Annotated in this window: 52 protein-coding genes (1 of these 52 running past the window's edge); 24 read left to right on the forward strand and 28 right to left on the reverse strand. The window is 74.3% G+C overall.

Features of this window, described 5'->3' with window-relative positions:
* Positions 1–325: 325 nt before the first annotated feature.
* Entirely contained in the window at positions 326–631 is a 306-nt protein-coding gene (locus ACFYYR_RS19410) for an SHOCT domain-containing protein (protein ID WP_388854535.1), read from the reverse strand.
* Between the two features lie 231 nt (positions 632–862).
* Between ACFYYR_RS19410 and ACFYYR_RS19415 the strand changes: the two genes are divergently transcribed.
* The gene (locus tag ACFYYR_RS19415) at positions 863–1,843 is read left to right on the forward strand and encodes a phosphotriesterase (protein ID WP_388854538.1); all 981 of its coding nucleotides are present in this window, start codon (positions 863–865) and stop codon (positions 1,841–1,843) included.
* 169 nt (positions 1,844–2,012) lie between these two features.
* On the opposite strand, the gene ACFYYR_RS19420 is transcribed toward ACFYYR_RS19415, so the two are convergent.
* A complete protein-coding gene (locus tag ACFYYR_RS19420; protein WP_388855409.1) occupies positions 2,013–3,233 on the reverse strand; it encodes an ROK family protein in 1,221 nt (406 codons plus the stop codon).
* Between the two features lie 23 nt (positions 3,234–3,256).
* Between ACFYYR_RS19420 and ACFYYR_RS19425 the strand changes: the two genes are divergently transcribed.
* The 3 genes from ACFYYR_RS19425 (at position 3,257) to ACFYYR_RS19435 (ending at position 6,393) form a co-directional block, all read left to right on the forward strand.
* The gene (locus tag ACFYYR_RS19425; protein WP_388854541.1) at positions 3,257–4,495 is read left to right on the forward strand and encodes an MFS transporter; all 1,239 of its coding nucleotides are present in this window, start codon (positions 3,257–3,259) and stop codon (positions 4,493–4,495) included.
* A gap of 282 nt (positions 4,496–4,777) precedes the next feature.
* On the forward strand, positions 4,778–5,896 hold the full coding sequence (locus ACFYYR_RS19430) for a DUF5937 family protein (protein WP_388854544.1): 1,119 nt from the start codon (positions 4,778–4,780) through the stop codon (positions 5,894–5,896).
* Positions 5,897–6,114: 218 nt separating this feature from the next.
* Positions 6,115–6,393 carry a DUF6332 family protein gene (locus ACFYYR_RS19435; protein ID WP_388854547.1) on the forward strand — a complete coding sequence of 93 codons (279 nt, stop codon included), beginning with the start codon at positions 6,115–6,117 and terminating at the stop codon, positions 6,391–6,393.
* On the opposite strand, the gene ACFYYR_RS19440 is transcribed toward ACFYYR_RS19435, so the two are convergent.
* The 3 genes from ACFYYR_RS19440 to ACFYYR_RS19450 all read right to left on the reverse strand — a co-directional run bounded on the left by ACFYYR_RS19440 (position 6,354) and on the right by ACFYYR_RS19450 (position 9,835).
* The gene (locus ACFYYR_RS19440; RefSeq protein WP_388854550.1) at positions 6,354–7,019 is read right to left on the reverse strand and encodes a response regulator; all 666 of its coding nucleotides are present in this window, start codon (positions 7,017–7,019) and stop codon (positions 6,354–6,356) included. The two genes, ACFYYR_RS19435 and ACFYYR_RS19440, sit on opposite strands and share 40 nt — an antisense overlap.
* Positions 7,020–8,294 carry a sensor histidine kinase gene (locus ACFYYR_RS19445; protein WP_388854553.1) on the reverse strand — a complete coding sequence of 425 codons (1,275 nt, stop codon included), beginning with the start codon at positions 8,292–8,294 and terminating at the stop codon, positions 7,020–7,022.
* A 311-nt stretch (positions 8,295–8,605) separates the two neighbouring features.
* Positions 8,606–9,835: a geranylgeranyl reductase family protein gene (locus ACFYYR_RS19450; RefSeq protein WP_388854556.1), complete on the reverse strand. Its 1,230-nt coding sequence runs from the start codon at positions 9,833–9,835 to the stop codon at positions 8,606–8,608.
* A gap of 187 nt (positions 9,836–10,022) precedes the next feature.
* Here ACFYYR_RS19450 and ACFYYR_RS19455 point away from each other — a divergent pair, with 187 nt between their 5' ends.
* Positions 10,023–11,396, forward strand: coding sequence for a dipeptidase (locus tag ACFYYR_RS19455; protein WP_388854559.1), 1,374 nt, complete (start codon positions 10,023–10,025; stop codon positions 11,394–11,396).
* A gap of 195 nt (positions 11,397–11,591) precedes the next feature.
* Here the strand turns inward: ACFYYR_RS19455 and ACFYYR_RS19460 are convergent, their stop codons facing one another.
* Complete coding sequence (locus ACFYYR_RS19460; protein WP_388854562.1) at positions 11,592–12,629, reverse strand: NUDIX domain-containing protein; 1,038 nt, start codon at positions 12,627–12,629, stop codon at positions 11,592–11,594.
* A gap of 402 nt (positions 12,630–13,031) precedes the next feature.
* On the opposite strand from ACFYYR_RS19460, the gene ACFYYR_RS19465 reads away from it, so the two are divergent.
* Positions 13,032–13,649 (forward strand): MmpS family transport accessory protein, encoded by a 618-nt coding sequence (locus tag ACFYYR_RS19465; RefSeq protein WP_388854565.1) that lies wholly within the window; start codon positions 13,032–13,034, stop codon positions 13,647–13,649.
* 285 nt (positions 13,650–13,934) lie between these two features.
* On the opposite strand, the gene ACFYYR_RS19470 is transcribed toward ACFYYR_RS19465, so the two are convergent.
* Together ACFYYR_RS19470 and ACFYYR_RS19475 are read right to left on the reverse strand one after the other, a co-directional pair.
* Entirely contained in the window at positions 13,935–14,249 is a 315-nt protein-coding gene (locus tag ACFYYR_RS19470) for a hypothetical protein (protein ID WP_351507039.1), read from the reverse strand.
* Positions 14,250–14,438: 189 nt separating this feature from the next.
* Positions 14,439–15,455 (reverse strand): ROK family protein, encoded by a 1,017-nt coding sequence (locus ACFYYR_RS19475; protein ID WP_388854568.1) that lies wholly within the window; start codon positions 15,453–15,455, stop codon positions 14,439–14,441.
* Between the two features lie 118 nt (positions 15,456–15,573).
* Between ACFYYR_RS19475 and ACFYYR_RS19480 the strand changes: the two genes are divergently transcribed.
* Positions 15,574–16,620 (forward strand): LacI family DNA-binding transcriptional regulator, encoded by a 1,047-nt coding sequence (locus ACFYYR_RS19480; RefSeq protein WP_388854571.1) that lies wholly within the window; start codon positions 15,574–15,576, stop codon positions 16,618–16,620.
* Positions 16,621–16,789: 169 nt separating this feature from the next.
* On the opposite strand, the gene ACFYYR_RS19485 is transcribed toward ACFYYR_RS19480, so the two are convergent.
* The 5 genes from ACFYYR_RS19485 to ACFYYR_RS19505 form a co-directional block, all read right to left on the reverse strand.
* Positions 16,790–18,070: a DUF6986 family protein gene (locus ACFYYR_RS19485; RefSeq protein ID WP_388854574.1), complete on the reverse strand. Its 1,281-nt coding sequence runs from the start codon at positions 18,068–18,070 to the stop codon at positions 16,790–16,792.
* Positions 18,071–18,230: 160 nt separating this feature from the next.
* Positions 18,231–19,193, reverse strand: coding sequence for an electron transfer flavoprotein subunit alpha/FixB family protein (locus ACFYYR_RS19490; RefSeq protein WP_351507048.1), 963 nt, complete (start codon positions 19,191–19,193; stop codon positions 18,231–18,233).
* 90 nt (positions 19,194–19,283) lie between these two features.
* Positions 19,284–20,069 carry an electron transfer flavoprotein subunit beta/FixA family protein gene (locus ACFYYR_RS19495; RefSeq protein WP_388854578.1) on the reverse strand — a complete coding sequence of 262 codons (786 nt, stop codon included), beginning with the start codon at positions 20,067–20,069 and terminating at the stop codon, positions 19,284–19,286.
* 579 nt (positions 20,070–20,648) lie between these two features.
* Positions 20,649–21,170: a flavin reductase family protein gene (locus ACFYYR_RS19500; protein WP_388854581.1), complete on the reverse strand. Its 522-nt coding sequence runs from the start codon at positions 21,168–21,170 to the stop codon at positions 20,649–20,651.
* Positions 21,171–21,369: 199 nt separating this feature from the next.
* On the reverse strand, positions 21,370–21,783 hold the full coding sequence (locus ACFYYR_RS19505; protein ID WP_388854584.1) for a TlpA family protein disulfide reductase: 414 nt from the start codon (positions 21,781–21,783) through the stop codon (positions 21,370–21,372).
* Positions 21,784–21,858: 75 nt separating this feature from the next.
* On the opposite strand from ACFYYR_RS19505, the gene ACFYYR_RS19510 reads away from it, so the two are divergent.
* Together ACFYYR_RS19510 and ACFYYR_RS19515 are read left to right on the forward strand one after the other, a co-directional pair.
* Complete coding sequence (locus ACFYYR_RS19510; protein WP_388854587.1) at positions 21,859–22,272, forward strand: DUF4395 domain-containing protein; 414 nt, start codon at positions 21,859–21,861, stop codon at positions 22,270–22,272.
* A gap of 170 nt (positions 22,273–22,442) precedes the next feature.
* Positions 22,443–23,165, forward strand: a complete 723-nt coding sequence (locus tag ACFYYR_RS19515; protein WP_388854589.1) for a lysophospholipid acyltransferase family protein — start codon at positions 22,443–22,445, stop codon at positions 23,163–23,165.
* Between the two features lie 104 nt (positions 23,166–23,269).
* Here ACFYYR_RS19515 and ACFYYR_RS19520 read toward each other — a convergent pair whose 3' ends face one another.
* The 4 genes from ACFYYR_RS19520 to ACFYYR_RS19535 all read right to left on the reverse strand — a co-directional run bounded on the left by ACFYYR_RS19520 (position 23,270) and on the right by ACFYYR_RS19535 (position 27,166).
* Complete coding sequence (locus tag ACFYYR_RS19520; protein ID WP_388854591.1) at positions 23,270–23,860, reverse strand: transglutaminase family protein; 591 nt, start codon at positions 23,858–23,860, stop codon at positions 23,270–23,272.
* Between the two features lie 68 nt (positions 23,861–23,928).
* A complete protein-coding gene (locus ACFYYR_RS19525) occupies positions 23,929–25,011 on the reverse strand; it encodes a threonine aldolase family protein (protein ID WP_388854593.1) in 1,083 nt (360 codons plus the stop codon).
* Positions 24,990–25,745, reverse strand: a complete 756-nt coding sequence (locus ACFYYR_RS19530; RefSeq protein ID WP_388855412.1) for an SDR family NAD(P)-dependent oxidoreductase — start codon at positions 25,743–25,745, stop codon at positions 24,990–24,992. Before ACFYYR_RS19530 ends, ACFYYR_RS19525 begins: the two co-directional genes overlap by 22 nt.
* A 23-nt stretch (positions 25,746–25,768) precedes the next feature.
* Positions 25,769–27,166, reverse strand: a complete 1,398-nt coding sequence (locus ACFYYR_RS19535) for a DUF6421 family protein (RefSeq protein ID WP_388854596.1) — start codon at positions 27,164–27,166, stop codon at positions 25,769–25,771.
* A 362-nt stretch (positions 27,167–27,528) separates the two neighbouring features.
* Here ACFYYR_RS19535 and ACFYYR_RS19540 point away from each other — a divergent pair, with 362 nt between their 5' ends.
* Positions 27,529–28,212 (forward strand): glycerophosphodiester phosphodiesterase, encoded by a 684-nt coding sequence (locus tag ACFYYR_RS19540; RefSeq protein ID WP_388854599.1) that lies wholly within the window; start codon positions 27,529–27,531, stop codon positions 28,210–28,212.
* A 72-nt stretch (positions 28,213–28,284) separates the two neighbouring features.
* Here the strand turns inward: ACFYYR_RS19540 and ACFYYR_RS19545 are convergent, their stop codons facing one another.
* Positions 28,285–28,830, reverse strand: a complete 546-nt coding sequence (locus ACFYYR_RS19545; RefSeq protein ID WP_388854602.1) for a GNAT family N-acetyltransferase — start codon at positions 28,828–28,830, stop codon at positions 28,285–28,287.
* Positions 28,831–29,242: 412 nt separating this feature from the next.
* Between ACFYYR_RS19545 and ACFYYR_RS19550 the strand changes: the two genes are divergently transcribed.
* The 6 genes from ACFYYR_RS19550 (at position 29,243) to ACFYYR_RS19575 (ending at position 34,407) form a co-directional block, all read left to right on the forward strand.
* Entirely contained in the window at positions 29,243–29,635 is a 393-nt protein-coding gene (locus ACFYYR_RS19550; protein ID WP_388854605.1) for a VOC family protein, read from the forward strand.
* Positions 29,636–29,972: 337 nt separating this feature from the next.
* Positions 29,973–30,542: a DUF5134 domain-containing protein gene (locus ACFYYR_RS19555; protein WP_388854608.1), complete on the forward strand. Its 570-nt coding sequence runs from the start codon at positions 29,973–29,975 to the stop codon at positions 30,540–30,542.
* 100 nt (positions 30,543–30,642) lie between these two features.
* Complete coding sequence (locus ACFYYR_RS19560) at positions 30,643–31,578, forward strand: M56 family metallopeptidase (protein ID WP_388854611.1); 936 nt, start codon at positions 30,643–30,645, stop codon at positions 31,576–31,578.
* A 210-nt stretch (positions 31,579–31,788) separates the two neighbouring features.
* On the forward strand, positions 31,789–32,511 hold the full coding sequence (locus tag ACFYYR_RS19565) for a phosphatase PAP2 family protein (RefSeq protein ID WP_388854614.1): 723 nt from the start codon (positions 31,789–31,791) through the stop codon (positions 32,509–32,511).
* 17 nt (positions 32,512–32,528) lie between these two features.
* Entirely contained in the window at positions 32,529–33,233 is a 705-nt protein-coding gene (locus tag ACFYYR_RS19570) for an HAD family hydrolase (RefSeq protein WP_388854617.1), read from the forward strand.
* Between the two features lie 442 nt (positions 33,234–33,675).
* Entirely contained in the window at positions 33,676–34,407 is a 732-nt protein-coding gene (locus ACFYYR_RS19575; protein WP_388854620.1) for a TetR/AcrR family transcriptional regulator, read from the forward strand.
* On the opposite strand, the gene ACFYYR_RS19580 is transcribed toward ACFYYR_RS19575, so the two are convergent.
* On the reverse strand, positions 34,376–35,857 hold the full coding sequence (locus ACFYYR_RS19580; RefSeq protein ID WP_388854623.1) for an LVIVD repeat-containing protein: 1,482 nt from the start codon (positions 35,855–35,857) through the stop codon (positions 34,376–34,378). The two genes, ACFYYR_RS19575 and ACFYYR_RS19580, sit on opposite strands and share 32 nt — an antisense overlap.
* Positions 35,858–36,043: 186 nt before the next feature.
* Here ACFYYR_RS19580 and ACFYYR_RS19585 point away from each other — a divergent pair, with 186 nt between their 5' ends.
* The gene (locus ACFYYR_RS19585; RefSeq protein WP_388854626.1) at positions 36,044–36,811 is read left to right on the forward strand and encodes a DUF305 domain-containing protein; all 768 of its coding nucleotides are present in this window, start codon (positions 36,044–36,046) and stop codon (positions 36,809–36,811) included.
* Between the two features lie 261 nt (positions 36,812–37,072).
* The gene (locus ACFYYR_RS19590) at positions 37,073–38,449 is read left to right on the forward strand and encodes an FAD-dependent oxidoreductase (RefSeq protein WP_388854629.1); all 1,377 of its coding nucleotides are present in this window, start codon (positions 37,073–37,075) and stop codon (positions 38,447–38,449) included.
* Positions 38,450–38,616: 167 nt separating this feature from the next.
* Here the strand turns inward: ACFYYR_RS19590 and ACFYYR_RS19595 are convergent, their stop codons facing one another.
* Together ACFYYR_RS19595 and ACFYYR_RS19600 are read right to left on the reverse strand one after the other, a co-directional pair.
* Positions 38,617–39,828 (reverse strand): acyltransferase family protein, encoded by a 1,212-nt coding sequence (locus ACFYYR_RS19595; RefSeq protein WP_388854632.1) that lies wholly within the window; start codon positions 39,826–39,828, stop codon positions 38,617–38,619.
* A gap of 50 nt (positions 39,829–39,878) precedes the next feature.
* Positions 39,879–40,562, reverse strand: coding sequence for a TetR/AcrR family transcriptional regulator (locus ACFYYR_RS19600; RefSeq protein ID WP_388854635.1), 684 nt, complete (start codon positions 40,560–40,562; stop codon positions 39,879–39,881).
* Positions 40,563–40,917: 355 nt separating this feature from the next.
* Between ACFYYR_RS19600 and ACFYYR_RS19605 the strand changes: the two genes are divergently transcribed.
* The gene (locus ACFYYR_RS19605) at positions 40,918–42,003 is read left to right on the forward strand and encodes a WD40/YVTN/BNR-like repeat-containing protein (protein ID WP_388854638.1); all 1,086 of its coding nucleotides are present in this window, start codon (positions 40,918–40,920) and stop codon (positions 42,001–42,003) included.
* A gap of 37 nt (positions 42,004–42,040) precedes the next feature.
* Here the strand turns inward: ACFYYR_RS19605 and ACFYYR_RS19610 are convergent, their stop codons facing one another.
* Both ACFYYR_RS19610 and ACFYYR_RS19615 read right to left on the reverse strand, forming a co-directional pair.
* Positions 42,041–42,718: a uracil-DNA glycosylase gene (locus ACFYYR_RS19610; protein WP_388854641.1), complete on the reverse strand. Its 678-nt coding sequence runs from the start codon at positions 42,716–42,718 to the stop codon at positions 42,041–42,043.
* Between the two features lie 116 nt (positions 42,719–42,834).
* Positions 42,835–43,542 carry a hypothetical protein gene (locus tag ACFYYR_RS19615; RefSeq protein ID WP_388854644.1) on the reverse strand — a complete coding sequence of 236 codons (708 nt, stop codon included), beginning with the start codon at positions 43,540–43,542 and terminating at the stop codon, positions 42,835–42,837.
* 209 nt (positions 43,543–43,751) lie between these two features.
* On the opposite strand from ACFYYR_RS19615, the gene ACFYYR_RS19620 reads away from it, so the two are divergent.
* Together ACFYYR_RS19620 and ACFYYR_RS19625 are read left to right on the forward strand one after the other, a co-directional pair.
* The gene (locus ACFYYR_RS19620; RefSeq protein ID WP_388854647.1) at positions 43,752–44,753 is read left to right on the forward strand and encodes an N-acetylglucosamine kinase; all 1,002 of its coding nucleotides are present in this window, start codon (positions 43,752–43,754) and stop codon (positions 44,751–44,753) included.
* Between the two features lie 546 nt (positions 44,754–45,299).
* Positions 45,300–46,229, forward strand: a complete 930-nt coding sequence (locus tag ACFYYR_RS19625) for a sirohydrochlorin chelatase (RefSeq protein WP_388854650.1) — start codon at positions 45,300–45,302, stop codon at positions 46,227–46,229.
* A gap of 86 nt (positions 46,230–46,315) precedes the next feature.
* Here ACFYYR_RS19625 and ACFYYR_RS19630 read toward each other — a convergent pair whose 3' ends face one another.
* The gene (locus ACFYYR_RS19630; RefSeq protein ID WP_388854653.1) at positions 46,316–47,554 is read right to left on the reverse strand and encodes a nitric oxide synthase oxygenase; all 1,239 of its coding nucleotides are present in this window, start codon (positions 47,552–47,554) and stop codon (positions 46,316–46,318) included.
* A 533-nt stretch (positions 47,555–48,087) separates the two neighbouring features.
* Between ACFYYR_RS19630 and ACFYYR_RS19635 the strand changes: the two genes are divergently transcribed.
* The 3 genes from ACFYYR_RS19635 to ACFYYR_RS19645 all read left to right on the forward strand — a co-directional run bounded on the left by ACFYYR_RS19635 (position 48,088) and on the right by ACFYYR_RS19645 (position 51,136).
* Entirely contained in the window at positions 48,088–49,590 is a 1,503-nt protein-coding gene (locus ACFYYR_RS19635; protein WP_388855415.1) for an FUSC family protein, read from the forward strand.
* Positions 49,591–49,874: 284 nt separating this feature from the next.
* Positions 49,875–50,360 (forward strand): Lrp/AsnC family transcriptional regulator, encoded by a 486-nt coding sequence (locus ACFYYR_RS19640; protein ID WP_388854656.1) that lies wholly within the window; start codon positions 49,875–49,877, stop codon positions 50,358–50,360.
* 89 nt (positions 50,361–50,449) lie between these two features.
* The gene (locus tag ACFYYR_RS19645; RefSeq protein WP_388854659.1) at positions 50,450–51,136 is read left to right on the forward strand and encodes an HAD family hydrolase; all 687 of its coding nucleotides are present in this window, start codon (positions 50,450–50,452) and stop codon (positions 51,134–51,136) included.
* Positions 51,137–51,348: 212 nt separating this feature from the next.
* Here the strand turns inward: ACFYYR_RS19645 and ACFYYR_RS19650 are convergent, their stop codons facing one another.
* The 4 genes in view from ACFYYR_RS19650 to ACFYYR_RS19665 are tightly spaced (each overlapping or abutting the next) and all read right to left on the reverse strand, a layout consistent with a single transcriptional unit that may run on beyond the window.
* Positions 51,349–51,894: a Pycsar system effector family protein gene (locus ACFYYR_RS19650; protein WP_388854662.1), complete on the reverse strand. Its 546-nt coding sequence runs from the start codon at positions 51,892–51,894 to the stop codon at positions 51,349–51,351.
* Entirely contained in the window at positions 51,891–52,841 is a 951-nt protein-coding gene (locus ACFYYR_RS19655) for a hypothetical protein (protein ID WP_388854665.1), read from the reverse strand. Before ACFYYR_RS19655 ends, ACFYYR_RS19650 begins: the two co-directional genes overlap by 4 nt.
* Complete coding sequence (locus tag ACFYYR_RS19660) at positions 52,838–54,922, reverse strand: hypothetical protein (RefSeq protein WP_388854668.1); 2,085 nt, start codon at positions 54,920–54,922, stop codon at positions 52,838–52,840. Before ACFYYR_RS19660 ends, ACFYYR_RS19655 begins: the two co-directional genes overlap by 4 nt.
* On the reverse strand, positions 54,919–55,346 hold the 3' end of the coding sequence (locus ACFYYR_RS19665; RefSeq protein WP_388854671.1) for a hypothetical protein. It continues 466 nt past the right edge of the window; the window shows 428 of its 894 coding nt (coding positions 467–894); its start codon lies off the right edge, out of view; its stop codon occupies positions 54,919–54,921. The genes ACFYYR_RS19660 and ACFYYR_RS19665 overlap by 4 nt, the downstream gene beginning before the upstream one ends.

The following is a 55,346-nucleotide window of genomic DNA, read 5'->3' on the forward strand; positions in this document are numbered from 1 at the left end:
CCACCCCCCAGGTCATCCCTTCGACAGGGGGCAACAGTCATACCGGGCCCGGAGGCCAGCGGCCCTCTTGCAGGACCACGAAGAACATAACGGGGTGGGCGGCGCCCGCGCGCCCCGGTGACGACGGCCCGCCGCAGGACGGGGCGCGCATCCCGGCGCGCGCGGGTGCCGGCCCGTGACCGATCCGGCCGTCGGCCCCGGCACCGCTCTCGCGCACCGGGGCGGCCACGCGACCACCGGCGCCCGCATGCCGTGGCCGGGTCACGGTGTCCGCGTTCCCGTCCCCAGCACGACCGGGCGCCGGGGGGCACAGCGGCCGGGGCGGTCACCCCGTTCCGCCCCTGCGGCGGCCGAACTCCTCGTCCAGGACGGAGAGTCGGCGCCAGTACTCGTCCTCGTCGATCTCCCCCGCCGCGAACCGCCGTCCGAGCAGGTGCAGCGGCGAGTTCTCGTCGTACGGGGGCCGCGGCTGCCACGGCCCGTATCCGCGGCCCGAGCGGCGGCCGCGCAGGACGGTGCGGCGCAGCAGGACGACGGCTCCGGCCACGACGGCCGCCCAGACGAGCGGGAAGAACAGGATCCACGGGCCGGGGCCGCCGCCGTCGTAGGCGATGTCGGCAAGCGTGTTCATGGTGGCTCAGCTCCTCGGTGCGGTGTTCTCGATACGTCGAGACTCGCCGCGGGAGGGGGGCCGCGTCGTCGTGCACCGGTCGGCTCGTGGCCTGCTGCCACGGGAGTAGTGCGGGGTGCACCGGGGCGGCCGGGGGCGCCCTCCGGAGTACGGCGTGCCCCGCGGCCTGCGGCGACGCCCCGGACCAGGCCGGCACTCGCTCTGTACCTACTAGTACGTACACTGCCGTGCATGCCGAACATCACCGCTCCGGCCCCGGGCACACTCGCCGTCCGCACCGTCCTGGGGGACCTGCCGCCCGCCGAGCTGGGCGTCTGCGACGCGCACGACCACCTCTTCCTCCGCTCGCCGCTGCTGCCCGGTCAGGAGCTGGACGACGCGGACGCGGCGGCGGCCGAGCTGCGCTCCTTCGCCGCGCTGGGCGGGCGGTCCGTGGTGCAGTGGACCCCGTTCGCGCTGGGCCGGCGGGCCGGGCTGCTCGCCGGACTGTCCCGGGCCACCGGGGTGCGGGTGGTCGCCGCCACCGGGCTGCACCAAGCGGCGCACTACACCCCGGAGTTGCTGCGCAGCCTGGACTCCCCGGCCGAGCTGTTCGTCCGCGAACTGACCGTGGGGATGGCGCCCGACGACACTCCGGAGGGGAATCCGCTGCCGGCGCGAGCGGGCCTGATCAAGGTCGCCGGGGGCTTCCACGGGCTCGACGCGCACGCCCGGAGGGTGCTGCGTGCCGCCGCGGAGGCGCACCACGCGACGGGGGCACCGGTCGCGGTCCACCTGGAGGCCGGGACCGGAGCGCCGGCCGTCCTGGAGCTGCTCTGCGGGCGGCTCGATATGCCGCCCGCCCGGGTGCTGCTCGGCCACCTGAACCGGTCGCCCGACCCGTGGGTTCACCGGGAGGCCGCCCGGGCGGGGGCCCATCTGGTGTTCGACGGCCCGTCACGGGCCCATCACGCCACCGACTGGCGGCTGTTCGAGATGCTGACCGCGCTGGTGGAGGCGGGACACGCCGACCGGCTGCTGCTGGGCGGTGACACGGTGACCGCGAACGCCCGCGCCGCCACCGGGGAGGGGCCCGGGATGCCGTACCTGCTGAGCGGGCTCCGCCCCGCGGTGGAGCGGCGGCTGGGCCGGGAGGTGGCCGAGCTGCTGTTCGTCGGCAACCCGGCCCGCGCCTTCGCCGCCCACTGGCGCGGGGACGGGCACCGGGCGTAGCCCGTTCCGGGCGAAGGCAGGAACGGGCCAGATGACCGCACCCCGGACGCCGGAGCGGCAACGGTGCCGGGAGGGCGCTCCAGGGGTGCGCCGTTCCGGACGGCACAGCCGGACCGCGCTCCCGGACGGACAGCACACCCGGCCGGCGCTCGCATGGGGCGACCGAACGCTACTGGGGCAGCACCGACAGCGGATCGTCCAGCACCGGCTGCCAGGCCAGTTCGGCCGCACCGACCAGGCTGTTGTGGTCGAGCGAGCAGGCGAGGAGCGGGACGCTGCCGCTCTGCCCCCACAGGCTGCGCTCTGCCACCACGGCGCGCAGCCGCTCGGGGTCGGCCGCCAGCAGCTCGCGGTGGAGGCCGCCGAGGATGACGCGGTCCGGGTTGAGGATGTTCACCAGCCCCGCGAGGCCCAGGCCGAGGCGGTCGATGAGCACCTGGACGGCCGTGCGCACGGACGGCGACTCGCGCTCGTCGCGGAGCAGGTCCCGGGCCTGCTGGAGCAGCGACACCTCGGGCCCCGGGTCGCGTCCGGCCGCCATGAGGAAGGCGAGCGGATCGGCCTCGACGTCGAGGCAGCCGCGGCTTCCGCAGTGACAGGGCCTGCCCTCCGGGTTGACGGTCAGATGGCCGACCTCCAGGGCGAGGCCCGAACTGCCGCTGTGCAGCCGCCCGTCGAGGACCAGCGCCCCGCCGACGCCCCGGTGACCGGTGGCCACGCACAGCAGGTCCCGGGCGCCGCGGCCCGCTCCGTGCCGGTGTTCGGCGAGGGCGGCGAGGTTGACGTCGTTGCCCGCGAGGACGGTGGCGCCGGAGCCGGCCTTCGCGAGGATGCCGGCGCCCCGCACCCGCTCGGCGAAGATGTCCCGGACCGGCGCCCCGGCCGGCCAGGCGACGTGGAGCGGGTTGAGGGCGGTTCCCTCGGGCTCCGCGACGGCGGACGGCACCGCCAGCCCCGCCCCGAGGCAGCGGCGGCCGGTCTCCCGCAGCAGCTCCGCCCCGGCGTCGACCACGGCGGCCAGCACGTGTGCCGGGTCGGCGGGGACGGTCATGCAGCCGGGCGCGGTGGCGACGATCCGGCCGCCGAGGCCGACGAGCGCGGCGCGGAAGCCGTCGGCGTGCACCTGGGCGGCGAGCACCACGGGCCCGGCGGGGTCGACCGCGAGCCGGTGGGACGGACGGCCCTGCGAGCCGGCCGCGGCGGTCGGGCGGGAGTCGACCTGGATCAGGCCGAGCGCCTCCAGTTCGGCCGCGACGGCGCCCGCGGTCGCGCGGGTGACGCCGAGTTCCGAGGTCAGGACGGCGCGGGTGGGCGCACGGCCGGTGTGTACGAGCTCCAGGGCCGGTCCGAGGGCACTGCGGCCTCTCTCCAGGCGTGTTGTCCGAGTCAGGGTCACCCCTCTATTCTGACTTTGTGCCGAACTTAAACAAAACACGGACGGCCCTTTCGGGCGGACGGCGCGGAAACAACACCGCGGATCCCGCCCTCCGACGCCTCCGCATCGCCCTCACCGCCTTCTTCGCCCTCGACGGCCTGCTCTTCGCCGGCTGGGTGGTCCGGATCCCCGCCATCAAGCAGCAGACCGGTGCCTCCACGGGCGAGCTCGGGCTCGCCCTGCTGGGCGTGTCGGCCGGAGCCGTCGCCACCATGACGGTCACCGGACGGCTGTGCACCCGGTTCGGCAGCCACCCCGTCACCGTGGTGACCGGGCTGCTGTTCTCGGTGGGCATCGCGCTGCCTCCGCTGGCCGGTTCGCCCCTGGCCCTCGGCCTGGTGCTCCTCGTCTTCGGCACCGCGTACGGCGCGATCAACGTGGCCATGAACAGCGCCGCCGTCGACCTGGTCGCCGCGCTGCGCCGGCCCGTCATGCCGAGTTTCCACGCCGCGTTCAGCCTCGGCGGCATGCTCGGCGCGGGGCTGGGCGGGCTGCTGGCCGGGCAGTTGAGCGTCACCCGGCACCTTTTGCTGCTGGCTGCCTGCGGGCTCCTGATCACCGCTGTCGCGGGCCGGGTCCTGTTCACGACACCGTCGCCGGATTCCGGGGAACGCGGGCCGCGCCGGACCGACGGGGACAGCGCCACGGCCCGGTCCGCGGGGCGGCACCGCCGGCCGGTGGTGCTCCTCGGGCTGATCGCGCTGTGCACGGCGTACGGCGAAGGGGCGCTCGCCGACTGGAGCGCGCTCCACCTCGAAGAGGATCTCGGCGCGCCCGCCGGGCTCGCCGCCGCGGGCTACTCCGTCTTCGCCCTCGCCATGACCGTGGGCCGGCTCACCGGGACGGCGCTGCTCGAACGCCTCGGGCAGACCCGGGCGCTGGTCGCCGGCGGGACCACCGCCGCGGCCGGCATGCTCCTCGGCGCCCTCGCGCCGAGCCTGCCCGTCGCCCTCGCCGGCTTCACGGTCACCGGTCTGGGGCTGGCCAACATCTTCCCCGTCGCCATCGGGCGGGCCGGGGAGCTGGCCGGGCCGAGCGGTGTCGCCACGGCCTCCACCCTCGGGTACGGCGGAATACTGCTGGGCCCGCCCGCCATCGGGCTGCTCGCGGACCGTTCGTCCCTGCCCGTCGCCCTGACCACGGTCGCGGTGCTCGCTGCCGTGGCGGCACTGGTCGCCTGGACCGTCCGGGACACGGCGGGGGCACGCCCGGGGTGACCCGGACGGCCCGTGCGTCCGGGGCCGGGTGCCCGCGGCCGGGACGGCGGTCGTGGCTCCGCCGCACCTCGCTGCGCCGTCCGGCACGTCCCGGCGATGACCTCCCCCGCGCGCGGACCCCACCGGACCCGCGCGGACATCGTCGGCCCGGGCCGCCGCCGTGACGGCACCCGGGCCGGGCCGCAGCAACGGCTCCCCGGGCGCCCGCCCGCGAGGGCCGGCGGACGAGCAGGGGGCACATCGATGGCGCCGGCCGGCGCCCGGGCAGGCAGCATGGGGCGCATGAGCGTGACCATCGACATTGCGGGACTCCCGCCCGAGCACCTGGTGTTCAGTCCGTCGCCCCTTGCCGAACTGTGCGCCGCACTGCACGCCCTGGCCGAACCACGGCACCACCCCGGGCTGGAGGGCTGGACCACCGCGACGAACGCCGCCCTCCGGCCGGACCTCGCGGACCGGCTGTGCGAGGCGGACTTCCTGTGGCGCTCCGCGCACAGCGACATCGATCTGCCCTTCGCCGCACTGCCGGACACCCGGGGCCGCCCGGGCGCCACCCTCGCCGAGGATCTGGACCTGCTGGACCGGCTGGACGACGACCGCTTCGTCGACGCGGCCCTGGACATCTCCTGCCACAGCGACTACGAGCCGGACGGCCCGTCCCGACACGTCAACGCCGGGGTCCGCGCGCAGGCCCTGGCGCACGCCACCGCGCGCGGCGCCCGGCAGGCCGAGTTCGCCCGGCGTCTCCTGGCGGACCCGCCGGCGGTCCGGGTCTGGCTCCGCCGGCTGTTCGAGGACTGCGCGGAGGCCTTCTTCGACGACCTCTGGCAGCGGGTGCGCGCCCGGCTCGCCGCCGACGCCCGGCACAAGACGGAGGTACTGCGCCGCAAGGGCCTGGCCCGGGCCCTGGCCGAGGTGTCACCCGCCCTCGCGCTGGACGACAGCGGCACCCGGATCGTCGTCGACAAACTCAGCAGCGGCCATGCGGACGCCCGTGACCCGGCGGCCGGCCCGGGCGTCACCTTCGTGCCGTCCTCCGTGGGCCGGCCGCATCTCTGGGTTCTCCACGCGCCGGGCTGGCGCCCCGTGGTCCACTACCCGGCCGCCGCGCCCGACGTGCCGGGCCCCGGCTCGCTGGACCTGCTGCAGCTGCGGATGGAGGCCCTCTCCCACCCCCTGCGGATCCGGATGTGCCGCCATCTGGCCCGGTCCGCCGTCACCACCGGCGAGCTGGCCGCCGCGCACGGCATCACCCCGCCCGAGGTGTCACGGCACATCACGGTCCTGCGGAAGGCCGGGCTGACCACCACCCGTCGTCACGGCCGCTATCTGCTCCACGAACTCGATCTGACGGCGGTCGCGCGGCTGGGCAGCGAGTTCCTGGAAGGTGTCCTGCGCTGACGCCGGGGGCGGGCCTCACACCCGCAGGCCACGGAACCGCCAGGAGGGCGGCACCATACGTCGGCCGGCGGCCGCACCGGGCCCGGCCTCCCGGCCCGGAGCGCTCGCCGGGACCGGGCCCCGGACGCCGCCGCACGCGTGCCCGTCGGGTCGAGGACGCACCGCCGGGATCCGGACAGGACGATGCCCCGAGCCCCGCCGAGTGGCACACTGCCCGCATGCCGCCCGCGCGCACGCCGCTCGACCGCGACGCCCTGACCGTCGAGTTGGTCTTCGCCTTCGTCACGGGTGCGGGGGTCGCCGCCGTGGTGTTCCTCGCGGTCGCGAGCCCCGCGCTGCTGAGCGACCTGTCCCGGGCCGAGGAGCGGCAGGTGCTGACGGCCGGCTCGGTCGCCGCCGCCGCGGGCTTCCTGTGGCGGGTGGTGCGCGTTCTGCGCGGCGTCCGGCGGGCCGCCCGTCAGCCCAGCCAGCCGGGCCGGACCAGCCCCGACTCGTAGGCGAGGACGACCAGTTGGGCGCGGTCGCGGGCGCCCAGCTTCACCATCGTCCGGCTCACATGGGTCTTGGCGGTCAGCGGGCTGACGACCAGGCGGCGGGCGATCTCCTCGTTGGACAGGCCGATGCCGACCAGGGCCATCACCTCCCGCTCCCGCTCGGTGAGCGCGGCCAGCCCCTCGGCGGCCGCGGGTTCCTTCGAACGGGCGGCGAACTCCGCGATCAGCCGTCGCGTCACCCCCGGGGAGAGCAGGGCGTCGCCGTGCACCACCGCCCGTACCGCGCGCAGCAGTTCGTCCGGTTCGGTGTCCTTGACGAGGAAGCCGGAAGCGCCGGAGCGGATGGCCTCGAAGACGTACTCGTCCAGCTCGAACGTGGTGAGCATGACCACCTTCACGGCCGCCAGCTCCGGGTCCTCGCTGATCCTGCGGGTGGCGGCCAGACCGTCCAGCTCCGGCATGCGGATGTCCATCAGCACGATGTCCGGGCGGAGTTGCCGGACCAGCGCCAGGGCCTGGGCGCCGTCCGCGGCCTCGCCGGTGACCTCGATGTCGGGCTGCGCGTCGAGCAGGGCACGGAACCCGGCCCGGACGAGCAGCTGGTCATCGGCGAGCAGTACGCGGATCACTTAGGTCTCCTCCTCGGCGGCGGGGGGCCGGTCCCGGCTCACCGTAGCCGCCGCTCCGAGCGGAATGCGGGCGAGGACACGGAAGCCGCCGTCGGGCCGGGGCCCCGTCTCGACGCCGCCACCCAGGGCTACGGCCCGCTCGCGCATGCCGACGAGACCGTTCCCGCCGCCGCTCCCCGCTCGCCCCGCGGTCGCGGGGCCGTCGTCGTCGACCCGGATCTCCAGCTGCTGCGGCGCATAGCGCAGCAGAACGGCGGCGGTGCGCGAACCGGAGTGCCGGACGACGTTGGTCAGCGCCTCCTGGACGATGCGGAAGGCCGCCAGGTCGGCACCGGGCGGCAGGGCGACCGGCGTCCCCTCGGTGCGGACGTCGACCGTCAGGCCCGCACCGGACGCCTGCTGCGTCAGCTCGGCCAGCCGGTCCAGTCCGGGGGCGGGCGAACGCGGCGCGTCGCCGGGGGTGCGCAGGGTGTCGAGGACCTGCCGGACCTCGCCGAGCGCCTCCTTGCTGGCCTCCTTGATGGTGACCAGCGCGGTCCGGGCCTGCTCCGGCCGCTGGTCGAGCAGCGCCAGTCCGACCCCGGCCTGCACGTTGATCAGCGAAATGCTGTGGGCCAGGACGTCGTGCAGTTCGCGCGCGATCCGCAGGCGCTCCTCGTTGGCCCGGCGCCGCTCGGCCTGCTCCCGTTCCGCGCGCTCCCGGGCGAGCCGCTCCCTGCGCAGCCGGGCCAGCTCCGAACCGGCGACGACCGCCGCCACCCAGGCGGCGACGACCAGTTCCTGGCTCCAGGGCGCGGCGCCGTCGTTCGAGGGCGGCAGCCAGGGGTGGAGCCAGTGACCGATGACCAGGTGCCCCGCCCAGAGCAGCCCCAGGGCCGACCAGGCGGCCCACCGGTGACCGGCGACGACCGCCGTGAAGCAGGCGACGACGACGCTGATGAAGACCGGGCTGTACGGGTAACCGGCGCCGAGGTAGAGCAGCGTGACGGCGGCGGTGCCGAAGACCACGCACCGCGGGTACCGGTGGCGCAGCACCAGCAGGGCGGGCCCGAGGAGCAGCAGCACATAGCCGAACGCGGCGAGGCCTTCCCGCTCCGGCTGCTTCTCCATGGCGAAGCGGGAGCCGGCCAGCTGGGCCGCCGCCACCGCGACGGAGACGGCCAGGAGCGGGATCAGGGCCGGGCGGGCGCCGGGCGGTGCCGGCCACCGCCACCGGGCACGCGCCCCTCGGCCCGTGTCCCGGTCCTCCGCGCTCCGCACCCGTCCCTCGCTCATACCGGCCACGCTAGACCGGCCGGGCTCCGCAGAACGTCGGCCCGGCGGCGTGGTCGCGCCTGCTCCCGGCGGAGTAGCCCCGTCGGCCGCTGAGCGCCATCGGTGCCGGCCGGGGCATGAGGTGGCGGGACGGTGAGGTGGCGGAGCCGGTGGGGTGGCGGGGCGCCCGTCTCCCCCTGCGGCGGGGCGGGGAGCCCCACGGCAGCGGGCCCGCAGGCACGGGCCCCGGGAAGTACGGGCCCGGAGGTACAGGCCCGCGGGTACGGACCCGGCGAGGGCGGCGTGCCGTCCCGGCCGGGCCGGTGCTCCGATCACTCGGGCGGGCTGAGCTCCGCATGGTCCCGGTCCATGGCCGTCAGCGCCCGCCGGGCCATCGGACGGGTCCGGACGATCTCGGCCAGCGTGGTGGTACCGCGGGTGATCTTCGCGAAGGCGTTCCAGGCCGGCCGGAAACCTGTGATCGCCGCGTGCAGCAGCCCCGGGCGCCGCTCGAAGACGGCGAGCATCCGGCGCCCCACGCCCATCTCGACGCCCAGGCCGGCCTTGATGGCGAAGGCGTAGTTGAGGGCCTGACGGCGGGCGTCCACCGCGTCGTGCGCCTCCGCGATCCGCACCGCCCACTCCCCCGCGAGCCGTCCCGAGCGCAGCGCGAAGGAGATGCCCTCGCGCGTCCAGGGCTCGAGCAGCCCCGCCGCGTCCCCGCACACCAGCACGCGGCCGCGGGAGAGCGGCGAGTCGTCCGCCCGGCAGCGGGTGAGGTGTCCCGAGGAGATGCTCGGCTCGAAACCGGCCAGTCCGAGCCGTCCGATGAAGTCCTCCAGATAGCGCTTGGTCCCGGCGCCCTCGCCGCGGGCCGAGATCACCCCGACGGTGAGGGTGTCGCCCTTGGGGAAGACCCAGCCGTAACTGCCGGGCATCGGGCCCCAGTCGATGAGCACCCGCCCCGCCCAGTCCTCCTGCACGGACTCCGGGACGGGGATCTCCGCCTCCAGGCCCAGGTCCACCTGGTCCAGCTTCACCCCGACATGCGCTCCTATCCGGCTGGCGCTGCCGTCCGCGCCGACGACCGCACGGGCCAGCACGGTCTCCCCGCCGGCCAGCACCACCGCGACGGTGCGCCGGTCGGGCACCGCCGGGCCGTGCTGCTCCACCCGCGTCACGGTGACGCCGGTCCGCAGCGTGGCGCCGGCCTTCTGCGCCGCCGCCACCAACTGCTGGTCGAACTCCGGGCGGTTGATCAGCCCGAAGAGCATCCGGCGGGAGCGGCGGGTACGGGCCAGCCGTCCGTTCAGGGAGAACGTCACCGCGTGCACCCGGTCGCGCAGCGGGAGTTCGAAGCCCGGCGGCAGGGCGTCCCGCGACGGGCCGATGATGCCTCCGCCGCACGTCTTGTACCGGGGCAGTTCCGCCTTCTCCAGCAGCAGGACCCGCCGCCCGGCGGCGGCCGCGGCGTACGCCGCCGACGCACCCGCGGGGCCGGCCCCCACGACCACGACGTCCCACTCCGGCTCGGTGCCCTGTTCCGCGTTCTCGCTGCTCACCTGTGCTTCTGCTCCCGCTCGGCCTGGGTCCCCCGACCGAAGCCCAGAGGTGGCTCCGGCTACCGTTCGCATCCTACGGCTCATGGTCACCACGGCTCACTGTGGGAGGATCGGCAGCGTATGCACGGTACGTACGGCTCACCCCTGAACGTACCTCCGCCTTCGCACCCACGAGGAGCGCCGCCCCATGGAGCAGACCGCGGTCACCCCACTCGCCGAGACCGTCGCCTCGCTGCTGCCCCGCGCCCGGACGGAACTGGCCGAGCTGGTCGCCTTCCAGTCGGTCGCCGATCCCGACCAGTTCCCCCGGAGTGAGTGCGAAGCGGCGGCCGCCTGGGTCGCCGAGGCGCTCCGCGCCGAGGACTTCCAGGACGTCGCCCTGCTGGACACCCCGGACGGCACCCAGTCGGTGTACGGCTTCCTGCCCGGCCCCGAGGGCGCCCCGACGGTTCTGCTCTACGCGCACTACGACGTGCAGCCGCCGCTCGACGAATCCGCCTGGCTCTCCCCGCCGTTCGAACTGACCGAGCGCGACGGACGCTGGTACGGGCGCGGCGCCGCCGACTGCAAGGGCGGCCTGATCATGCACCTCACGGCGCTGCGGGCGCTCAAGGCGCACGGCGGCGTCCCGGTGAACGTGAAGGTCATCGCCGAGGGCTCGGAGGAGCAGGGCACGGGCGGTCTGGAGCGCTACGCGGAGGCGCACCCCGAGCTCCTCGCCGCGGACGCGGTCGTCATCGGGGACGCCGGCAACTTCCGGGTCGGGCTGCCGACCGTCACCGCCACGCTGCGCGGGATGACCCTGGTCCGGGTGCAGGTCGACACGCTCGAAGGCAACCTGCACTCGGGGCAGTTCGGCGGCGCCGCGCCCGACGCGCTGGCCGCGCTCATCCGGGTGCTGGACTCGCTGCGCGCCGAGGACGGCACCACGGTGGTCGACGGGCTGGCGCACGACGCGCACTGGGAGGGCCTGCAGTACCCGGAGGAGGCGTTCCGCAAGGACGCCAAGGTGCTCGACGGGGTGGAGCTCATCGGCTCCGGCACCGTCGCCGACCGCATCTGGGCCCGCCCCGCGGCGACCGTCCTCGGCATCGACTGCCCGCCGGTCGTCGGCGCCACCCCGTCGGTCCAGGCGGGCGCCCGCGCCCTGGTGAGCCTGCGGGTGCCGCCGGGCACCGACGCGGCCGCGGCGACGAAGCTGCTCACCGCGCACCTGGAGTCCAAGGCGCCGTGGGGCGCCCGGGTCACGGTGGAACAGGTCGGCCAGGGGCAGCCGTTCCGTGCCGACACCACCAGCCCGGCGTACGAGGCGATGGCGGCGGCGATGCGGGCCGCCTACCCCGGCGAGGAGATGCAGACCGCCGGCCAGGGAGGTTCCATCCCGCTCTGCAACACCCTGGCCACGCTCTACCCGGAGGCGGAGATCCTGCTGATCGGCCTGAGCGAGCCGGAGGCCCAGATCCACGCGGTGAACGAGAGCGTGTCCCCGGAGGAGCTCGAGCGGCTCTCCCTCGCGGAGGCGCTGTTCCTCACCGACTACGCGGCGTCCGCCCGGGGGTGACGCGTCCGGGTCCCGGGGCTGCGGTGCGGATGCGGCCCGGGACCCGACCGGTGCAGGCGGGCGAGGCCGCCCGGTGCCGGGGCCGTCCGCGCACCGGCCGCACCGAACGGCCCCGGAGCCTCCCGTCCGGAGGTGAGCGGGCCGGCCGTGCGGGACCGACGGGCACCCGCCGGCAGAAGCCCGGCCGACGGGGACTCAGCCGACGGGCACACCCGCCTCCAGGTTGAGCACGGTGGACCGTTCGCGGGCACGCAGTGCCCAGCGCAGCCGTTGGAACCGCTCCTCCGGCAGCAGTTCGGCGGCCTCCTCCTCGCTGACGAAGCGCCAGCCGCGCAGTTCCGCGCCCGGCAGCAGCACCCGGTCGGCGGAGCCGGGACCCAGACGCCCGCCGTCGAAGAGGAGCCGCAGCCCGCCGAAGGCGGGGGGCCTGGGCGGTTCCCAGTCGACCAGGAGCAGCCCGGGGACGCGGTCGAGTTCGATGCCGGTCTCCTCGGCGACCTCGCGCATCGCGGCCCGGGCGGGGGCCTCACCGGGCTCGACGACGCCACCGGGGAACTCCCATCCGGGCTTGTACGTGGGATCCACCAGCAGCACCCGGTCCTGCTCGTCGAAGAGCAGGACCCCGGCGGCCAGCGTCGGGGCGGTGGGCTCGGGGGTCTGCACGATCTCGCACGCCCCCGCGGCGCCGGTGCGTATCGCCTCGGCGATCCGCTCCGCGGTCTCGCGCGGGGTGAGCGCGCCGCTGTCGACGGCGTAGGCGTCGGCGGTGAGCCAGGGCAGCGCCTCCCGGTACCGGACCAGGGAGTCGAGCGACCACTGCCGTACGGCGGCGCTGCGCGCGGGGTCGTCGGCGAACTCCTCGCGGCTCGATATCCGTTCGCGCAGGATCGTTTCGTCAGGCGTGAGCACCACATGCCGTACCGGGATGCGGCGTGCGGCGAGCGCGCCGAAGATCTCGTCGCGGTAGTCCTGGCGGAGCACCGTCATGGGGACCACCAGCACTCCGCCCACCTCCGCCAGCACGGCGGCGGCCGCGTCGACGACCAGGCGCCGCCAGATCGCCAGGTCCTGGTAGTCGGTCACCTCGTTGAGCCGCTTCTGCGGCAGCAGATACGCCAGTGCGCCGCCGATCACCTCGGGGTCGTAGAAGGTGCTGCCCGGGATCAAGTCGGTCAGTTCACGAGCCGCACTGGTCTTCCCCGCACTGAACGCACCATTGATCCAGACGATCACATTTCCCCCTATGCCATAGCCCTCAGTGGATTGCCCGCTACACCTTGCCACGGAAACGCCGAGCGGCAAGGTGGCCCCCGGGGCGCCCCGGGGCCCGTCGGCGGGCGCTCGGGCGCCCCGGCGGCGGGAGCGGCCCCGATGCGCTCCGGCGGCGGGAGAGCCGGGGGAGGCACACGACCGCCGGGCGGCCGGCCCACAGCCCGCCGACCTCCCCATATCGTCGCATTCCTCGGCTTCCGCGCCATCGGGACGCGGCGTCGGCGCAGCCGCCGCGGTGGCGCGCGGGACGGACGGGCGGATCACAACAACAACGAGGAATGTCGCAGTTCCATAACCCCGCCCATGATCGCCCGGTGTTGCCGCTAATTTCGTCCCCTGTTCAACTACCCGAGGGGGGACTTCATGTCCTGGGGACATCAGCAGTCACCGCAGCCGCCGTATCCGCAGGGGCACCCGCAGCCGGCCGCGCCCGCCCCGGCCCGGCCGCGCTGGGCCCGCAAGCGCATCGCACTCCCCGTCGCCGCCGGGCTGTTGCTGTTCGGCGTCGGCATCGGTTCGGCGGGCGACGACTCCACCGCGCGGGCCGCGGCGGCCGGACCCGCCCCCACCGTCACCGCCACGGTGACGGCGCGAGCCGCGGCCGATCCGGCCGGGAAGCAGCAGCCGAAGCCCGGGAAGGCACCGGCGCGGAGCGAGGCGAAGGCCCATCAGGCCGAACAGAAGAAGACCGCCCCGTCCGGAAAGGCGGTCTTCAAGGTGTGGGGAACCGCTCCGTCGGGTGCGGACATCACCTACGGCAGCGACACCGAGAACCTCGACGGCAGCGGCCTGCCGATGACGAAGACCCTCACCGTCAAGGACGACGCGCTCTACTACCAGATTTCGGCCCAGCTCCAGGGCGGCGGAGACATCCGGTGCTCCGTCACCATCGACGGCAAGACCAAGAGCGGGCGCGCCCGCGGCGGATACAACATCTGCTCCGCGCAGTTGAACGGCGGCCTGCTCGGCGGCTGGAACTGACCGACGGCCGCCGTCCGTCGGATTCCGGCAGACGGCGGCCCGGACCCCCGGACACGGGCCCGGCCCCGGCCGTGCGCCGCCGCGCCGCCGGAGCCGGCTGCCCGGCGCCCGGCGCCCGGCAGCCGCGGAACGCCCCGGCCCCGAGGGCGTCCCGGCCACCCCCTGCGTCGCCATCCGGGCGACCGGAAGGCCCGTGCGGCGCGCACCGGGCAGCCCTTCGCAGCCATGGGTGCCGCGAACCGCCGTGGGTGCCGCGAACCGCCGTGAACACGCGGCCGGAAACCGTCATTTGCTCAGCTTGTCGGCGTTCCGCTCCCGCAGGCCCCACCGTTCCCGGCCGCCGCTCTCGAAACACAGGGCGCCCGCACGGACCAGGAGTTTGCGCAGTTCGTCGTCCTCGAAGCCCTTGAGATAGCCGCGGATGGTGGTGAAGTAGCGCGTCGGCCACCGGGAGTCCTTCAGCAGGGCGTGCAGCGCGGCCTCGGCCATGAACTCGGTGCGGAGTTCCGCGCGCAGCCGGGACTCATGCTGCTTCCAGGCCAGTACGGAGGTGATGAGCGAGACCACCAGGGGGATGGCGACAGCCGTGATCCAGACCATCGCGGAACCGTAGACCTCCCGGGGTGATCCATCGGCCGAGATACCGGAAACCCCGCCGGTCAACCCGCCGATCCGGCCAACTCGGCGTCTGCGCCGCCTGCGGCCCCCGTGACAACAGACGACAGCAGCAGGCGGCACCCGTCCGAACACGCCGGCGGAGCCCGGCCGTTGCCGGGCCGCGGATCCCGGCTACGGCACGGTGGGCGCCGGCGCCTCCACGGCCGCCGCCGGCGCGCCGGACCGCGCCCGGACCGCGGCCGCCGCTCCCACCAGGCCCGCGTCGGTGCCCATCTGTGCCGGAACGACCTCCAGGCCCTGGACGAAGGACAGCCGGGCGTAGTCCCGGAGGGCGGCCCGGAGCGGGGCGAACAGCACCTCACCGGCCGCGGCCACTCCACCGCCGATCACCGCGACCTCGATCTCCACCAGGGTCGCCGTGGCGGCGATACCCGCCGCCAGGGCCTGAGCGGCCCGCTCGAAGGAACCGCGCGCCACCGGATCGCCGGCCCGGGCCGCCCGCGCCACCGCTGCGGCCGTGGCATCGCCGTCCGGCCCGGGCCGCCAGCCGCGCTCCAGCGCCCGGCGGGCGATGTTCGGCCCACTGGCTATGCGCTCCACACAGCCGCGGGCGCCGCACGGACAGGGGTCACCGTCGAGGTCCACGCTGATGTGCCCGATGTGCCCGGCGTTGCCGGTGGGCCCCGGATGCAGCCGGCCGTCCAGGACGAGTCCGCCGCCGACCCCGGTGGAGACCACCATGCACAGGGCGTTCGCCCGGCCGCGGGCGGCGCCGTGCCAGTGCTCGGCGGCCGTCATGGCCACCCCGTCGCCGACCAGGGTGACGGGGAGTCCGCCGGCCGGCCACCGGTGCGTCGGGCCGCCGGGGCGCATCCCGCCCAGCGCTTCCCGCACCGCGTCGACCAGCGGATAGTCCCGCCAGCCGGGCACGTTGACCGGGCTGACCGTGCCGGTGGACGCGTCGACCGGTCCCGCGCTGCCGATCCCGACCGCGGTCACCCGCTCCCAGCCGGGGGCGCCCGCGAGTTCGCCGAGCACCGCCGCGACGGCCGCCATGACGGCGTCCCCGTCCTCCTGCGCGGGCGTGGGCCGCTGCGCACGGACGACCAGCCGGCCGGCGCTGTCGACCAGCGCCCCGGCGATCTTGGTTCCCCCGATGTCGAGGGCGGCGACGAGGTCGTTCTGCATCGGGGTCGTATCTCCTGGTCGGCGGGGCTCCGGCGGTTCAGTCTCCCCAGTTTTGACAACGTTGTCCAGGCCTTATGCTCGTATCCACCCCGCCCGTGGACGCTTAAGGACCCGCACCGTGGCCGACATCGCCCCCCGCACCGAGCGCCGCTACGGCACCCGGCCGACCATGAAGGACGTCGCCGCACGCGCCGGCGTCGGACTGAAGACGGTCTCGCGGGTGGTGAACGGCGAACCGGGCGTCACACCGGACACGATGCGCCGGGTGCAGGAGGCGATCGACGCCCTGGGGTTCCGGCGCAACGACAGCGCGCGGATCCTGCGGAAGGGCCGGACCGCGAGCATCGGGCTCGTCCTGGAGGACCTCGCCGACCCGTTCTACGGCCCGATGAGCCGTGCCGTGGAGGAGACCGCACGGGCCCACGGCGCACTGCTCATTCACGGCTCCAGCGCCGAAGAGGCCGAGCGGGAACAGGAGTTGGTGCTGGCCTTCTGCGCCCGGCGGGTGGACGGCCTGGTCATCGTCCCCGCCAGCGACGACCACACCTACCTCGAACCGGAGATAGCCGCCGGGGTGGCCACGGTGTTCGTGGACCGTCCCCCCGGCCGGATCGACGCGGACGTGGTGCTCTCCGACAGCTTCTCCGGGGCCCGCGACGGCGTCCGTCACCTCATAGCCCACGGCCACCGGCGGATCGGGTTCATCGGCGACCGGCCCCGCATCCACACGGCGGTCGAACGGCTCCGGGGCTACCGCTCCGCGATGGCGGAGGCCGGGCTCCCGGTCGACGAGTCCCGGGTGTCCCTCGGCTCCACCGAGCCGGAGCGGGTCCGGTCCGCGGCGCTGGCCATGCTCGACGCGCCGGAGCCCGTCACCGCGTTCTTCTCCGGGAACAACCGGGTGACGGTCACCGTCGTCCGCGTCCTCAACGGCCGCCCGCGCCCGGTGGCCCTGGTCGGCTTCGACGACTTCGAGCTGGCCGATCTGCTCTCCCCCGGCGTCACGGTGGTCGCCCAGGACGCCGCCCAGTTGGGCCGCACGGCGGCCGAACGCCTCTTCCGCAGGCTCGACGGCGGGGCCGACGAGCCCGCCCGGGTGGAGCTGGCCACCCGGCTGATCCCCCGCGGCTCCGGCGAACTCCCGCCGCACGACGGCCCGGCCTGACCGTACCCGGCGGCGCTCCTGGTGCGGCGGTGCCCACCGGTCGCCGCCGTGAGCACCGGTCCTCCGCCCGCTTCGCCCCGGCAGCCCCCGGCCCCGTGCCGAACTCCGTCTCGGAAAAAGGAAGTTCAGCCGGGCCCGGGCACTCCGCCGAACGGAGAGTGCGGCGGTTTCAGGAAGCCGCGGGACGGCCGGCCAGGCGGTCGAGGTCGGCCCGGGACAGGCCGGTGAGCCGGGCGACTTCGTCGGCGTCCGTCGCCCCGCAGTCCACACCGCGGAGCAGGTAGCCGCTCAGCGCCCGCGCGGTGGCGGGCTCGTCCAGGACGGCGCCGCCCGCACGGTTCACATAGGCGGCGAGCCGCTCCGCGGCCCGGTCCAGCCCCTCACGGTAGAAGGCGTAGACGGCGGCGTACCGGGTGGGCAGGTGGCCGGGGTGCATGTCCCAGCCCTGGTAGTAGGCGCGGGCCAACGAGCGCCGGACGAGCCCGTGGTGGAGCCGCCAGGCGTCGTGGACCTGCGCGGTGGTGCCCACCGGCAGGACGTTGGTGGAGCCGTCGGAGAGCCGGACGCCGGTGCCCGCGGCCGCGACCTGCATGACCGCCTTGGCGTGGTCGGCCACCGGGTGGTCCATGGACTGGTACGCGGCGCTGACCCCGCAGGAGGCGCTGTAGTCGAAGGTGCCGTAGTGCAGTCCCGTCGCACGCCCCCCGGCCGCGTCGATCATGCGGGCGACGGTGGCCCGGCCGTCGGGGCCGAGGACGGCCTGTGTGGTCTCGATCTGGATCTCGAAGCCGATCCGGCCGGGCCGGAGCCCCCGCGCCCGCTCGAACTCCTCCAGCAGCCGCACCATCGCGGTGACCTGCTGGGGGTAGCTGACCTTGGGGAGGGTGAGGAGCAGGCCGTCGGGCAGGCCGCCCGCGTCCATCAGGCCGGTGAGGAAGATGTCCAGGGTGCGGATGCCGCGGTCGCGGACGGCGGCCTCCATGCACTTCATCCGGATACCCAGGTACGGCGGGGCCGTGCCGTCGGCCACGGCGTCCGCGACGAGCCGCGCGGCGCGGGCCGCCGCGGCGTCCTCCTCGGCGTCGGGGCGGGGCCCGTAGCCGTCCTCGAAGTCGATGCGCAGGTCCTCCACGGGCTCGCGCAGCAGCTTCTCCCGCACCCGCCGGTACACCGGTCCGGCGAGGTCGTCGCCGAGCCCCAGCGCCGCGGCGAACGTCCCGGCGTCGGGGGCGTGCTCGTCGAGCGCGGCCAGCGCCCGGTCGCCCCAACTGCGCACGGTACCGGCGGCGAAGGTGTCGGCGGGGACGTAGACGGTGTGCACGGGCTGACGGGTGCCCGGGTCACCGGGGTAGCGGCGGGCCAGTTCGGCGTCCACGTCGGCCAACGAGGCCCCGATCTCCTGGCCCACCGCTCCGGCGAGGCTGGTGGCCACCGTCTCGTCCCGGCCCATACGACACCCTCTCTCTTCCGCTGCACGGAATCAGCTATCCGTAACGTGAAGCTATCCAGGGCAGGTCCGCAGGTCAACACCCTCGCGGCCCGTCGGCGGGGCCGCGGACGCACGAGGCCCCCGGTCGCGGCGGCGTCCGGGGGCCTCGGGGCGAAGCGGCTCAGCCCTTGCGGGTCTTGACCTCTTCGGTCAGCTGCGGGACGACCTCGAAGAGGTCGCCGACCACGCCGTAGTCGACCAGGTCGAAGATCGGGGCCTCGGCGTCCTTGTTGACGGCCACGATGGTCTTCGAGGTCTGCATACCGGCCCGGTGCTGGATCGCGCCGGAGATGCCCGCCGCGATGTACAGCTGCGGCGAGACGGACTTGCCGGTCTGGCCGACCTGGTTGGAGTGCGGGTACCAGCCGGCGTCCACCGCGGCGCGGGAGGCGCCGACGGCCGCGCCGAGCGAGTCGGCCAGGGTCTCGACGATGTGGAAGTTCTCGGCACCGTTGACACCACGGCCACCGGAGACCACGATCGCGGCCTCGGTGAGCTCGGGGCGACCGGTCGACTCGCGCGGGGTGCGGGAGACGACCTTGGTGCCGGTGGCCTTGTCGCCGAAGGTGACGGCGAGCTGCTCCACGGTCCCGGCGGCCGGTGCGGCCTCCGGAGCGGCCGAGTTGGGCTTGACGGTGATGACCGGGGTGCCCTTGGTGATGCGGGACTTGGTGGTGAAGGCGGCGGCGAACACCGACTGGGTGGCCACCGGGCCCTCGTCGCCGGACTCCAGGTCGACCGCGTCGGTGATGATGCCGGAGCCGATCCGCACCGCGAGGCGGGCGGCGATCTCCTTGCCCTCCGCGGAGGACGGCACGAGCACCGCGGCGGGGCTGACGGCCTGGTAGGCGGCCTCGAGGGCGTCCACCTTGGGCACGACGAGGTAGTCCGCGAACTCGGGGGCGTCGGCGGTCAGGACCTTCACCGCACCGTGCTCGGCGAGCACCGGGGCAGCGGTGTCGGCACCGGCGCCGAGGTGCACGGCGACGGGCTCGCCGATGCGGCGGGCGAGGGTCAGCAGTTCGAGGGTCGGCTTGCGGACGGCACCGTCCACGTGGTCGACGTAGACGAGAACTTCAGCCATGGGATTGCTCTCCTGCGAGTGCGAAGAATCTGGGGGCAGTTGGGGTGATCGCGGCAGCTCGGACGGACCTCCGGGCCGCGAGGCAGCGTTCTAGATGAACTTCTGACCCGCGAGGAACTCCGCGAGCTGCTTGCCGCCCTCGCCCTCGTCCTTGACGATCGTGCCGGCGGTGCGCGGCGGACGCTGCGCGGCGTCGTCCACCTTGCTCCAGGCGCCCTCGAGACCGACCTCTTCCGCCTCGATGCCGAGGTCCGACAGGTCCAGCGTCTCCACCGGCTTCTTCTTGGCGGCCATGATGCCCTTGAACGACGGGTAGCGGGCCTCGCCCGACTGGTCGGTCACGGACACGACGGCCGGGAGCGACGCCTCGAGCTGCTCGCTGGCGGCGTCGCCGTCACGGCGGCCGGAGACCTTGCCATCCTCGACGGAGACCTCGGACAGCAGCGTCACCTGCGGCACGCCGAGCCGCTCGGCGAGGATCGCCGGCAGCACGCCCATGGTGCCGTCCGTGGACGCCATACCGCAGATGACCAGGTCGTATCCGATGTGCTCGACAGCCTTGGTCAGAACCAGCGAGGTGCCCAGCGCGTCGGTGCCGTGCAGGTCGTCGTCCTCGACGTGGACGGCCTTGTCGGCGCCCATGGAGAGCGCCTTGCGGAGGGCGTCACGCGCATCCTCCGGGCCCACGGTCAGGACGGTGATCTCCGCGTCGTCGGCCTCGTCGGCGATCTGGAGGGCCTGCTCGACGGCATACTCGTCGAGCTCGGACAGCAGGCCGTCGACCGCGTCACGGTCGGTGGTCAGGTCCTCGGCGAAGTGCCGGTCGCCGGTGGCGTCGGGCACGTACTTCACACAGACAACGATCCTCAAGCTCACGCCGGCTCTCCTACTGCATCGTCTCTACTGGGGTGCCTCTTGCTGGCAGCATAGGCGCCATTCGGGGCGGATCCCCTGGTTGGGGCGCTCCGCACTCCCACCAAAATATTACTCGTCAGTACACTCGTACCGTTCCCGGTTATCAAGCGCTCACACCTGACCGTCAGAATGCCGTTTTCGCAGGTCAGAGGCCATATCTTCGGATCGTTGGAGATGCATCTCACACGGCGGTGCCGCATATTCCGCCTCGATCGCCCGCGATCAGCCCCGATCACCGGCGACGGGCAGCGCCCGAGCGGCGTGGAACGGCCGGAGGGGAACGGAGGGCCCGCTGAGCCTGTCCTTCGGATCAGGCCGGGCCGCGCACGGAAGCGAACGCCGTGACGGGCGGGTCCGGAGCCGGCGTGCACAGGGCCGACGCCCAGCACACGGCCGGCGCAGCATCGGACTCCGCGCGCGGGACTCCACAACGCGGGACTCCACAACGCCGGGCGCCGCAGCGCCGGGCTCCACAGCGCAGAACTCCGCCCCGTCCGGGACGTCCTGGCGCGCCGACGGGCCGGAACGGGAAGCGGCGGGTCAGTCGCGCAGGGCGTTGAAGCCGCCGTGGTGGTAGAGCAGCGGCCGCACGCCCTCGGGCCCCGAGGCGTCCGGCACGGCGCCCTCGACGACTTGGGCGAGCACCAGCCGGTGGTCGCCGGCGGGTATCCGGGCCACCACCCGGCAGACGAGCCAGGCCAGCACCCCGTCCAGGACCGGCACCCCGTGCGGCCCGGAGTGCCAGCGGGTGGGCGGCGCGAAGCGGTCGGCGCCGCTGCGGGCGAACGTCGCGGCGAGCTCCTGCTGGTGCTCGGCGAGGACGTGCACTCCGACGTGGCCCGCCTCTGCGAGGAGCGGCCAGGTGGAGGACCCCGTACCGACTCCGAACGAGAGCAGTGGCGGCTCGGCGGCGACGGAGGCGAGCGAGGTCGCGGTGAACCCGGCGGGGCGGGCGCCCGGAACGGTGATCACGGCGACGCCGGCGGCGTGCCGGCGGAAGGCGGAGCGCAGGAGGTCGGTACCGGCGAGCTGCGGGGCGCCGAGATCGTGCGTGGCCGTCATGGAGTTGTCCTTCTGTGGTGTGGGCCGGGTGGAGTCGTCGTTGCTCAACAGACCGGACAGCGCGCGCTGGCGTGCCGGACGAGGTCCACGTGCACCCGTCCGAAGAGAAGGAGTTCCGACCGCATGGGGGTCAGCCTGACGAGCGGCAAACCGCGACGTCAAGTGTGGTCCGGGAGATGGGAGAACCATCACGCCGCCGTCACACGGCCTCCCCCAGCGCCGCGATGACGTCGGCCCTGCGGGGCTGACCGGAGGCGCGGCGGACCACGCGGCCCTCGGCGTCGAGCACCAGGACGGTGGGGGTGCGCAGGATCTGCAGGGACCGGACGAGTTCGAGCCGGTCCTCCGCGTCGATCTCCACATGGGCCACGCCGTCGACCATCCCGGCGACCTCGGCGAGCGTCCGGCGGGTGGCCCGGCAGGGCTGGCAGAACGCGCTGGAGAACTGGACGAGCGTCGCCTTCCGCCCCAGGCTCGCACCCAGTTCGGCCGCGTCCAGCCGCACGTCACCGTCTCGACCCCGCACCTTCAGCCTCCCGCTCCGTCGGGTGTGCAGACGTCCGTAGGCGCCGGCCACCGCCAGCACCGCCAGGCACACCATCAGTCCGGTCATCCTCGACTCCAGCGTTCATGGGACTGCAAGAATTCCCGAAGCCATCATTCCGCTTCGCTGCGGCATGCTGAGGCCATGACTGCGGCCATGGACATACGAGGACCGAGATTCGGCGCCGCCGTGACCAGTGCGGTGCTGGCCGCCGTGCTGATCACGGGGAGCGCGCCGCTGCTGGCCTGGCAGGCCCTGTGCTTCGCGGTGGGAGCGGTGGCGGGGGTGCCCCGGTCGCCGTACGGATGGCTGTTCCGGACCGTGGTTCGGCCGCGGCTGGGACCGCCGGCCGCGTTCGAGGACCCGGCTCCGCCGCGCTTCGCGCAGACCGTCGGCCTCCTCTTCGCCCTGGTGGGCCTCGCCGGATACCTCGTGGGACCGGAATGGCTGGGCATGGCGGCGACCGGGTGTGCCCTTGCGGCCGCTTTCCTCAACGCCGTCTTCGGCTACTGCCTGGGGTGCGAGATGTACCTGCTGGTCCGCCGGGCCACCGGATGAGCGAACACGGGGCAGAAGGGGCAGACGTGACGAGGATCTCCCGACGAGGAGCCTCCTGGGCTGGCCGAAGCCTCCTCGATCAGGCACGATCTGCCCAAAGCCAGAAACCTACGTCTGCGTAACTTCGCCGGGAGCACCCTCCCCCGGGCCGCACAGAAGGGTCCCCCTGCATGGCAGAGCTCGTCTACCCGCCGGTGATCGGCGCCGCCCGCACCATGTTCAAAGCGCTCGACCTGCGCTTCGACATCCAGGGAACCGAACACATACCACGGCGCGGTGGAGCCGTCCTGGTCAGCAACCACATCGGCTACCTGGACTTCGTGTTCTGCGGGCTCACCGCCCTGCCCGCCAAGCGCCTGGTGCGCTTCATGGCGAAGGAGTCGGTCTTCCGGCACAAGATCTCCGGTCCGCTGATGCGGGCGATGAAGCACATCCCGGTGGACCGGGCGCAGGGCGAGCACGCCTATGCGCACGCGCTCAAGGCACTGCGCTCGGGCGAGATCATCGGGGTGTTCCCGGAGGCCACGATCTCGCAGTCGTTCACCCTGAAGAACTTCAAGTCGGGGGCCGCCCGGCTGGCGCAGGAGGCCGGCGTACCGCTGCTGCCGATGGCGCTGTGGGGCACCCAGCGGCTGTGGACCAAGGGCAAGCCGCGCAACCTCGGCCGCAACCACATCCCGATCACCATCCGGGTCGGGGAACCGATGGACACCGACCCGGGCGAGACCGCGACGGGCATCACCCAGCGGGTCCGGGCGCGGGTGCAGGACCTGCTGGAGGCCGCGCAGCGGGCCTATCCGGTACGCCCCAAGGGCCCGGACGACACCTGGTGGGTCCCGGCGCACCTGGGAGGCACCGCCCCGCACCCGCCGCAGCGGGCCGGGCAGGGCTGAGGGCCCCAAGGGCCGTCCCTGCGAACGTGCCGGCGGGCCCGGTGGCGGCATCGATGTGCCGCCACCGGGCCCGCCGTCGCGTTCGCACCCACCCCGTCTGCCGGTCAGCGGACACCGGTGAGCTCGCGGGGCAGCAGCTCCAGCAAATGGGCCCGGTCCGCGGCACGGTGGAACGCCGCCAGCACATCCGGGTGCGGAGCGGCGTGCACGGTGCCGTAGTCGTGCTCGCCCCGCTCGGGCCGGACGGGGTACGCGAGTTGCTCGCGGTCCAGGCTGAACCGGGCGTTCACGCCGGGCTTGTTGCCGCGCGGGTCCAGACGCGCCCAGCGCTCCTCGGCCGGCAGCCACAGGGCGACCAGGCCGTGCACCACTTCGTGCCGCTGGTAGCAGAAGCCGGTGGGTATCGAGCGGGCCCGCAGCAGCGCCGCGAGCGCGTGGCACTTGGCGTGACAGATGCCGTTGCGGGTGGCCAGCACCTCGGAGGCCCGCAGCGCGACCCGCGGGTCACCGCTGTCGCAGGAGTGCGGGACGCCGTCACGGACGAACGCGAAGGCCGCTCTGGCGTAGGCGTACGGGCCGGCGGTCCCGGCCGCCAGCCGGTCCGCGGTGGCGCGCACCAGCGGGTGCCGGTGGTCCACGATGTCGTCCGCGGCGAGATAGGCCGACGGATCAGGGGTGTCCGGGGTGAGGCGCATGCCCGGAGCGTAGGAAAACACCCGGCCGGCATCAATCGAATTCCGACCGGGTGCATACCTATACGACGCTACTGCTTGCCCATCTCCTCGGCCACGGCGGCGGCGAAGGCATCCACGTCCGCCTCCGCGGTGTCGAAGGAGCACATCCAGCGCACCAGGCTCGCGGCCTCGTCCCAGAAGTAGAAGCGGTACCGCTTCTGCAGCCGCTCCGCGACATCGTGCGGCAGGGTCGCGAACACCGCGTTGGACTGCACGGGGTGAACGATCTCCACACCGGGCACGTCCCGCACCCCGTCGGCGAGCCGCCGGGCCATGGTGTTGGCGTGCCGGGCGTTGCGCAGCCACAGGTCCCCGGCGAGCAGGGCCTCCAACTGCGCCGAGACGAACCGGCACTTGGACGGCAGCTGCATGGACAGCTTGCGTATGTGCTTCATCGCCCGGGCCACGTCCGGGTTGATGACGACCACGGCCTCGCCGAACACCATGCCGTTCTTGGTGCCGCCCAGCGAGAGGATGTCCACGCCCACCGCGTTGGTGAACGCCCGCATCGGACGGTCCAGGGACGCCGCGGCGTTGCCCAGCCGGGCGCCGTCGAGGTGGACCAGCATCCCGAGCTGATGGGCGTGTTCACAGATCGCCCGGATCTCGTCCGGGGTGTAGACGGTGCCCAGCTCGGTGCTCTGGGTGATCGAGACGACCTGCGGCATCGCACGGTGCTCGTCGTCCCAGCCGAACGCCTGCTGATCGATCAGCTCGGGGGTGAGCTTGCCGTCCTCGGTGGGCACGGTGAGCAGCTTGAGCCCGCCGACCCGCTCGGGCGCGCCGCACTCGTCCACGTTGATGTGCGCGGATTCGGCGCAGATCACGGCGCCCCAGCGGTCGGTCACCGACTGCAGCGCCACGACGTTCGCACCGGTGCCGTTGAAGACCGGGAAGGCCCGCGCGGTCGGCCCGAAGTGGCTGCGCACGACGCGCTGGAGATGCTCGGTGTACTCGTCCTCGCCGTAGGCGATCTGGTGACCGCCGTTGGCGAGGGCGAGCGCCGCCAGGATCTCCGGGTGCGCGCCCGCGTAGTTGTCGCTGGCGAATCCTCGCAGCTCGGGATCGTGGCGCCGCTTGGCGTCGGTGGTCACGGTTGCGGAGTCAGCCACAGACGGTTTCCGTTCACTTCCTCGGCGGGCCGGCCCCAGACACCGACGATGGACTCGGCCAGGTCGGTGACGTCGGTGAAGCCCGCGAACTTCGCGTTGGGGCGCTCCGCACGCATGGCGTCGTGCACCAGCGCCTTCACCACCAGGATCGCAGCCGCTGCCTGCGGACCGCCTTCGCCCCCCTCCTTCTTGAAGGCGTCGGCGAGGGCGAGGGTCCAGGCCTCCGCGGCGGCCTTGGAGGCGGCGTACGCGGCGTTGCCCGCGGTGGGCTTGCTGGCCCCGGCCGCGCTGATCAGCAGGTAGCGGCCGTTGCCGCTGCGCTGCAGCGCGTCGTGGAAGGCCAGCGAGGTGTGCTGCACGGTGCGGATGAGCAGGTTGTGCAGCGTTTCCCAGTCGGCGAGCGGCGTCTCGCCGAACGTCCGGCTGCCGCGCCAGCCGCCCACCAGGTGGACCAGGCCGTCGACCCGGCCGAACTCCTTCTCGATACGGGCCGCCCACTCGCGGGTCGCGTCCAGGTCGAGGAGGTCCACCGTGTCGCCGGTCACCGTGGCGCCGCCGTGCGCGTAGCGCGCCTCGTCGACCGCCTCGGCGAGCCGGGCCGCGTCCGCGTCGGACGCCACGACGGTGGCTCCCGCCTCCGCGAGCCGGAGCAGCGTCGCCCGCCCCGCGGGGCCGGCCGCGCCCGCCACCGCCACTACGGCGCCCTCGAGGGCCCCCTTGCCGTTGCTCGTCATCTTCGTCGCCTCTCCGGACTCGGTCACGCGGCCACCTGCTCGGCACTCTGCGCCGTGATGCCCTTCGTGGAGGCGATCACGCCCTTGAGCTTCTTGGCGAGGGCCTCGTAGAACATGCTGAGCGGAAACTCGTCGGGAAGCACGTCATCGACGAGCTTGCGGGGCGGCTGTGTGAGGTCGAGGGCATCCGGGCCCTTGGCCCAGGTGGATCCGGGGTGCGGGGCGAGGTAGGTCGAGACGAGGCCGTACGCGGCGAACCAGTGGACGAGCTTGGGGCGGTCGATGCCGTCGCGGTACAGCTTCTCGATCTCGGAGCAGAGCTGGTTGGTGACCTGCGGAGCTCGGTCCCAGTCGATGTGCAGGGTGTTGTCCGTCCAGCGTACGACGTCGTGCTGGTGGAGGTAGGCGAACAGCAGCTGGCCGCCGAGCCCGTCGTAGTTGCGCACCCGGTCGCCGGTGACCGGGAAGCGGAACATCCGGTCGAAGATCACCGCGTACTGCACGTCGCGCGCCTGGGCGAAGCCCTCGGCCTCGAGCTTCACGGCCTCCTTGAAGGCGGTGAGGTCGCAGCGCAGCTCCTCCAGCCCGTACATCCAGAACGGCTGGCGCTGCTTGATCATGAACGGGTCGAACGGCAAGTCACCGTGGCTGTGGGTGCGGTCGTGCACCATGTCCCAGAGGACGAACGCCTGCTGGCAGCGGTCCTGGTCGGCGAGCATCTCGCGGATGTCCGCCGGCAGGTCGATGCGGAGGGTGTCGACGGCGGCCTCGCTGACCACCCGGAAGCGGGCGGCCTCGCGGTCGCAGAAGATGCCGCCCCAGGTGAAGCGCTCCGGCGCCTCGCGGACGGCGATGGTCTCCGGGAAGAGCACCGCGGAGTTGGTGTCGTAGCCGCTGGTGAAGTCCTCGAAGGTGATGCCGACGAAGAGCGGGTTGTCGTAGCGGGTGCGCTCCAGCTCGGCGAGCCACTCGGGCCACACGACCCGGAGGACGACGGCCTCCAGGTTGCGGTCCGGGTTGCCGTTCTGGGTGTACATCGCGAAGACGACGAGGTGCTGGAGGCCGTCGGCCCGCTGGGCGGCGGGCTGGAAGGCCAGCAGGGAGTCCAGGAAGTCCGGCACGCCGAAGCCGCCGTCGGCCCAGCGGCGCAGGTCGGCGACGAGCGCCCGGTGGTACTCCGCGTCGTGCGGCAGCAGCGGCGAGAGCTCCTCGACGGCCGATATCACGCGGCCGAGCGCGGCCTCCACGGCGGCACGGTCGGGCGCGCCCTGGGCCTCGAGGTCGATCGAGCCGTCCTTGGCCTGCCAGGGGCGGATCTCCTCCACGGCATCCTTGAGCACGGGCCAGGACGGGTGATCAACCACGCGATCCGCGGGCAGAACTCCGCCTTCCGCACGGCTCTGCACAAGAATTTCCGTCATCACTCACCTTCCACGAAAGAACCTCGCGTCAAGACACGGTATCCGGACGACGTGGCTTCACTCAAGCGGAGTAGCCGGAAATTATCCGGCCCGACCGCCCCCGAAGCCGAGGTTTTTCCTGCCGGGGACCCGTACCCATGATGACCGCACCCATTCCCGCGGCGGCACGCGAACGGGCGGACGGGGAGATCGCCGGGGCCCGGGAGACCGGGCCGACGGCCCGGAGCGGGGCATCGCGTCAGCTCACGGGGGGACGCGCCCACGCACGGGTGACCGGCTTCGCACCCTGCAGCAACGGCCGTACCCGCGGTTAGGCTGCCTAGCCGGTTCAGTGGCAGCCGACCCACGGAATGGAGACAACCGTGACCTTCCTCACCATCGGGCACCGCGGCGTGATGGGTGTCGAGCCGGAGAACACCCTGCGGTCATTCGTGCGCGCCGACCGCGAGGGACTGGACGTCATCGAGCTGGACCTTCATCTGAGCAAGGACGGCGCGCTGGTGGTGATGCACGACGCGGAGGTGGACCGCACCACGGACGGCCAGGGCCCGATCGCCGACTTCACCCTGGCCGAGCTGCGCGGGCTGGACGCGGGGCAGGGCGAGCGCATCCCGGTGTTCGAGGAGGTCCTCGACGCGGTGCGGGCCCCGCTCCAGGCCGAGATCAAAGACGTCGCCGCGGCGCAGGCACTCGCCGAGGTCGTGCGCCGGCGCGATCTGGCGGGCCGGGTCGAGGTCCTCTCGTTCCACGACGAGGCCATCACGGAGATCCGCCGGCTGCTGCCGGAGGTGCGTACCGCGCTGGTCGCCAGCCGGTACGGCACCGAGGTCGTGGACCGCGCGGTCGCGGCCGGCGCCGGGACGCTGGTGCTGAACATCCGGCGGCTCACGCTGGAGACCGTGGAACGGGCCCGCGCCGCCGGTCTGCGGGTGATCGGCTGGGTGGTCAACACGCAGGATCAGCTGCGCCTGGTGCGGGCGCTCGGGCTGGACGGCGCGACCACCGACTTCCCGGAGATCAAGCGGACCGGCCGCTTCACGGCGTAGCCGGACCGCCCCGGCTCCCGGTGCGGGGGAGCCCGCGGCCGGTCCGCACGGGCCGGCCGCCGGGGCCCCGGATCACCCCAGGTCCTTGACCAGGAGCTCGAACCGGAGGTCGTCGCGCTGCGGGATGCCGAACCGCTCGTCGCCGTACGGGAAGGGGCTCATCCGGCCGGTGCGCCGGTAGCCGCGGCGCTCGTACCAGGCGATGAGGTCGTCCCGCGCCGAGATCACCGTCATGTGCATCTCGCGTACGGCCCAGCTCTCGCGGGCGGCCCGCTCGGCCTCCGCCAGAACCACCCGGCCCAGCCCCGATCCCTGGAGTTCGGGCCGGACGGCGAACATCCCGAAGTAGGCGTGTTCCCCGCGGTGTTCCAGCTGGCAGCAGCCGACGAGGGCGCCGTCCCGCTCGACGACGAGCATCCGGCTGTCCGGGCTCGTCACCACGGCCGCGACGCCGTCGGGGTCGGTCCGCTGCCCCTGGAGCAGATCCGCCTCGGTGGTCCAGCCGACGCGGCTGGCATCGCCGCGGTACGCCGACTCGATGAGCCCGACGAGCGCCGGGATGTCATCTTCGGCGGCATCCCGGAAGGTCGGCGGGGCGGGGGCTGCGGCGGTGTCCATCGCGGTCGGTCCTCTCGTACGGCCTGGCGCCTCCCCGGGGCGAGGGCGTGCCCATGGCGTCCCGCCCGGCCTGCGACCGGGCTGCGGGACCCTGCGGACACGCCCTGGCGACGCGGCGCTGTGGCGTCCGAGGCTAACAACGCCGCCCGAGTCCCGACCCCGTCGGCCGGACGGTTTCCGGCCGGCGCACGGGGCCGACACCGGGGCGGACGGGCCCGGCAGAGGGCCGGGCCGGAGCGGCCGGTGGTCCCCCGCGTCCGCGGACTGCGCCGACCAGGCGGTACGGGCGCCGGCCCCGGGGCAGGCGGTCGCCCGCGACTGTGGGGTGCCCCGGCCGCCGGGACCGCCTTCACGGCGGCCCGGCCACCCGACGGGCGGGTTTACCCGGAGGGTTTCTGTGCAGTTTCCCGGCATGGTGCATGTACTGAGCAGCCGCATCCTGTTGCGTCCCACCGATCCGGAGCGCTCCCGGGCCTTCTACGGCGAGGCGCTGGGCCTGGCCGTCCACCGCGAGTTCGGCACCGGCCCCGAGCGGGGCACGGTGTACTTCCTGGGCGGAGGCTTCCTGGAGGTCTCCGGGCGCGCGGAGGAACCGGCCTCCCCCGGCCTCCAGCTCTGGCTCCAGGTCGCGGACGCCGCGCAGGCGCACGAGGAGCTGGCCGCCCGCGGGGTGACCGTGCTGCGCCCTCCGGTGCAGGAGCCCTGGGGCCTGATCGAGATGTGGATCTCCGATCCGGACGGCACCCGGATCTGCGTCGTCGAAGTCCCCGAGGACCACCCGCTCCGGTACCGCCCGGGTATCTGAACGCGCTCCGGCCCGCGGGGAGACGCCCCACGGGCGGGGGCTTCGGAGCGTCGTGGCCGGGGCCCGACGGGTCGAGTCCGGGCGGCCTGTGTCTCCGTACCGTCCGCGGCTCCGTGCCGTCCGGGGTGCCGTGCCGTCCCCGGCTCCGTGCCATCCGCGAGTCCGTGTCGTCCGCGAGTCCGTGTCGTCCGTGCCGGTGGCCGGGACCTGGCGGCCCGCTCCCGGCCACGCCGTCGCCCGCCGGCCGCGCACCCCGGTGTGCGCCCGTGCGCTCCCGTGTGCCGAGGAGCCGTGGGGCAGCCTCCCCGCGTGTCCCGTCCGGACCAGGAGGTGCGCCGTGCACGGACCGCCGCTGGTCGGCTGGCTGCTCGTCGTGGTGTGCGGGGCGAGCGGGGCGTACCTGCTGGTCCTGCGGTCCGCCGGCCCGCCGGAGCTGCGGCGCGGCGCCGGGGGCGAGGCACTGATGGGGCTGGTCATGGCGGCCATGGCGCTGCCGCTGCCCCAGCCGCAGCCGTGGTCGGCCCGGGCGTTCGCGGCGGTGTTCGCCGTCCTGGCGGTGCACGGCCTGCTCCCCGCGCGCGGGGACGGTCACCGGGTGCATCACGTCGTGGGCTCACTCGCCATGGTCTACGCCGCACTGGCGATGCCGGCGGCGGCCGGACCGGGGCACCCCGGTCACGGCGCCGCCCAACCGCCGGGCGGACTCCCCCTGGTGACGGGTCTGCTGCTCGGTTACTTCGCGGTCTACATGCTGTGCGCGGGCGCCCGGCTCGTACCGGCCGGCAGTGCGGCGGCCCGCCGCCCGGGGCCGCCGCCGGGCCTCGGCCGGGTGGTGCGGCCCGAACCGGCCACGGCCTGCCGGGTTTCCACGGCGATGGCGATGTTCGCCATGCTCCTGACCGTCTGAACCGGCCCGGGTGCCGTTCACCCCACCGGGTTCGTGGTGTGCGTCACTTCGCGGTCGAGGTCATACCCGACGGTAGCCGGGCGCTCGTAGGCTGACGGCCATGATGCTCCCGCTCGCGCTGCTGGTCCTCGCCGGGCTGACCGCGGCCATCGCCCCGCGCCTTCTGCCGGGCACCGAGTGGGCGGACCGCGAACCGGTGCTCGCCCTGTGGGTGTGGCAGTGCGTGGTGGCGGCGGTGCTGCTGTGCTGCACGCTGGCGATGGCGCTGAGTGCGGCGGGTGCCTGGGAGGCCGTCCGCGGCCGGGTCTTCGCCCCGGCGCCGCACGGCGTGGTCGAGGCGTACGCGCTCCACGGGTACGGGCCCTGGGCCGGCACCATGGCCGCCGTCCTCGCCTGTGGCGGTGCGTGGACCGCGGCGATGCTCACCCGGGAGATCCGGGCCGCGCGCGCCGAACGCCGCATGCAGCGGGCGGAGTTGCTCCGGCGCTCCCCGCGGCTCCCCGGCGAGCACGCGGCCGAGGAGCGGCTGGTGGTCCTGGAGGGCGAACGCCCGGAAGCCCGCCGGCTCCCGGGGCCGACGCCCCGGCTGGTCATCACCACCGCGGCGCTGCGGCGGCTGGACCGGCGCCAGCTGGACGCGGTGCTGGCGCACGAGCAGGGCCACACCCGCGCCCGGCACGACTGGCTGCTGCACTGTTCCTCGGCCCTGGCCAACGGCTTTCCCCAGGTCCCGGTGTTCGCGGCGTTCCGCGACGAGATGCACCGGCTGGTGGAGCTGGCCGCCGACGACACCGCGTCACGGCGTTTCGGACGGCTGGCGATCGCCCTCGCCCTCGTCGAACTCAACGAGGAGCGCGGGGTGTTCGGCCCGTGCCCGACGCCGCTGGCCCAGGTCCCGCAGCGGGTGGACCGGCTGCTGGCGCCCGCGCCCCGGCTGAGCCCGGGGCACCGGCTGCGGCTCACCGCGGCCGCGGCGCTCGTTCCGGTGGTCCCGCTGCTCGTGACCGGCGTTCCGGCCCTGCGGGTGCTCGGCTAGGGCCTGTGCCGACGGAGAGACCCCAGGGCCACTGCGTCGGCGCGGGACCGGTCCTGCCGTCCGGGGTCCGGCCGCAGGCGACACGCGGTGCGGCGCCGCGCCAGGGGGCGTGAACGACCGGCCGTCACCGTCTGCGCACCCACGATCACCCGGGCCCGGTCCGAGGGCCCGACTGGCCAGACGTTCGGGCCGTCCGTCAGGATCTCCCCCATGGATGCGCCGCCTCCCAGCCCGCCCGACGGCCTCAGCACCCCGTCCCGTCCCGGTGCCCGGTGCCTGCTCCGGACAGCGGCGCTCTGCGGCCTGCTGAGCGGCGTGCTCCTGGTCCTGGTGGTGGCGGACTGGGCGCCGCTGACCGCGACCGACCGGGACGTCGCCGACGATCTGCACGGCTCGGCGGTGCACAGCCCCGGGTGGACCCGTACGAGCCGGATCCTGACGGACTGGTTCTGGGACCCGTGGACGTTCCGGGCCCTGCTGGTGGCCGCCGGACTGCTGCTGCTGTGGCGCGGATTCCGGGTCGCCGCGCTGTGGCTGCTGCTGGTGACACTGGCCGGGTCCGCCCTGCAGCAGGGCGTGAAGTTCGCAGTGGGGCGGGAGCGCCCGCAGTGGCCGGACCCGGTGGCCACCGCCCACTACACGTCCTTCCCCTCCGGCCATGCGATGACCGCGGCCCTTGGCTGCTGTCTGCTGCTGTGGCTGCTGGCGGCCTGGGGCGTGCGCGGCCGGTGGCTGCGCGTCGCCGTGGCCGTGGCTGTGGTCTCGGTCCTGGGCGTGGGCTTCACCCGGCTGTATCTGGGGGTGCACTGGCTCTCGGACGTGCTGGCGGGCTGGCTGCTGGGGGTGGCCCTGGCGGCACTCGCCGTCGCGGCGCTCCCCCGGTGCCAGGCCGTGGCGAACCGGCGCAAGGTGCCCTTGTCCGGCGGGGAGTGACCCGGGAGGATCGCTCCATGGCGATCAAGGGCGTGCTCTTCGACTTCTCCGGGACCCTCTTCTGTGTCGAGTCGACGGAGTCCTGGCTGCGGACGGTGACGGGACGGGCCGGCCTCGCTCTGCCCCAGGACGAACTCCTGCACTGGACCCGGCGGCTGGAGTGGGCGGGCGCCCTGCCCGGCGGGGTCGCCCCCCGGATGGTGCCGGCGCATCTCGCCCAGCTGTGGGCGGATCGCGACCGCAGTGGAGAGCTGCACCGCGCCGCGTACGAGGGGCTGGCCCGCGAGGCGCGGCTGCCCTGGCCGGAGCTGTACGGCCCGCTCTACGAACGGCACATGGAGCCCGCGGCGTGGGCCCCGTACCCCGATACGGCCGAGGTACTGGAGGCACTGCGCGCCCGGGGCACGGGGGTCGCCGTGGTCAGCAACATCGGGTGGGACCTGCGGCCGGTGTTCCGCGCGCACGGTCTGGACACCCTGGTGGACACCTACGCGCTGTCGTACGAGCACGCGGTGCAGAAGCCCGATCCCCGGCTGTTCTCGGTGGCCTGTCACGCGCTCGGGGTGGCGCCGGAGGACACGGTGATGGTGGGGGACAACCGGCGCGCGGACGCGGGCGCCGCGGCGCTGGGCTGTGCCGTGCACCTGGTGGACCACCGTCCGGTGGCGGACCGGCCGGACGCCCTGCGCCGGGTCCTGGACCTGGTCGACCGGGCGGACTGAGGCTCCGGGACGCGGGGGCGGCGTGGAACGGGGCGCGCGGTGGAGGAGCGGAAGGCGGTGGCACCGTACGACCGGGGACGGCCGGGCGGGCTCGCGCCGAAAGGCTGGTCCGGGGGCCCGAGGTGGTCCGAGGTGCAGAGGTGGTCCGGGGGCCGGTGTGGCCCGGGGGCGACAGCACTGGTGACGGCGTCGTGCGGTCCCGTCGCGGGGCGTGGTGCAGGGGCGGGTACGAGGCCCCGGCAGGCGCTGCCCGGCGGACGCGGTGCGGTGCTCCGGGTGCGGCACGGGCGCGACGAGGACGGCTTGAAACCGCCGTTTCGGACGATCCCCCGCGTCGCCCGAAACGGCGGCAGCCCTGGAAATCCGGACCTCGAACAGGGTCGGACAGCCATGGGCGGGCTCAGTATATTGGCTCGAAGCCAGTCAACGCAGGAGTTGCAGCATGTCCCCGCGCAGCGCATCGGTCAATGAAGAGTTGCGCCGACGTTCCCGGGAGCGTCTGCTGCAGGCCACGGTGGAGTTGGTGGACGAACGGGGCTACGAGGCGACCACGCTGGCCGACATCGCCGACCGGGCCGGCTCGGCCCGTGGCCTGGTGTCGTACTACTTCCCGGGCAAGCGGCAGCTCCTGCAGTCGGCGGTGCACCGGCTGATGCATCTGACCCTCGCCGCGGCGCTGGAGCGCGAGCCGCGGACCGGGGACGGCGAGGAACTGCTGGCCCGCGCCATCGACGCCGTCCTGGGCACGGCCCGCGATCACCCGACGCTGATGCGTACCCATATGGCCGGAATCCTCGCGGCCGAGGGGTTCGTCCAGTGCCCGGAGCAGCAGCAACTGGCCGCCCTGCTGCGCAGCACCGTGGTGGCCTACGGCTCCGCCGACCCGGACACCGACTATCCGCTGCTCCGGGCGCTGCTGATGGGCGCGGTGGTGGCGGTGCTGCTGCCGGGCGCACCGATGCCGCTCGGGCGGCTGCGCGCCGAGCTGTTCCAGCGGTACGGGCTGGCGTGGGAGCGCGGTGTGCCACCGGACGGACCCGGCGGGCGATCGGGCGGGCCCGGTGTGCCGCCGGACGGACCCGGTGTGCCACCGGACGGGCCGCCGCCCGGTGGCACCGCGCCGCTGCCGGCGCAGGGTCCGGTCAGCGGTAGTCGGGCTGCGTCTGCACATTGAGGCGGGACAGCCGGACGTCCTTGGCGCTGTCCGTCCGCCGGTCGTCGATGCGCAGCACATCGAGGCCCTTGACCATGTCGTTCGAGTAGATGTGGCCGTTGTAGTAGTACGCCGACCAGGAGCCGCCGCCGACGAGGGTGCTCGTGGAGAGCGGTCCGCGCTCGAAGTACCCGATCTCCCGGGGCTTCGTGGAGTCGGTGAAGTCCCAGACCGAGACGCCGCCCTGGTACCAGGCCTGGACCATGATGTCCCGGCCCTTGGCGGGGATCAGCGAGCCGTTGTGCGCGACGCAGTTCTCGGTGGCGGCCTGGTGCCGGGGGATCTTGTAGTAGCTGCGGAAGACCAGCTTGCGCGCGTCCCCCGTGCCGACGATGTCGTAGATGCCGTCGGCGCCGCGGTCCGGGCCGACCTCGGCGTTGCAGGTCGCCGCCCCGCCGCCGCCGAGCTCATCGGTGAAGACGACCTTGCTGCCGCGCTCGTTGAAGGTCGCCGAGTGCCAGAAGGCGAAGTTCACGTTGTCCTGGACCCGGTCGAGGACCCTCGGCTCGGCCGGCCGGGAGATGTCCAGCAGGACGCCGTCGCCCATGCAGGCGCCCGCGGCCAGCTTCAGCGTGGGGAAGGCGGTGATGTCGTGACAGCCGGTGGTCTTGGAGACACCGGGGTTGACGGGGCCGCCGGGGTTGCCGCCGTCCGGGAAGAGCACCGGGAAGCCGACGACGGCCGCCTTCTGCGGGGCGTGCCGCGGCACCTTGATGACGGAGATGCCGTCGTGCGGGGGGCGGCAGTCGGGGAAGGAGTCGCTCGGCGAGTACGAGGAGACGTAGACGTAGACGTCGCCGCGGTCCGGCACCAGGGTGTGGGTGTGCGAGCCGCAGGCGGTCTCGACGGCAGCGACGTACTTCGGGTTCTTCTTGTCGCTGATGTCGAAGATCTTCATGCCCTCCCAGGAGGCCTTCTCGGTGGCCGGCTGCGCGGTGCTGGCGCAGGAGTCGTCGCTGCGGGAGGAGTCGGTGGAGAGGAACAGCAGGTCGCCGGAGACGGAGACGTCGTTCTGGGAGCCGGGGCAGAGCACCTGGCTGACGGTCCGGGGCTCCTTGGGATTGCCGATGTCGAAGATCCGGAAGCCGTCGTAGTTGCCCGCGAAGGCGTACCGGCCCTGGAAGGCCAGGTCCGAATTGACCCCGGGGAGCGCGTCCTTGGGGATGTTGCCGAGCGGGGTGACGTTCGCGCTGTGCACGATCTCGTCGACGCCGGGCAGGTCGCCACGCGCGATGGCGGCCTCGGTGCCGGCCGCGGAGCTCCGGCTCACCGGCTTCTCGACCGGAGCGCCGCCGGGGTCGGGGACCGCACCCGCCGGGGCCGCCGCCAGGACCGAGGCGAGCAGACCGAGGGCGGCAGCCGCCACGCCGAGGCGTCTGCGCCGTACGCGGGGATGGGGCAAAGACGTCACTGCGTCCTCCCTTGAGTCCGTTCGGAGTTGAACGGTGCTGGCCGCAGTATCGCCCTTCGCATGTACATATCAATAGACTCGGGGGCAGCAGTCGGACAGCTCTCCGCGACCGGAAGTGCGCACCGTCGTGACAGGACCGTCTCCGACCGGCCGGTTCCGCCGGTCACGCCGACCCGGGAGGTCGCTGTGCCCCATCGCCGCAGCACGTCGCACGTCCGCGCCCGGACCGCCGCCCTCGCCGCGACAGCCGTGCTCCTGGCCGTCGGCGGCTGCGGGCCGGACGACGACACGGGAGCCGCCGCCGGCCGGCCCTCCGTCGTGGCCCCGGGCCGGCCCGGGGAGTCCGCCCGGACGCTGTCGGCCGAGGAGGCCGCGCGATCCGTGCGCCACGACCGCCCCGGCACGGCCGACTTCCGCTATGTGCACCGCATGATCGAGCACCACCGGCAGGCCCTGGTGATGACCCGTCTGGTGCCGGACCGGGCCCGCTCGGGGAAGGTCGAACGGCTCGCGGAGCGCATCGCGGCGGCCCAGGGGCCCGAGATCGGGGCCATGCGGGGCTGGCTGACGACGCACAGCGGCGGGAGGAAGACGTCCGGCCACCCGGGGCACGGCAGCGGCGGCACGGACCGGGAGAGCCACCAGGGACACGGGGCCGGGGCGGGCTCCGGTCACGGAGAGCATTCCGGGCGGGCGGGGGACCCCCACGGCCCGGACGGCCACGCCGGCATGCCCGGGATGGCCTCGGAGCAGCAGCTCGCCGCGCTGCGCGCCGCCCGGGGCCGGGCCTTCGACGCGCTCTTCCTCCGACTGATGATCACCCATCATCAGGGGGCGGTGACGATGGCCACCGAGCTGCTGTCCCAGGGCAGCGACGTCCTGGTCGAGGAGATGGCGAACGATGTGATCGCCCAGCAGACGAGCGAGATCAACCGCATGCGGGACATGGCGTAGGGGTCCTTGCACGCTGAGCGCCCGATGAGGTCGCGGGGGCGGTGCCGTGCAGCGCAAGGCGCCGGAGAGCCTTGGTGGCCGAGTCACCAGGGCTGTTCGGCGACGCGGCGAGGCGCGGTGCCGACCCCGCGACCCGGGCGGGTGCAGTGCACGGGCCCCTTGGGCGATCCGGAGCAACCCGCGGGCGCCACGCGCCGGGCACCTCCCGCCCCCGCCCTCCCGGTGCCATGCTGGAGACATCCCTGCGGGAAGGAGCCCGCCGTGCTGCGTGTCGCCGTTGTCGGCTCGGGACCGAGCGGGGTGTACACCGCCCAGGCCCTGGTCGAGCAGGAGGCCGTGCCGGACGTGCAGGTCCACGTACTGGACCGGCTGCCGTGCCCGTACGGGCTGGTGCGCTACGGCGTCGCGCCCGACCACGAGAAGATCAAGTCGCTGCAGAACAACCTCCGCAGGGTGCTGGAGCATCCGCGCGTCGGCTTCCTCGGCCATGTGCGGGTGGGGTCCGGCGGATTGTCCCCGGAGCGGCTCCTCGGGCTCTATCACGCCGTCGTCTACTGCGTGGGTGCCGCGACCGACCGGAGGCTCGGCATCCCCGGGGAGGATCTGGCGGGCAGCTTCTCGGCCACCGAGTTCGTCTCCTGGTACAGCGCCCATCCGGACGCCGCGCCCCGCGGGTTCCCGCTCGGCGCCCGCTCGGTCGTGGTGATCGGCGTCGGCAACGTGGCCGTGGACGTGGCCCGCATCCTGGCCCGGGGCGCGGACGAACTGCGGCCGACCGACGTGCCGCAGGCGGCGCTGGGCGTGCTCGCCGCGAGCCGGGTGACCGATGTGCACATGGTGGGACGGCGCGGGCCCGCCCAGGCCAGGTTCACCACCAAGGAGCTCCGGGAGCTGGGCACGCTGCCGGGCGCCGACGTGCTCGTGGACCCGGCCGAGACCGCCCTCGACCCCGCGGCCGACCTCTCGGAGCTCCCGGCGGTCAGCCGGCGCAATGTGCAGGTGCTGCGGGACTGGGCCGCCCGGCCGCCGCTGGGCCGGGACCGCCGCATCCATCTGCGGTTCCATCTGCGGCCGGTGGCGGTGCTGCCGGCTCCGGACGGGGAGCGGGTGGCCGGGGTGCGCTTCGAACGGACGGTGCCGGACGGGCGGGGCGGGATCACCGGGACCGGCCGGTTCGAGGAGATCGACGCGCAGCTGGTGCTCCGGTCGGTCGGCTACCGGGGCGTCCCGCTGCCGGGGCTGCCGTTCGACGCGGAGCACGGCACGGTCCCCCATGCCCAGGGGCGGGTGCTGCGGGAGGGCCGGCCCTCCCCCGGTGAGTACGTGGCCGGGTGGATCAAGCGGGGGCCGACGGGCGTCATCGGCAGCAACCGGCCCTGCGCCAAGGAGACCGCCGCCGCCCTGCTGAGCGATGCCCCCGTGCTGGCGCGGCGGGTGGTGGCCGACGACCCCGTGGCGGCGCTGCGCGGCCTGGGCCAGGAGCCGGTGGAGTGGACCGGCTGGCAGGCGATCGAGGCTGCCGAGGCCGAGCTCGGACGGACGCTGGGCCGCGCCTCGGTGAAGATCCCCGACTGGGCGGGGCTGCTGGCAGCGGCGGGCGATGGCCGGGAGCAGCCCTCGCCGAGCGGGGCGCTCTGACGATCGGCGGCTCCGGTGCCGTGCGGGGTGTTCCCCCGCACGGCACCGGGCATCAGGCCCCTGCCGAACGGCCGCCTCTGCCCCGACCGGGCTCGGACCGGATGAACGCCTTCGCCTCCGTGGCCCGGGCCGTCAGCCGCGCGGGACGGCCCGGCCGACGGCCACCGTCACAGGACACGGTCCGCGCGGGGAAGCGAGCGGACCGCGTAGGCGACGGCCCAGCACAGCGGCAGGGCCAGGGCGGCGACCAGCGCGAACTTGGCGGCCGCCGGGGCGTGCAGGCCGCGGAAGGCGAAGCCCAGCCCGACGAGCACCGGCGCGTGGATCAGGTAGACGGCGAAGGCATGGCGGGACAGGAACGCGGCGACGGCCCCCTGCCGGTTGAGGCGCTCACGGAAGAGGACGGTCAGACCGAGGACGAGTCCCACGGCGAAGGTCGACTCCCACGCGGCCGTGACCAGCGACTGCCAGGTGCCGTGCCCGTTGAGCGCCGCTCCGTTCGCCGTGGTGACGAACGGGAGGTAGGCGAGCGTCGCGGCGGTGGCGACGGCGAAGCCGACGCGGCCCGCGACCCGGGGAAGGGCCTGCGGCCAGCCTCGACGGTGGGCCAGCACGCCGAGGACGAAGAAGCTGGCGTACTGCGGCATGAAGTTGGGGGTGGGCAGGCCGAGGACGGGGACGTAGGTGTCGGTCGGGACGAGGACACGCCACAGGTAGGTGGCGAGGGCGAGCGCAACGGTGAAGAGGATGACCGCGAGCGGCCGCGGGGGACGCGGGACCCGCGGCGTCTCCCGGCCGGCCTCCACGGCGGAGCCGGAGAGGCGGCTCGCGGTCCGGCGGCGGACCAGCGCGTAGAGCAGGGCGAACACGAGGAGAACCTCGACGAACCACAGCGGGCCCGCGTCCCAGCTCAGCAGGTAGTAGATCCAGTAGGGAAGGGACTCACCGCGCTCGGCGAAGGTCGCCCGCAGGTCTTCGTACCCGCCGAAGTCCGCCAGGGGGCGTATCAGCAGGAGGAAGGCGAGCAGCGGAATGCCGAGCCGCTTGAGGCGGTCCCGGACGAAGGGCCGCGCGCCCTTGCGGTCGTAGGAGGCCGGCGTGAAGAACCCGGCGATCATGAAGAAGAACCCCATGAAGAACGCCTGGTTGAACATCACGAGGACATCCAGGAAGAGCCCGGAACCGTCCTCGGCGGGCTCGGTGTAGTACCAGGCGGGGATGTTGCCGTAGGTGACGGCGGTGTGGTGCAGCACCACGAGCGCCGTCAGCGCGATCCGCAGGTTGTCGATGTGGAGCAGCCGCGGGCGCTCGGGCCGCGCTGCGGCGGTCGGCTCGGGCCGGGCCGCGCTGACCGCCGCGTGTTCCGGATTTGCTGTCATGGAAGGTTCTTCCTGTTCACTGCTGTTCTTCGTTCACTGCTGTGCTTCGTTCACTGCTGTGCTTCGGGCGGTGCGTTGTCCGCGCGCGTCGCGCGCTGGAAGATGCCGGCGAGTTCGCGGGCATGGGCGGCCAGATCGTGCTCGGGATGCGCGCTCCAGTACGCGAACATGTCGTCGATCCCGGCCTGGAGCGTGACGGCCATGACGCGGACGTCGAACGGGCGCAGCTCGCCGCTTCGCTGCCCTTCGAGGAAGGCGTTCTCCAGCCGCACGTAGAGCGGCTCGCTCGACGCGACCCCGTAGCGCGGCGCCCCGTCATCGGTACGGAAGTGGTGGAAGATCTCGCCGAGCGCGATGAGCTGGGTCCGATGACCGAGCATGTACTCGGCGACCGACTCGATGTAGACGCGCAGCCACCTGGTGGCCCCGGACCGGTCGTCCAGCCGGCCCCCGACGAAGGCCCCGATCTCCTCGTAGACCTGCTCGACGACCCGCTCGATCAACTCCCCCTTGCCTGCGAAGTGATACGAGATCACGCCCTTGCTGATCCCGGCCCGCTCGGCGATCCGCGCCAGTGAGGCCTTCGCGAACCCGAGTGCCGCGATGGTCTCGACGGCGGCGGTGACGATCTGGGCGCGGCGCGCCTTCTCGATGAACGAGCGTTCCGGCTCCCCGCCCTTCCGCTCGCCCTTCCCCGCGCCGGACCGGCCGCCGGGATCATTTTTTGACCGCATGGCCAAAATTCTAACCACATGGCCAACTGCATTCCAAACAGCTCCCGTTGGGCCTGGACGCGCCTCGGCAGCCGACAGGCGCCGGGAGGGGATCATCGAAGCGGGACGGACACCGGGGCGGGACGGCCGCGAGGATCGTCGGGAGCGGGCGGGCCGGTGCCGTGCCGCCGGGGCGGGAGCTGCTGCGCCCTCCCCGCGGCGCCCGCGGCGCGGCACGCGAGCCGGCGGCCACGGCGGCCGGGCAGCATCACCGGGCCGCCTGACCTGCGCGGACGACAAGCCTGGCGCTGTTGTCGGTGCGGGGGTGCAGACTGGCCCGTACTGGAGACAACGGCGTCACCGGAGGTGGTCGGACATGACCGACGTCCTGCTTGCAGTCGGCACCCGGAAGGGGCTCTTCGTCGGCAGACGGAGAGGCGGGGCCTGGAGCCTCGACGGCCCCCACTTCCCGGCTCAGGCCATCTACTCCGTCGGCATCGACACCCGCCGCTCCGCGCCCCGGCTCCTGGCCGGCGGGGACAGCGCGCACTGGGGGCCGTCGGTGTTCCACTCCGACGACCTCGGGGCGAGCTGGCACGAGCCGAAGCAGCCCGCGATCCGCTACCCCGAGGACACCGGCACCTCCTTGGAGCGGGTCTGGCAGCTGCATCCGGCGGGGCCCGCGGCGCCCGGCGTGGTGTACGCGGGCACCGAGCCCGGGGCGCTGTTCCGCTCCGAGGACTGGGGCGAGAGCTTCGAGCTGGTGCGGCCGCTGTGGGAGCACCCGACGCGGGAGGAGTGGCAGCCGGGCGGCGGCGGGCTCGCCGTCCACACGGTCGTCACGGACCCGCGTAACGCGGACGCGGTGACGGTCGCGGTATCGGCGGCCGGGGTGTACCGGTCACGGGACGGCGGGGAGAGCTGGGCCCCGTCCAACTCCGGGGTGGAGGCGGTCTTCCTGCCCGATCACTTCCCGGAGTTCGGGCAGTGCGTGCACAAGATCGCTCAGGACGCCGGGGACCCCGACCGGCTGTATCTGCAGAACCACTGGGGCGTCTACCGCAGTGACGACGCCGGGGCCGGCTGGACGTCGATCGGCGAGGGCCTGCCCTCCGACTTCGGCTTCTCCGTCGCCGCCCACCCGCACCGCGCCGACGTGGCCTATGTCTTCCCCATCACCGCGGACTCCGACCGGGTACCGGCCGGCCGGCGGTGCCGGGTCTACCGCACGGAGAACGCGGGGGCCGACTGGCAGGAGCTGTCCGCGGGCCTCCCCGAGGAGCCGCACTACGGCACGGTGCTGCGGGACGCGCTGTGCGTGGACGACTCCGACCCGGCGGGCGTCTACTTCGGCAATCGCAACGGTGAGCTCTTCGCCAGCGCGGACGACGGCGACAGCTGGAGCCGGCTCGCCTCGCATCTGCCGGACGTGCTCTGCGTGCGGGCGGCCGCCGTCGCGTGACACCGGCCAGGGCGAGGCGGCGCGCCCGCGCGCCGGCTCAGGGCAGCCGCCAGTCCACGGGCTGGGCGCCCTGGCGGATCAGCAGGTCGTTGGTGCGGCTGAACGGCCGTGAGCCGAAGAAGCCGCGGTCCGCGGACATGGGTGAGGGATGCGCCGACTCGATCGCCGGGAGGTCGCCGAGGAACGGCCGCAGATTGCGGGCGTCCCGCCCCCACAGCACGGACACCAGCGGCTTGCCCCGCTGGACCAGCGCGCGGATGGCCTGCTCGGTGATGTCCTCCCAGCCCTTGCCCCGGTGCGCACCGGGCTTGCGGGGAGCGGTGGTGAGGGCCCTGTTGAGCAGCAGCACGCCCTGCTTCGTCCAAGGGGTCAGGTCGCCGTTGGAGGGGCGGGGCAGTCCGAGGTCGGTGTTGAGCTCCCGGAAGATGTTCTCCAGGCTGCCGGGCAGCCGCTGCACCTCGGGAGCCACCGCGAAACTGAGCCCGATGGCCATTCCCGGGGTCGGATACGGATCCTGCCCCACGATCAGCACCCGCACCTCGTCGAAGGGCTGCTGAAAGGCCCGCAGGACATGGGCTCCGGCGGGCAGATAGGTACGGCCGGCGGCGATCTCCGCGCGCAGGAAGTCACCCATCTCGGCAATGCGTCCGGCGACGGGCTGCAGGGCCTGCGCCCATCCGGGCTCGACAACTTCGTTCAACGGTAGTGCTGCCACAGGGGATCACTCTACTGGCGTACGGAGCGCGGTCCGCCGCTTCCGGCGTACAGGGCACACTGCGGTGGTGGAGCCGCCCCGCCGGAGCCGGATCCACCACCGCAGCCGGCGGGCCTCTACTGGTGGGCGCTGATCACGCCACCGGCGCTGAGCACGATGGACACGCCGTTGGCGACGAACCCGATGTCGTGCTGGTTCGCTTCCACCGTGTCGTCCGCGTCGCCGCTCTCGCTGAAGAACTGCGCGCGGTAGTGGAGGTCGCCGAGCTTCGTGACCTTGACCGTCCAGCCGCCCTCGATCTTGAAGGTGCCCGGTCCCTGGTGTCCGCCGCCCATCCAGGACTGGACCTGGCCGTCCGACGTGAGCACGACGAACATGTCGTTGGCGTCGAGCCCGTCGTCGTGCTCCTTCGCCTCCATCGTGGCCAGGACCGAACCGCGGGCGACGATCTTGGCACGGTAGTGCTGGGCACCGACCTTGTAGATCTCGGCCTTGCTGACGCCGTCCGCCAGCCGCTGGGTGCGGACCGGGGATGCCGCCCTGCCACCGTCGGTGGTGCGCGCGCTGCCCGACTGCTTGCCCCCCGCGCCCGCCTTGGTGCCCACCTCGGCACCGGCCTCGGAGCCCTGTTCGCCGGCGGAGGAGCCGGCGCCGCTGGACTCGGCGGAAGCTAAGCCCTTGTCCGTGCGGCCCGCGGGCTTCGCGCCGGCGGTGTCCGAGCCGGAGCAGGCGGTCAGGCTCAGGCCGGCGGCTGCGGTCAGGGCCAGAGCGGCCATGCGCAGGCTGCGGCGACGAGCGGTGCCGACAGTGGTACTGGAGCTCATGTCAGGTCCCCCGGGTCAGTCGGTGTCGTTGTCTCCTCGGTACGTCACCCACTCTGCTCGGGGCCGCTATCGCGAAGCTGGCACTCCCCTAACGTCCGGCTAACACGGGGAAGGCGGCCGCTGCGGCCGAGGAATCCGCCCGCGTTCCCGCTTAGGCTGCGGTCGTCGCCCCCTTCCGCTTGCTCTCCTTCTCACTTTGGAGCCGGGTCATGTGGTCACCCCCGTCCCCATGGGTCCTCGGTGTCGATTCGGGCGGTTCGGGGATGCGCGTCGCGATCGCCCGGCCCGACGACGCCCGGCCGGTCGCCACCGTGGCCTCCGACACCCCCGCGCGCATCGGCCCGGCCGGTGTCGACGCCGGTCACTTCCTGGAGCTTCTGCTGCCCGCGGCGCGCGAGTTGCTCGGCCGCACCGGCGCCGACGGACCGCCTTCCGCCGTCGCCGTCGGGGCGGCGGGCATGGCGACGCTCGGCGACGAGCTGCGGGCCCGGCTGCCCGGTGCCCTGGCGGACGCGCTCGGGGCCCGGCGGCTGGCACTCGCCGCCGACGCGGTGACCGCGTACGCCGGGGCGCTCGGACAGCAGGCCGGCGTGGTGGTCGTGGCGGGGACCGGGCTCATCGCGGTCGGTACGGATCTCGGCCCGGCCGGGCGTGGCTGGCGGCGGGCCGACGGCTGGGGACATCTGCTGGGCGACTGCGGCAGCGGAGCCTGGATCGGCCGGGCGGGCCTGGAGGCGGCACTGCGCGCCCACGACGGCCGGGCGGGAGGGTCGGCGGCTCTGCTGGCGCGACTGGAAGCCGTGTTCGGTCCGGCGGCGGGGATGCCGGGGCTGCTCTATCCGCGTGCCGACCGGGCCGCCGTACTGGCCCGGTTCGCTCCCGAGGTGGGCCGGTGCGCCGCCGAGGACCCGGTGGCGAGGGCGGTTCTCCGGGAGGCCGCCCGGTCGATCGTGGAGGCGGCCGCCGCCGTCCGCCCGGAGACCGTGGGGTGTCGTCTCGCCCTCACCGGCGGGCTGTTCCGGATGGGCGAGCCGCTGCTGGCTCCGCTGCGGGAGGAACTGGCCCGGCAGCTCCCGGACGCCGAGCCGGTGGAACCGGCCGGTGACCCGCTGGACGGGGCGCTGGGGATCGCCGCGGCGCTCGCCTCGGGCCGGCTGGCCCTTCCGGTCGACTCCCGGATGCTGCATGTGCCGGAGGCGGTGGGGGGTTGACCGGGGGCGGGGTGCGTCGTGGTGAGCGGGGCCGGGTGCGTCGCCCTGAGCGCGGGGTGCGGGGCGTCCTGGGGGCGGAGCGAGGTGCGTCGTGGGGGCGGGGCCGGGGGGGGGGGGGGGGGGGGGGGGGGGGGGGGGGGTTGGGGGGGGGGGGGGGGGGGGGGGGCGGGGCCCGCGGGGGGGGGGGTTCCGGAACGTATATTTACGGGCCTGGCGGCCCACAAATACACGGCAGCTTCCGGAACCCCCACCCCTGCGGCCCCGCCCCCTCCCGCCGGTGGCCCACCTTTAGGGCTCGTCACCGTGGCCCTGGTTCCGACGCGGGGCACGTCATCTTGCTGGAGCGGCATGGGTTGTTCCGGTGGGCGGGCGGTGTTACGTCATGTGACGGACCGCGGGGGATGCCGGTCGTGGCCGGTTGTCGTGGGTACGACAGGGCGCAGGGCTTCGGCCGTTGATCGAAGCGGCGGATAAATCGGGACGACCGGCGCACGCTTGCCCCCTCCCCGAACGGCCGAGCCCGCAAAGGGATTAACATGCGGCGCCATGAGCACCCCCACAGGGCCGGCGTCCGGCCTGCCTGTACGAATGCCGCGTCCCCGCCAGCCAGGGCGACACCGCAAACCGGAGCCGGTGGCGGCTCCCGAGGGTGCGCCCGCGCTCGTTCTCGCCGTTCCCGGCACTCCGGGCCCCGACACCCGGAGCCTGGCCGAGGAAGCGGTGAGCATCGCGCGTTCCGAGCTGCCCGGCCTGGACGCCCAGATCGGATATGTCGACGGCGACGACGCGGAGTTCCCGTCGCTGGGCGCGGTGCTGGCCCGCGCCGCCGCCGACCGCACCGCCCGGGCCGCCGCCCGGCAGGAGGAAGGAGCAGAGCCCCCCGCCCGCCGGGACGACGACGGACCCGTCGCGGTGGTCGTTCCGCTGCTGGCCGGCCCGGACAGCGCCCTGATGCGCCGGATACGCCAGGCCGTCATGGACAGCCGCACCGCGGCGGAGCTGACCGATGTCCTCGGCCCGCACCCGCTGCTGGCCGAGGCGCTGCACGTCCGGCTGTCGGAAGCCGGGCTCGCGCGCGCCGACCGCGCCCGTCTGTTCACGGTGGCCACCGCCGCGGACGGCATCATCCTCGCCACCGTCGGTGGTGAGGAGGCGGTGCAGGCGGCCGGTATCACCGGCATGCTGCTCGCCGCCCGTCTGGCGGTGCCGGTGCTGGCCGCCGCGCTGGACATCGACGGCTCGGTGACCCGCGCCGCCGACCAGCTCCGCGGCTCCGGCTCGGCGCAGCTGGCGCTCGCGCCGTATCTGATCGGCCCGGAGGTCGCCGACGGCCTGCTGAAGGCCGCGGCCGACGAGGCCGGCTGCTCGGCCGCCGAGGCACTGGGCTCCTACCCGGCGATCGGCAAGCTGGCGCTGTCGCAGTACGCGTCCGCGCTGGGCATCACGCTGCAGAACCAGAGCGCCGGAGCCCGCTGACAGCCTTCCCCGAACAGGCTCGTCCGCACGGCTCCCGGGCCGGAACCCCGCATCGGCGGGGTTCCGGCCCGCTGTCGTTCCCGGGCTCAGCCCGGGTACTCGCCCCGGGCACGGGCCTGGGCCCCGGGGCCGTGGACGAACGCGGGACGGCGCTCGGTGGCGTCGTAGGTGCGGTGGAAGACCGGGGTGGTGGCCCCGGAGAGCGGCGGCACGATCCACGACCAGTCGGCGCCCACCTCCCGGCCCCGGCACCGCTCCCGGTCGATGTGGGTGAGGAAGCGCCGGGACTCGGTGTGGTGGTCGGTGATGGTGACCCCGGCGCGGTCGAAGGAGTGCAGCACGGCCCGGTTCAGTTCGACGAGCGCCCGGTCCTTCCAGAGCGAACGGTCCGTCGAGATGTCCAGGCCCAGCCGCTCGGCGATGCGGGGCAGCAGATCGTAGCGGTCGGTGTCGGCCAGGTTGCGGGCGCCGATCTCGGTGCCCATGTACCAGCCGTTGAAGGGCGCGGCCGGGTAGCGCACGCCGCCGATCTCCAGGCACATGTTGGCGATCGCCGGGACGGCGTGCCAGCGCAGCCCCCATTCGGCGCACCAGCCGGCCTCGGGGTGCTCCAGCGCCACCTCCAGCACCGCGTCGGGCGGGAGGGCGAACCACCGGGGTTCCTCGCCGCGCCCCTGGAGGACCAGCGGGAGGACGTCGAACGGGGTGCCCTGGCCGCCCGGCCAGCCGAGCCGCAGGGCGAGTGCGGTGATGCCGGTGTTGCGGGGATCGCCGTGCGCCAGGGAGCCGCCGGGGCCGTACCCGGCGTAGCGCACGAGCTGTTCGCTCCAGATGCGGGGACCGGGGCGGCCGGGCTCGTCCGGCGCGAAGACGGTGATCAGCGGGCGGATCCGGCCGCCGTTGGCCGCGAGCCGCAGATGGGCGACGCACTCCCGGGCCATCGACGCGGCGTCGTCGAGCTGCCGGAAGTCCCTGACCTGGAGCGAGCGCCAGTACAGCCGGCCGATGCAGCGGTTGCTGTTGCGCCAGGCGACGCGGGCGCCGAAGGCCAGCTCGCCGGGCGTGTGCCGGTACGTGCCCCGCTCCTCGATCTCCGCACGCACCTCGGCGAGACGTTTCTCCCCGTCCCCGGCGCGGGGCTCCTCCCGGTGGTACAGCCGCAGGAAGTCCTGGGCCTCCTGCCAGACGGATCCCTTCCGGGGGCCGCCGGGCCGGGGCCGGCGGAGCGCCGCCGGAGGGCGGCCGCGGGCCTCGTCGCAGGGGTCCGGCCCGGTGCCGTACGCCTCCGCCTCTCCCCTGTCCGCACGGCGCAAGTACCTCCGCATGACCCACCCCCAGGCATACCGTTCGTCGGCGCGATGCGGCCGGGTTACCCCTCGCGGGAGCTGATCCACCCTGTTCTTGCACGGTGCATCTGCCCGGGGCACGGGCCGCGGGGCGGCGCCGCAGGTCGGGACGGCGTGAGGGGGCGCACCGGGGGGCGTCGCGACGGCGCGCCGGGCCGCGCGAGCGCTGCTCCGGGCGCGGGCGGACGCTCCCGCCCGGGGCGGAGTGCGACGTTGCGCCGGGGCGGCGGGTGCGGGCCTGTCCGGGGCGGGGCGGGATGCCGGATCCGGCCCGCGCGGAGGTTCCGGTTCCGAGGCCGTTGTGGCCCCGGTCCTGGCCCGTTGGCTCATTCCGGCCCAGCGGGAACGCCTCCGGAATGGGCCATTGGCCCAGTCTTTTCGGACTCCCTTGAGCCAGCGGGTGGCCGAATGTTTTCATGGGGGCGTCGATGGCGCTGCGGGATTCCGCGGCGCCTTTTTCTTTGCACGTTCCTTGCAGGGCGGAAGGGGAGCCGGAAGCAGTGCTGAAGAGGATGTTCGTGGCACCGGATCCGGGCCGGGTGCGGCTGCGCACGTCGGCGCGGGCCGTGCTGGGCGTCGCGCCGGCCGCGGCCGCCGCCGGCCTGGCCGGTCAGTCGGTCGTCGCGGCGATCGCCGGGGGCCTCGCCGCGCTGCTCGCGCTCTTCACCGTCACCGATGCCACGGTCCGCGGCCAGGCGGTCACCACCGCGCTGCTGCCCGTGGCGGGCTTCCCGGTGCTGGCCCTCGCGACGGCGCTGCACGACCACACGCTGATCCGCGACACCGCCTTCCTGGCCGTCGTCTGGGCGGGGGTGTACGCCCGCCGGTGGGGCCCGCGCGGGCACGCCCTGGGGATCTTCGCGTTCATGACGTTCTTCATGACGCAGTTCCTGCACGCCGTCCCGGCGCAGTTGCCCGAGCTGTACCTGGCCGTGGCCCTGGCCCTGGTGGTGTCCTCCGTGGTCCGGTTCGGCCTGTGGTGCATCGAGCGCGGCAGCCCGCCCGCCGCGGCGCCCGCGCCCCTGGCCGCCCGGGGCATGGACCGCCCCACCACGCGCCAGGCGTTCCAGTGCACCGTGGCGTGCGCCCTGGCGCTCGGCTTCGGGCAGCTGGTGTCCGACGAGCGCTGGTACTGGGCGGTGGGCACGGCGTGGTGGATCTTCGTGAACACGGCGTCCCGCGGCGAGACGATGGTCCGCGGCTTCCGCCGCGTCGTGGGCACCCTGGCGGGCATCGCCGTGGGGATGGTCGCCGCGGTGCCGCTGCACGGCGCGGCCGTGCCGACGGCCGTCCTGGTCGCCGTCTGCGTCTTCGGGATCTTCTACACCGCAGCGCCCTCGTACAGCTGGATGATGTTCTTCGTGACGGTCATGGCCAGCCTGCTCTACGGACTGCTGGGCGTCCTGCACCCGGGCCTGCTGGCCCTGCGCCTGGAGCAGACGCTGGTGGGCGCCTTCGGCGCGGCCGTCGCCATCGCCGTCGTCCTCCCCATCACCACCCACGCGGCGACCGACGCCTGGATACGCCGGGCCCTGGTGTCGGTCCGGCACTGCACGGCGGAGTCCGCGCGCCGGCTGTCCGGGGACGCGTCCGCCGACCCGGGCCCGCACGCCGCCGAGCTGGAACTCCTCCTGGGAAAGGTGCGGGTCTCGCTGGCGCCGCTGCTGCATCCGCTGAGCCCGCTGCGCGAGCGCCGGGAACGGGCGCGGCGGGTCATGGCGCACCTGGACGACTGCGTGGTGCAGGCCCGGGGGCTGGCAGCGGTCGCCGCCGACCCCGACGCCTCGCACGACGCCCGGCTGACCGCCGCCTGCCAGCGGGTCGAGGCGGCGCTGCACACGCTGGCTCCTACCGGTGAGAGTCCCGTCGCAGCGGGGGACCCCGCGATGGCCGCGCCCCGGCACCACCCGGGTGCCGAGCGGGCCCTGGCGCATCTGCACGACCTGGAGAAGGCGCTCGCCGGGCTGGCCGCGCCGCTGCTCGGCAGCCCGCGCCCGCCGCTGGCCGAAGCCTGATCCGGCCGCGCCCCGCTCGGGGCTCCTGGGCCCCGGGCCCGGCTCCCGGCTCCCGGCTCCCGGCTCCCGGCTCCCGGCTCCCGGCTCCCGGCTCCCGGCTCCCGGCTCCCGGCTCCCGGCATCGTCACCTGGCCGGCCGGGCCGTGGACACCGTCGCCGGAGCGGGCCGCCGGTGCCGTCGCGCGGCCGGGCCGTCGGTACAGTCGGCGGCAGCTCTCCCGCGCCCTCCCGCGGGGTGCGCCCGCCCCGTCCCGTCCGTCCCCGTCGAACGGAGAACCCCGCCCATGGCTCCGGTGGATGCGCTGGACGCCCGCATCCTGCGGCTGCTCCTGGAGCAGCCGCAGACCAGCGTGCGGGAGTACGCCCGGCTGCTCGGGGTGGCCCGGGGCACCCTGCAGGCCCGGCTGACCCGGCTGGAGCGGGACGGGGTCATCACCGGCACGGGCCCCCGGCTCTCCCCCGCGGCCCTCGGTCATCCGGTGCTGGCCTTCGTGCACATCGAGGTCACCCAGGGGCATCTGGACGAGGTCGGGGACGCGCTCGCGGAGGTCCCGGAGATCATCGAGGCGTACTCGATCACCGGTGGCGGTGACCTGATGACGCGGGTGGCCGCCCGGGACAACGGTCATCTGGAGGACATCATCCAGCGGCTCATCCAGCTGCCGGGCGTGGTGCGGACCCGTACCGAGGTCGCGCTGCGGGAGCGGGTGCCGTACCGGATGCTGCCGCTGGTCGACGCGATCGGCCGGGCGGCGGCGCGACCCCGCTGAGCCCCGGTCCGCTCTGCCGTGGGTCGGGCGGTGCCGGTCGGGGCCCGGCGGCCCGGGGCGGGGGCGGGACGGCTTGGCATGCTGGGGGCATGAGCTCCTCCCGCGGACCCGCTGTGATCTTCGACCTCGACGGCACCCTCGTGGACAGTGAGCCGAACTACTACGAGGCGGGGCGGCGGCTGCTCGCCGAGTACGGCGTCACGGGCTTCACCTGGGAGCAGCACGCCCGGTTCATCGGGATCGGGACCCGGGAAACCCTGGAGGTGCTGCGCCGCGAGTACGCCATCGAGGCCCCGGTCGAGGAGCTGCTCGCGGGGAAGAACCGGCACTACCTCGCGCTGGCCCGGGAGTCGACCGAGGCCTTCCCCCGGATGCGGACGCTCGCGCACGACCTGCACGCGGCCGGGATCCGGATGGCGGTGGCGTCCGGATCCTCCCGCGCCGCCATCGAAACGGTGCTGGCCACCACCGGCCTGGCCGGACTGATGGCAACGGTGGTCTCGGCGGAGGAGGTTGCGCACGGCAAGCCGGAGCCGGACGTCTTCCTGGAGGCGGCCCGGCGGCTCGGTGCGCCGCCGGCGGACTGTGTCGTCCTGGAGGACGCCCCGCCCGGGGCGGAGGCCGCCCACCGGGCGGGCATGCGCTGTGTCGCCGTTCCGTATCTGCCGTCGACCGCCGGGGCACCGGAGTTCGGCACGGCGGGGCTGGTCTTCCCGGGCGGCCAGGGCGAGTTCGATGCGCGGACCGCCTTCGCCTGGGTGACCTCGCCGGACTGAGGGCACGGGGTCGCCGGCCTGCTGTCCAGGCCTGGCACGGCTCCGGCACCGCACCTGGCGTTCCTTGCCGCACGGGGCCCGTGGGGCCGTCCGCATACTCCCGCACGGGCGTCCCGGCCGGTGCGGTCCGCTCGGTCCCGTTCCGCGCGGTGTCCCGGCCGGACCGGATCCGGCCGGGGCACCGGTGCGTTGAAGCGCCCGCGGTCCACCGCTCAGGCCGCTGGGGCCAGGGCCGCGACCATGGCGGTCACCGCGGGCAGCAGCAGAAGCACCGCCCACCGGACACAGCGGTTCTTGAGGTGGGCGACCCGGCTGGTGCCCGCCAGGGCCCGTTCCAGCCGGGCCCGGGGATCGCCGCCGCACCGGACCAGCGCGGCCGGCAGGCCGGCCTGCTTCTCCGCCCGCACCACGTCCTCGAAGTAGGCGAGGACCTGCGTGCCGTCGCGCAGCGCCGCGGCCCGGCGCGGCACCAGGGCCAGCAGCAGGACCAGCAGGGCCGCCGCCGTGGTCGTCAGGGCGCTCCACCACAGGGGCAGCGTCCAGGACGCGGCGTCGGGACGCCGCATCAGCAGCAGGCCGAACAGGGAACCACTGGTGGCCAGCAGGACGGCGGCCTTGCCGTCGGCGCGGCCGATTTCGAGCTGGTTCTGTGCGATCAGCTCGCGCGACAGCGCGGCGACGGAGCCTCCCGGACCGTCCGAGGGGCGGCTCCGGTGCCAACGGCCCGTTCCTGCCGGGGTGTTCGGCGGGCGGCTCACCGGGGCTCCCGGTGCGTGCCGTTCATCCCGTTCCTGTGGTGCGCTCCGTCCGGGCCGGCGCCGGCCTGCATCCGGTCCAGCGTCTCCTGGCCCTGCGGCACCCCGATGTCGCGCAGCACGTGCGCCAGCTGCGCCCCGACGAAGCCGCGGTCGCCCTCCGTCAGGCCCTGCAGGGCCGAGGCCAGCGACCGCTCCCAGCCGTCCCGGTCGCTGAGCAGGTCGCGGTGGGCCACCGTCCAGTCGAGCACGTCCTTCGCCTGGTCGGGCCGGTTCATCAGCCAGAGCGCGGCCAGCCCGACGGGGCCGCCGCCGATGATGTCGCGATAGAAGCGGTACGCCTCGCGATGCGCGTCGCCCCAGACCGAGGGCAGGGGCAGCGCGGTGCCGGTGGCGGGGTCGCCCATCGGCCCCGGTGCGGTCTGGGTGAACCAGTAGGTGATGCCCGCTCCGTCGATCACGTGCTCGCGCCCGTACGGGCCGCCCGGGGCCGCCCCGGACCACGGCGGGGCCTGCCCGTCCCGGCCGGGACCGTCGGGCGCCGTCCCGTGGTCGCCGATGTGCTGGACGATCCACCGCGGCACGTACTCCTCCGTGGCCCGGCTCCGGACGACGCCGGCCGGGTCGCTCACCCGCCAGCCCACGCCGTAGCGGGAGAACTGGGGCACCGCCGACGTGCCCGTGGGGACGTCCACCCACGTCGCCCGCTCCGCGAGCGAGACCCGGCACACGCAGGTGAACTCGCGGCGCAGCACGGCCGAGAGGGCCGGGCGCGGGTGGAACCAGGGACCGGCGCCGCGCGGCGGCTCCACCCGGCCCGCGCCGTTGTCGGCCAGGAACACCAGGGCCCGGTCGTCCCGGGGGAACCAGCGGTGCCGCAGCAGCGTGCGCAGCAGGTGCGAGGGGCGCAGCAGCGCCGTCGGCAGCTGCTCTACGAGGGGCTGGTTCATGCGGACTTCCCTTCGGGTGCGGTGGTGCCGCGATTCCGGTGGCGGGTGAGAAGGAAGGAGATGACACCGCGATGTCCGGCGGAAGCGTCCGCCAGCGCGCGGAGGAAGACGTCGAAGGCGGCGCGGCGGCACAGGGCGGGATCGCGTTCCACGGCCGCGAGTCCCTGGGCCACGGCGGTCCGGGACGCCGGAGCGTCCAGCGCCGCGACCACCAGCGGCAGGGCCAGATCGGGGTGGTCGCCGATCACGTCGGCCAGGGTCAGCTTCCGGGTGGCCCGCCGGTGCGGTTCGGGGAAGCTGCTGAGGCACAGCGCCTCGGTCACCTGCGCGGCGCAGGCGTGCCGGAGGCTGCCGACGGGCGCGGTCAGCCACTCGGTGATCCGGCGCAGAACGCTCCGGTGGTTGGCCTCCTCCCCGAAGAGGACGCCGAGAGCGAAGACGACCGCGCTGCGCAGTCGCGGTTCGGTGCCCTCGTCGGGACCGTCGACCACCGTGTCCAGCAGGTTGAGCGCCGCGGCGGGCCGCGCCAGGCCGTAACTGCCGGCACAGGTCTCGGCGACGGTGCAGCGGCGGTTGACGTCCCGGACGCCGGCCCACTGCCGCAGTTGCGCCTGTACCCCGCTCATCAGCTCGGCGTTCTGGGCGACTTCACCGAGGGCGTACGCCGCGAGCCGGCGGCGCCACCGCAGGTCCGACCCGGCGAACGGGTGGAGCTGCCGCAGGGGTTGGGAGCCGGTGGCGTGCACCAGGACCCTGCCGACCGCCACGCCGGCCGCCAGGTCCGCTCCCTGCTGGTGGGGCAGGGCGTGCAGACCGGTCCAGAACAGCTCCGCCATGCCCTCGTGTTCCAGCCACAGCCGGCGCAGCACGGACTCCGCCCGGTGCCTGCCCCGGAAGTCGACGGGCTGCATCCGGTGCCGGTAGCGGCCCGACGGAACGATGCGGGACGGACCGAGGCGTGCTCCGATCTCCGCGCACCGGTCCGCGAACGCGGGGCCGAGCAGATCCGGGCGGTCCGCCGGGGTGACGACGGCCGGGGCCGGGGCGGTACCGGCCGGCGCGGCGCCGGCCGCTGCCCCGCCGGCGCGTTCGGTGAACAGGGTGCGCAGGGTCGCGGCGAACTGCTCGATCACCGTGCGGTCCAGGCCCTCCAGCAGGGCCACCGCGGCCGTGAGCGCCAGCCGGTCGGCCCGGTCACGCATCCGTTCCAGCGCCGCGTGCGCCTCCTGCACCCCGCCGAGGCGGAGGTTCTCCAGGGCTGTGGCGACGGTGCGCCCGGAGGTCACGACTTCGAGCAGTTCCTCGGCGACGTCCACACCGACGGCGGGCAGCGGGCTCGTCCCGAGGTACCGGCGGAACTCGGACCCGTCGAGGTGTTCCAGCGCGAGGGGAAGCAGCTCGGGCGCGAGCCGTCGCTCGGCCGCCAGGGCACGCAGCCGGAGCAAGGCCACGTCATAGGGCTTCGGCGGGACGTGCCTCACCTGCCAGGCGGCGATGTCGGCCGGCAGGCGCAACTCCGCCGCCACCGTGACGACCAGGAAGGATCCGGCCTCGCGCAGCCGGTGGCACAGCGCCCGCAACGGGACCTCGCCGAGCTTGTCGGCCAGGTCCGGGGCGAGCCACCGCAGCAGGTAGCCCCGGCCGGGTCCCGGCTGCCATGCGGTGAGGTCCTCGGCGGAGTTCAGTCCGGTGATGCGGTCCGCCCCGCACCGCTCCCGGAGCAGCGCGAACGCGGTGGTGCCGGCCCCCGCGCCGCGCTCCGCGCCGAGCAACAGCAGGTGGTGGCCCAGCACCTCCCGGCACCTGGCGTACGAGGCGGGCTCGGCGAAGCCCAGCAGTCTGCGGGCGACGTCCTCCGGCGGGTAGGGGCCCTCCCGGAACTCGGGGCGGAGCACCACCTCCGAGACGGAGTCGTCGCGGGGTTCGGGGGCTGCGTGGTAGTGGAAGTCGCCTCTCACACCACCCGCCAGGGCCACCCCCTGCCCGACGTGCTGCCGGTTCCGGTACCCATCGGCCTCCGGCCCGGCCGCGCCCGGGACCTCCGGCCGGGCGTCGAGGAGGGTACTCGGCTCGTCGCTCATCGGCGCTCCCCCGCGCCGCCGGTGTGCTTGTCGCCGGAGACGTTGTCGCCGCTGCCCCAGTGCTGGTTCGTTCCGTGGTGGGTCGTGGAGTGTCCGGTGTAGCTGAAGTCCCCGGCGATGTCCCCCATCAGTGCGACGCCTTCGCCGACGCGCTGGGTGTTTCCTCCGAGGTGTTCGGCGGGACGGCTCGCGGGGGTCTCGTCCGCCGGTGGGGCCGACGGGGTCTCGCGGGCGGGGAGCCCGGCGCCGAGAAGGTTCCCGGACGGCGACGGGATGTACAGCCACGCCCGCTGGGCGAAGGACTTGCCGTCGACGGTGGCCGGCACCTCGGTGCAGCGGTCGGGGTGCAGGCCGGTGTAGCCCCCGAGGATCACGTCCTCGTGGACCCGGTGCGAGATGATCGCGGCGAGGTGGGTGGTCTGTT

It is taken from the genome of Streptomyces sp. NPDC001922 (assembly GCF_042891165.1).
GTDB lineage: Bacteria > Actinomycetota > Actinomycetes > Streptomycetales > Streptomycetaceae > Streptomyces.

Bases quoted from the DNA above. Each gene is read 5' to 3' on its own strand.
- ACFYYR_RS19410 (WP_388854535.1), bottom strand. From the start codon at position 631: ATGAACACGCTTGCCGACATCGCCTACGACGGCGGCGGCCCCGGCCCG.
- ACFYYR_RS19415 (WP_388854538.1), top strand. From the start codon at position 863: ATGCCGAACATCACCGCTCCGGCCCCGGGCACACTCGCCGTCCGCACC.
- ACFYYR_RS19430 (WP_388854544.1), top strand. From the start codon at position 4,778: ATGAGCGTGACCATCGACATTGCGGGACTCCCGCCCGAGCACCTGGTG.
- ACFYYR_RS19435 (WP_388854547.1), top strand. From the start codon at position 6,115: ATGCCGCCCGCGCGCACGCCGCTCGACCGCGACGCCCTGACCGTCGAG.
- ACFYYR_RS19445 (WP_388854553.1), bottom strand. From the start codon at position 8,294: ATGAGCGAGGGACGGGTGCGGAGCGCGGAGGACCGGGACACGGGCCGA.
- ACFYYR_RS19455 (WP_388854559.1), top strand. From the start codon at position 10,023: ATGGAGCAGACCGCGGTCACCCCACTCGCCGAGACCGTCGCCTCGCTG.
- ACFYYR_RS19465 (WP_388854565.1), top strand. From the start codon at position 13,032: ATGTCCTGGGGACATCAGCAGTCACCGCAGCCGCCGTATCCGCAGGGG.
- ACFYYR_RS19470 (WP_351507039.1), bottom strand. From the start codon at position 14,249: ATGGTCTGGATCACGGCTGTCGCCATCCCCCTGGTGGTCTCGCTCATC.
- ACFYYR_RS19475 (WP_388854568.1), bottom strand. From the start codon at position 15,455: ATGCAGAACGACCTCGTCGCCGCCCTCGACATCGGGGGAACCAAGATC.
- ACFYYR_RS19485 (WP_388854574.1), bottom strand. From the start codon at position 18,070: ATGGGCCGGGACGAGACGGTGGCCACCAGCCTCGCCGGAGCGGTGGGC.
- ACFYYR_RS19490 (WP_351507048.1), bottom strand. From the start codon at position 19,193: ATGGCTGAAGTTCTCGTCTACGTCGACCACGTGGACGGTGCCGTCCGC.
- ACFYYR_RS19500 (WP_388854581.1), bottom strand. From the start codon at position 21,170: ATGACGGCCACGCACGATCTCGGCGCCCCGCAGCTCGCCGGTACCGAC.
- ACFYYR_RS19505 (WP_388854584.1), bottom strand. From the start codon at position 21,783: ATGACCGGACTGATGGTGTGCCTGGCGGTGCTGGCGGTGGCCGGCGCC.
- ACFYYR_RS19510 (WP_388854587.1), top strand. From the start codon at position 21,859: ATGACTGCGGCCATGGACATACGAGGACCGAGATTCGGCGCCGCCGTG.
- ACFYYR_RS19515 (WP_388854589.1), top strand. From the start codon at position 22,443: ATGGCAGAGCTCGTCTACCCGCCGGTGATCGGCGCCGCCCGCACCATG.
- ACFYYR_RS19520 (WP_388854591.1), bottom strand. From the start codon at position 23,860: ATGCGCCTCACCCCGGACACCCCTGATCCGTCGGCCTATCTCGCCGCG.
- ACFYYR_RS19530 (WP_388855412.1), bottom strand. From the start codon at position 25,745: ATGACGAGCAACGGCAAGGGGGCCCTCGAGGGCGCCGTAGTGGCGGTG.
- ACFYYR_RS19535 (WP_388854596.1), bottom strand. From the start codon at position 27,166: ATGACGGAAATTCTTGTGCAGAGCCGTGCGGAAGGCGGAGTTCTGCCC.
- ACFYYR_RS19545 (WP_388854602.1), bottom strand. From the start codon at position 28,830: ATGGACACCGCCGCAGCCCCCGCCCCGCCGACCTTCCGGGATGCCGCC.
- ACFYYR_RS19550 (WP_388854605.1), top strand. From the start codon at position 29,243: ATGGTGCATGTACTGAGCAGCCGCATCCTGTTGCGTCCCACCGATCCG.
- ACFYYR_RS19560 (WP_388854611.1), top strand. From the start codon at position 30,643: ATGATGCTCCCGCTCGCGCTGCTGGTCCTCGCCGGGCTGACCGCGGCC.
- ACFYYR_RS19565 (WP_388854614.1), top strand. From the start codon at position 31,789: ATGGATGCGCCGCCTCCCAGCCCGCCCGACGGCCTCAGCACCCCGTCC.
- ACFYYR_RS19570 (WP_388854617.1), top strand. From the start codon at position 32,529: ATGGCGATCAAGGGCGTGCTCTTCGACTTCTCCGGGACCCTCTTCTGT.
- ACFYYR_RS19575 (WP_388854620.1), top strand. From the start codon at position 33,676: ATGTCCCCGCGCAGCGCATCGGTCAATGAAGAGTTGCGCCGACGTTCC.
- ACFYYR_RS19595 (WP_388854632.1), bottom strand. From the start codon at position 39,828: ATGACAGCAAATCCGGAACACGCGGCGGTCAGCGCGGCCCGGCCCGAG.
- ACFYYR_RS19600 (WP_388854635.1), bottom strand. From the start codon at position 40,562: ATGCGGTCAAAAAATGATCCCGGCGGCCGGTCCGGCGCGGGGAAGGGC.
- ACFYYR_RS19605 (WP_388854638.1), top strand. From the start codon at position 40,918: ATGACCGACGTCCTGCTTGCAGTCGGCACCCGGAAGGGGCTCTTCGTC.
- ACFYYR_RS19615 (WP_388854644.1), bottom strand. From the start codon at position 43,542: ATGAGCTCCAGTACCACTGTCGGCACCGCTCGTCGCCGCAGCCTGCGC.
- ACFYYR_RS19620 (WP_388854647.1), top strand. From the start codon at position 43,752: ATGTGGTCACCCCCGTCCCCATGGGTCCTCGGTGTCGATTCGGGCGGT.
- ACFYYR_RS19625 (WP_388854650.1), top strand. From the start codon at position 45,300: ATGAGCACCCCCACAGGGCCGGCGTCCGGCCTGCCTGTACGAATGCCG.
- ACFYYR_RS19630 (WP_388854653.1), bottom strand. From the start codon at position 47,554: ATGCGGAGGTACTTGCGCCGTGCGGACAGGGGAGAGGCGGAGGCGTAC.
- ACFYYR_RS19635 (WP_388855415.1), top strand. From the start codon at position 48,088: ATGTTCGTGGCACCGGATCCGGGCCGGGTGCGGCTGCGCACGTCGGCG.
- ACFYYR_RS19640 (WP_388854656.1), top strand. From the start codon at position 49,875: ATGGCTCCGGTGGATGCGCTGGACGCCCGCATCCTGCGGCTGCTCCTG.
- ACFYYR_RS19645 (WP_388854659.1), top strand. From the start codon at position 50,450: ATGAGCTCCTCCCGCGGACCCGCTGTGATCTTCGACCTCGACGGCACC.
- ACFYYR_RS19655 (WP_388854665.1), bottom strand. From the start codon at position 52,841: ATGAACCAGCCCCTCGTAGAGCAGCTGCCGACGGCGCTGCTGCGCCCC.
- ACFYYR_RS19660 (WP_388854668.1), bottom strand. From the start codon at position 54,922: ATGAGCGACGAGCCGAGTACCCTCCTCGACGCCCGGCCGGAGGTCCCG.